Here is a 56,185-nt window from a genome sequence, read left to right on the forward strand (position 1 = left end):
CTTCAGCGCTGGCAGCGGTACTTCATGGAAAAGGGAGACTGCATGAGGGGAAGAAACTTGAAAACCGGGGGATTTCCGGTATACCGTTTATCGTGACCATCGAAGAGACAGAAAGAGGGCAGGTGATACCGACCATTCACAGCAGGGCCTACCTAATGGGGAAGGGAAGTATTCTGCTGGAAGAGGATGATCCGCTGCAACAGGGATTTTCAATGAAAACAGGTAATGAGGTAGAAATATAATCATACAAAAATGCGGCAGTTTCAAAAATCTTGAGACTGCCGCGTTTTTTAAAATATGATTTAGATTCTTAGATTTTTTGTTTAGTCAGTTCCATCAACTCCACTGCGCTTTTTCTGGTGGTTTCGGTAATGTTTTCACCGCCCAAAAGTCTTGCAATTTCATCGATGGTCTCTGTATCGGAGAGCTTTTCGACAGTAGTAAAGGTGTTGCTGTCGGTTTCTTCTTTATAGATACGATAGTGCGTATCTCCGCTTGCAGCAATCTGCGGCAGGTGGGTGATACAGATAATTTGATGATTTTTTGCAATCTGGTGAAGCTTGCGTCCAACGATACTTGCGGTAATTCCACTGATACCGGCGTCGATTTCATCGAAAATCATAGTTGGAATATTGTCATAGGTGCCGGTAATATTTTTGATTGCCAGCATGATTCTTGAAATTTCACCACCGGATGCGATTTTTACCAGAGGCTTCAGCGGTTCGCCTTTGTTTGTAGAAATCAGGAATTCCACATCATCGTTTCCATCAGGACCGAAGGTTTCAGAACACTGGAAGTTGATGGAAAGCTTGGCGCTGCCGAAATTCAAATCGTGAAGTTCACTTTCGATAGCGTTTTCCAGTTCTTTTGCACTGGCTTTACGAACCTCGGTAAGCTGCGCAGCTTTTTCGGACAGGGCCTTGTATGCCGCATCTGCTTCGGCTTGAAGCTGCGCTTTTACGTCATCAAAATTCTCAATCTGATTTAGTTCTTCAGAAATAGTGTCGTAATATGTTAAAATCTCCTCAATGGTGGAGCCGTATTTTTTCTTGAGACCGTCGATTTGGGAGATTCTTGTGATAGAATCATCCAGCTCCTCAGGGGAGAAAGTGACGTCATCACGAATTCTGCGAAGTTCGGAAGAAAGGTCTTCCAGGCGATAATAGATGTCTGCGAACTCTTCTGTCAAAGTTTGAATTTCCTTGGAATATTCGCTGATACTCTGCAGTGCATGAAGTCCGGTACCCATAGAAGAGAGCACATCGCGGTCGCCATCGCTGAGAAGTCCGTAAGCGGTTTCAATGGCATCAAAGATTTTTTCACTGTTTTGCAGGATAGAAATTCTCTCTGATAGGCTTTCGTCTTCGCCAGGTGTTAGATGGGCATTTTCGATTTCACTCTGTTCAAAACGATAAAAATCCAGTTTTTTCAGGTTGTCCTGTTCTGCAGAAAGCAGCTTGGTCAGTCGTGATTTTGTGTCTTGATAGGAAGCGTAGGCGACCTGATAGGCTTCTTTTATTGGAGTGATTTGTTCACCATGGAAGCTGTCTACCAGCTTGATGTGGTTATCGGGGTTGAGCAGGGACTGGTTATCGTACTGACCGTGGATATCAGCAAGACGGCGGCAGGTTTCGGAAAGTTCTCCCAAAGTGACCAGCTGTCCGTTGAGTTTGCATAGATTTTTGCCGGCAGCAGATACTTCTCTGGTGATGACGATATCTTCTCCATACAGTTCGCCAGCAAGCTGTACAACGGCTTTTTGCGCACCATGACGGACAAAAGCAGAATCAGCCCTGCTCCCGAGAGCAAGGCTAATTGCTTCTATTACAATGGATTTGCCGCTGCCGGTTTCTCCTGTAATGATATTCAGTCCTTCTTCAAAATCGATTTCTGTATTTTCTATAATTGCGAAATTTTGAATACTGATGTGATTGATCATTGTCCTTTAGACCTCATAATTAGCATATCGTTGAAAATAGAGAGAATCTCTTCCACGTGTTCTTCTTTGTCGATGACCATCAGCAGGGTATTGTCACCAGCTACAGAACCGACAACATGAGGAAGCCCGATGCAGTCAACCGCTTCACCAGCAGCAGGTCCGCAGCCGGATAACGTCTTAATGACAATTAAGTTCTGTGCTGAAGCAAAAGATGTGATAGTTTCTCTGAAAATTTTTACAAAGCGATCGGAAATAGGCGCATCCTGGCGTGCGCTGACGGCATATTTGTATTTGCCGCTGCCGGAAAGCACTTTAATCAGCTGAAGTTCCTTGATATCTCGAGATATCGTAGCCTGTGTTACTTCAAAACCTTCTTCCTTCAACATAGATGCCAGTTTATCCTGAGTTTCGATCTCGTTATTTGCAATGAGCTCCAAAATCTTGTTTTGTCTTGAATAACGCATAATAATCTCCTTTTTGTTCCGAATCCTATTCCTAATCGTATTATAACAGATTTTTTTCGGAAAAGAAAGCCGTATTATTTGAAGAAATTAAAGGGAACGCTGTAGACAAACGTATGTTCTTATGCTATAATGAATAAAATAGATTGATTCAACCGAGGAAATAAGGCTATGAGAATTTTAGGGATCGACCCTGGTTACGCGATTTTAGGCTGGGGTGTTTTAGATATGAAAGGCAATCATTTTTCTGTTGTGGATTACGGCGCGGTAACCACAGATGCTAAGATGGAAATGCCTCTGCGTCTGCAGCATTTATATACGCAACTATCTGCAATCATAGCAGAATACAAGCCAGAGGTAGCATCGATAGAAGAACTTTTTTTCAATAATAATGCTAAGACAGCTATTATGGTGGGACAAGCCAGAGGCGTTGCAGTCCTTGCCTGTGTTAATGGAGGTCTTGAGATTAATGAATACACGCCGCTGCAGATTAAGCAGGCTTTGGTAGGTTATGGAAGGGCAGACAAGAAACAAGTACAGGCTATGGTTAAGGCGATTTTGAACCTAAAGGAAGTACCGAAGCCCGACGATACGGCAGATGCGGTGGCTGCGGCAATTTGTCATGGTCATGCAGCCGGCAACAGAGTTAGAAATTTTAAATTGAGTGGGAGATAAGGAGAATCCATGATTAGATTTATAAAAGGTATATTTCATCCGGGACTGAACAGTTCAGTTATCATAGAGTCTGCCAGCGGTCTTGGTTTTGAGGTGAGCATTCCAGCAAACTCCGTATTATATAAGCATACAGAGGGAGAGCAGGTGAAGGTGTTTACTTCCATGATTGTGAAGGAAGATGATGTTAGTCTTTACGGCTTTTCCGATAAGGAGAGTCTGGAGCTTTTTGAACTTTTGATTACGGTAAACGGCGTGGGAGCAAAGGCAGGGATGGCGCTGATGAGTGCACTGCCGCCGTCGGAACTTAGGCGGGCTATTGCCTCTGGTGATGTCAAGGCGATTTCGTCTGCAAATGGTGTGGGCAAGAAGACTGCAGAACGCTTGATTCTGGAACTAAAGGATAAGGTTGGAACCTTTGAGGACGACGCAGCCATGGCTGCAGGAGATGTGTATGTGCCTGTTACTGACGAGAGAAGTGAGGCTATTGCTGCTCTGGTTGCACTGGGATACAGCAAGAATGAGGCGATGGAAGCGATCGGCAAGGTGAAAGAAAATGATCTGACCTGCGAGGATTATATCAAACATGCGCTGAAGTATTTGTTTTAAAGGATAAAATTAAGATAGATAAGGATAGATTGAGGCTAGATGATGGAAGAGAGAATTACCCAGTCGGGTGCCATGGGATTTATGGAAGAACGGCAGGAGACAACCCTGCGTCCGCAGCATTTGGATGATTTTATCGGACAGAAGACTGCAAAAGAAAACTTAAAGATTTTTATTGAAGCAGCGAAACTGAGAGGAGAACCTCTCGACCATGTGCTGTTTTATGGTCCGCCAGGTTTAGGAAAGACAACACTGGCGGGGATTATTGCCAATGAACTAGAAGTGGATATTAAGATTACCTCAGGACCTGCTATTGAACGGGCAGGAGATTTGGCAGCCATTTTAACGAATCTCAATGAGAACGATGTTTTATTTATTGACGAAATTCATAGATTGAACCGATCGGTAGAAGAAGTGCTTTATTCCGCTATGGAGGACTATGCGCTGGATATTATTATCGGAAAGGGGCCGTCAGCTCGTTCTATCAGACTGGATATTGCAAAGTTTACGCTGATTGGAGCAACAACCAGAGCGGGGAGCTTATCGGCGCCGCTGCGCGACAGATTTGGTGTCATCAGTAAGTTTGAACTTTACACCAACGACGAGCTGGCAGAGATTATTAAACGTTCTGCGGGACTTCTCGGTGTCGATACAGACGAGACTTCGTTGCTGGAGATGGCAAGATGTTCACGAGGCACGCCTCGTGTAGCTAATCGTTTACTGAAACGAATCAGGGACTTCTCACAGGTGCGGGGACAGGGCATGATTACAGAAGAGATTACCCAAATGGCGCTGCAGGCGCTGGGGGTTGATAAGTTAGGCTTAGAGCGTCTGGATAGGGAAATTCTGTCGGCTATCATCGAACGTTTTAATGGTGGTCCTGTAGGCATTGACACTATTGCGGCATCCATCGGTGAGGAACGAGTCACCATAGAAGATGCTTACGAGCCTTATCTGATTCAGTCGGGACTTTTGTACCGTACCCAGAAGGGTAGAATGGTATCTCAGCTGGGATATAAACACATGGGACTGGAGTATCCGGGCGAGACACCTGAGAATGCTGCTAAAAGTGCAGATGAAGATGAAGGCGAAGAATCTCAGGAAACTTTATTTTAATTGGAGCAGATAGAATATGAGAATAGATGATTTTGATTATACCCTGCCGCAGGAACTGATTGCGCAGAGACCTTCTGAGCAGCGGGATGTCTGCAGGCTTATGGTATTAAATAGAGAAAAAGGGTCGGTAGACCATAAACGTTTTTATGATATCCTAGATTATTTGCAGGCGGGGGATTGTTTGGTTATGAATAACTCCAAAGTTCTTCCTGCAAGACTCTTTGGAGAAAAAGAGGGAACTGGGGCAAAGATTGAATTTTTACTGATTAAGCGCCTTGACGGTGACCGCTGGGAGACTATGGTAAAGCCAGGGAAACGGCTGAAGCCTGGTGACAGCGTTTCTTTTGGAGAAAATTTCAGTGCCAAAATTCTGGATTATGGTGAAGACGGCACCCGTATTGTGGAGTTTTTTTATGAGGGCATTTTTATGGAGCGGCTTGAAGAACTGGGGAAAATGCCGCTGCCTCCATACATCGAACGGGAAAGTACAGTAGAAGACAGGGATATGTATCAGACAGTTTACTGTAAGGAAGAGGGGTCTGTAGCTGCGCCAACTGCTGGTCTGCATTTTACAGAAGAATTGCTTAAAAAAGCCGAAGCAAAGGGTGTTAGGCTGGCTTATGTGACCCTTCATGTAGGAATCGGCACTTTCAGACCGGTGAAGTGTGAGAATGTAGAAGATCATCATATGCACTTTGAGGAATATGAAGTAGATGAAAAAACTGCGCAGATGATTAATGATACCATCCTAGCAGGGGGACGAATTGTATCTGTAGGCACAACTTCTACTAGAACCTTGGAAAGCGCTGCTTATATGGATGAAATCAGCGGAACGTTTTTAGTGAAGGCTGGGGCAGGAAGCACAGGTATTTTCATCTATCCAGGCTACCAGTTCAAAGTGGTTGAAGCATTGATTACTAATTTTCATCTGCCGAAGTCCACGCTGCTTATGCTGATTTCAGCGCTGTATAATCGAGATCAGATTTTAAAAGCATACGAAATTGCTGTAACCGAGAAGTACCGTTTTTTTAGCTACGGTGATGCAATGCTGATAGAATAAATAATAAGACAAAGAAACCGCTTGCAGTGCGCATAAGTCGCATTTTAAGTGCAAGCGGTTTTATCTTTATAAAGTAAGGGACGGTGCGCTGTAAGTGCGTGCTGCCATTTCCTGATCTAAAAGATACAGGCTCTTAGGATCGTTGCCGAACAGTTCCATTTTCTTAATCATGTCGTTTGCGTTGGTTTCTTCTTCACCCTGTTCTTTAACAAACCAGTCAAGGAACTGCATGGTGCGGAAATCTTTATTTTCGTAAGCTGCATCGTAAATAGTGTGAATCAGCTCAGTCACGTATTTTTCGTGCTTAAGACCTGCTGACAGCGGATCCATGTTGGTTTTAAGTTCCGCATCTGGCTTTGCGATAGCGTCTAAAGTAACTTTCAAGTCGTTGTTCTGCATGTACTGCATAAACAGCATAGCGTGATCGCGTTCCTCCTGCGCCTGAATCATGTACCAGTTGGCGAAGCCGTTTAAGCCCTGATCGTTATAAAAGTTAGAGAATTCCAGATACAAATAGGCTGAATAAAGTTCCTTGTTAATCTGGTCGTTTAAAAGTTGTGCTACGTTTTCTTTAATCATGATAATTAGCTCCCTTCAATTGCATTTATTCTGCAATTATCATATCACTAAAAAATAAAAAATTCAAGCTATGGAAAAAGAAGAAAGTAGTGTATAATAGTAAAGAATTACTGCAACGTAAAGAAAGGAATTATATCAATATGAAACATGCAGTTACTTATGAATTATTAAAGTCTGACTCGAGAACTAAGGCTCGAAGAGGGATTGTACATACGCCTCATGGAGACATACAGACTCCTGTTTTTATGCCGGTTGGCACCCAGGCAACGGTTAAAGCAATGCGTCCGGAACAGGTGGCAGATATGGGGGCTAACATCATACTGTCTAATACTTACCACCTCTATCTAAGACCGGGACATGATATCGTCAAAGAAGCGGGAGGTCTGCACAAGTTTATGAACTGGGACAGAGCGATTCTCACTGACAGCGGCGGTTTTCAGGTATTTTCCCTAGGCAAGCTTCGGAAAATTACCGAGGAGGGTGTGAAATTTCAGAGTCATATTGATGGATCCCGCCATATGCTGACACCGGAAAAGGCAGTAGAAATTCAGAACGCGCTGGGTTCAGACATTATGATGGCATTTGATGAATGCGCGCCTTATCCCGCGGACAGGAACTATGTAAAAAACTCTCTGGAAAGAACCACCAGATGGCTGAAACGCTGCAAAGATGCCCATAAGGATATTGAAAGACAGTCTTTGTTTGGCATTATGCAGGGCGGCATGTACAAAGATCTCCGAAAACAGAGCGCAGAAGAAATTGTTGAGCTGGATTTGCCGGGTTATGCCATCGGCGGACTTTCCGTGGGGGAACCGAAGGAATTGATGTTGGATGTGCTGGATGACTGTGTGGATTATTTGCCGCAGGAGAAAGCTCGCTATCTGATGGGTGTAGGAACGCCGGACTACCTCTTCGAAGGAGTAGAGCGGGGGATTGACATGTTCGACTGTGTTCTTCCGACCAGAATTGCCCGTCATGGTCTTTGCATGACCAGCCACGGGAGAGTTAACATCAAAAATGCCAAATATGAGCGTGATTTTACACCGCTGGATGCAGAGTGTGATTGCTATACCTGCAGAAATTACTCTAAGGCGTATCTGCGTCATTTGTTTAAGGCGGATGAGATGCTTTCTGCTATGCTGCTGTCTAATCACAATATCCACTTTCTCTTGAAGATGATGGAAAATATTCGGACTGCTATCGAAGAGGATAGATTCTTAGAATACAAGAAGGAGTTTTACGATAAATATGGAAGATTTTAACAAGGATTGTCTGGCTGTTTGTGTCCACGACGAATTTTGCGGCGGTTGTGTCTATCAGGGTATGACGTATGAGGAGCAGCTGGCTTTGAAGGAAGGGGAAGTTCGTCAGTTTTTTTCGGACAGGGGCATTAAGCCGGAGGTGTTCGATCCCATCGAGGGCTGCCCGGCGGCACACAAATATAGATACAGAAACAAGATGGAGTACACCTTTGGGGATTTTGTCAAGGATGGTCCGATTTGCCTGGGGATGCACAAGAAAAAGAATTTCATGTCTATCATCACCGTGGATCAATGCCAGCTTGTGGACGAAGACTTTAACAAAGTGCTGCGCTTCCATCTGGAATTTGCGGAGAAACATGGTTATTCGCATTATAACAAAAAATCCCACAAGGGTCTTTTGCGGAATTTGGTTATCCGTAAGGGTATTCGCACTGGAGAGCTTTTGATCAATTTGGTGACGAGCAGGGAAGCGAGCTTTGATGAGGAAGATTATGTAAAGGGGCTGCAAGGACTGTCGCTACAAAATCAGATTGTCGGCATTCTGCGCACCCTAAACGACAACATTGCGGACAAAGTGACCTGCGAGGAGCTGAAAGTTCTGTGGGGCAGGGATTACTATATGGAAGAAATTCTGGGTCTAAAGTTTAAGGTCAGCGCTTTTTCGTTTTTCCAGACCAATGTGGAGGCGGTGGAACGGCTGTACAGTGAAGCCCTGGCTTTGATTGACGACTTTTCGGGAAAGAAAGCCTTTGACCTGTACTGCGGTACCGGCACCATCAGCCAGGTGCTTGCGCTGAAAGCCAAAGAAGTCACCGGCGTGGAACTGGTGGAGGAAGCCGTGGAGGCAGCCAAAGTAAACGCAGAGCTCAATGCACTTTCCAATTGCAAGTTTATTGCCGGCGACGTGTTCAAGGTGCTCAGCAGTATCAACGAAAAGCCGGAGGTCATCGTGGTTGACCCGCCGCGGGTGGGAATGTCCATGGACGCTGTGGAAAAGATTATCGGTTACGGCGTGCCGCAGATTGTCTATATCAGCTGCAACCCAAAGAGCCTGGCGCTGAATCTGCAGCAGTTTGTTTATAACGGGTATGTGGTGAAGTATGCGAAGCCCTTTGACAATTTCCCTTGGACGAAACATACGGAGTGTATTGTGATGCTGGAGCGGAAAAAATGAGGAAACATTTGTGAAAAAGAAAAAAGATGAAATAGCCATCCGTTCTAGCGCAGCGGAATACTTAACTTATGTTGCCTCTGTTGGTGGACAACAAGACAGTATTGAAATGCGCTATAAGGATGAGAATATATGGTTGACGCAGAAAATGATGGCTACATTGTATGATGTGGATGTTCGTACAATCAATGAGCACATTAAAAAGATATATTCCAATTCTGAACTTGAGGAAGATGCAACTATCCGGAATTTCCGGATAGTTCAAACCGAAGGTTCCCGTCAGGTTACTCGTGATACGAAGCATTACAATCTTCAAATGATTATTGCAGTAGGTTTTAAGGTCAATTCTGAGCGTGCAGTTCAGTTTCGTAAATGGGTAAATCAGATTGCAAAGGACTACACTATCAAAGGCTGGGTCAGGATGATGAACGTCTGAAAAATGGTGGCTCTGCGCTTACAGTAGAATACTTCGACCGTCTGCTGGAGCAGATTCGGGAAATCCGTTTGTCGGAGCGAAGATTTTATCAAAAGATAACGGACATCTATGCAACGGCACTTGACTATGGCCGAACTGCGAAAACAACCAAACAGTTCTTTGCAAAGGTGCAGAATAAAATGCATTATGCGGTGCATGGACATACAGCAGCAGAGTTGATTTACGAGCGTGCAGATGCAGATAAGCCACACAAGGGATTAACTACATGGGCAGTAGCACCGGATGAAGGTTTGTCAACCATATGTTACACCGTCATGCAAAAAATTAAATAAAGTGTCCTTAGGAGAAATTCACTTTAGTGGACGCATAGGAAAGTTGTTGTACTTTCGGTTATGGACTTTTAGCTGGGCGGCAAAGTCTGCAAAGGAGTAGAACGTATGGGTTGCATAGAAGTATTCGTTGTCTTTTCTATGTGAGGGTTCTACCTTTCCATTATGTCTTGGGGTAAAAGGTTTAATCAGCTTATGCTCGATACCCAGCCCTTTGAGTTTCTTCTCGAATTGGCTAAGATTATCTGCTCTTTTGCTGACAAATCGTTTGGTGGAGTTCTCGGATTCTGAAAATCTCATCTGCTATTTCATCCAGATTCTCTTTGCTATTGGTCTTTTGAATGAGTTCTTGCTGCAAGGTCGTCAGTTTCTCGTTAATACTGTCTATGGCAGTTGCCTGAGAAGCGCAGATAACTGTGGCAATGTTGAGTTGCCGTTACGTTTGATAGTTGTTTTTATCACCAAGCATTTGATTGACGGCTTTGACGACGGCGTCCTCAAGAATCAGCTTGTTGATGGTTCGGGCGTGGCATTTCAGTCCAGTGGATTCTTCTGAACATCTCACCGCAGTCTCCGCAAATGATAATTTGTGAGAAGCGTTGGTTACAGCTGTAGCTGTGTTTCTTCCCGTTGGTGCTGGTCTTAACAATTTGTCTGCGCACCAATTCTCCTTGAACTCACATAAAGATTTCTTTCGGAATAATAGCTTCATGATTGTCTTCTACATAGTATTGCTGAACAGAACCGTTATTCTTAGCTCCGATTTTGTTAAGAAAGTCTGTGGTACAGGTTTTTTGAAGTAAGACATTACCGATGTGTTTTTCATTTCGGGAATCTTATTGATGGTGCTTGTATGTCATTTTTTTCCACCGGCACCGGTGAGAATACCATCTGTTTCAAGTCATGCATCTATTTATCCATGCTGTAAACTTCAATATTTATGGCAGATTTTTTTATAACTTCAGCTTGTTTCTGGTCAATGATAAAGTTTCTTGAAATTCTATTCAACATTTATTATGAATCAAAAAATTACTATTCTTTAAACTCATATTTTATCTGACTGTGCAATAAATTCGATATCTCTTCCGCCATAGACAATACGGATAATTGTGACGCAAAGATGATCGGAATCAATGAGGTAAAAAACTATAAAGTTATCTATGGGTATTTTATGCATTTTCATGCTTTTCCAGGGTTCCCAGTCAACAATGGGAAATCTGGCGGGCATAAAATCAAGTGAACGGATTTGCTTTCGGATACGGTTCACTTGATTTTTTGCAGTATCTGGAACTAAAAGTTCAAATGCAATATAAGAATAAATATCTTTTAAGTCATCTGCTGCTTGTGGAGAGTAGAGGACTTTGTACTGCTCGCTCATATACCAAACTCTTTCATCAGTTCGGCATCCACTTCATCAGCGGTAAGGCTGCCGGACTTTAAGGATTCGATGCCTTTCATAAGTTCAAGGTCGAGTTCCGCACGACTCATACCGTCAATAGAAGTTGGTTTTCTGGATGGTAACTGTAAATTCAAAGGCATTCCTCTTGTGAGAACAATTTGGCTGTAAAGCATTTGAATCGCGCTGGAAGGAGAAATTCCTAACTGCCGAAGAATATTTTCAGCGTTTTCTTTTAAATCAGTATCAATGCGGGCATAGACAGCTGTTGTGCTTGCCATAGTGATCACACTCCTTTGTCTATATTATATCAATGATTGCAGAAAAATACAAGTAAATGCAAGCAATACAAGCAATATTGCAAAGCATAAAGAGGATGAAAAGGAAAATAGCGACGATGCGAGTGAGTTGGAAATGCGCATTTGTCAGCACTATTATAACAAGAGAGGGTATTAATAGAATCTTTAACATCTGCTGCAATTGCAGCAGATAGACGAAAGGTGAATCTTGTGAAATTTTGAAGAATGTTATTGAAAGTATTCAATTTTGGAAATATAATAATGTTGTTGGTACAATACAAATATAAAAGCATAGATGATTGTATTCTTTGGTGTATAAGATGGAAAAGGGGATATGATTAAAAAATTACTATATGAATTTATCAGTATGGTTGAAGATGACCAGATTGAGATATATAATGAATCTAGTCTTCAGCATGAATTGGGATTTCTTTAAGAAAACAGCTACAGGATTATAGGGTGCAATTTGAACGCAATACAAAGTTCTTTGGGATAGCAGGAACTATTAAACATGAAATAGACATTGCAGTTTATAATGAAACAGAAAAATATGCGATTGAACTTAAATATCCGATGAATGGGCAATACCCGGAACAGATGTATTCTTTTGTAAAGGATATTATCTTTATGGAGCAACTGAAGGATAACGGATTTGATGCTACCTACTCGCTTATGAGGGTAAACGATAAGAATTTCTATTCTGGGAGAAAAATAGATGGGATTTACGCATATTTTAGGGGTGCAGAAGTGCTGCAAGGCACAATCAAAAAGCCAAAAGGAAAGTAGGCAGATATATTTGCGATAAAATAACAAATAAACGCGAGTAAACTTTGGGAATTGTTCAGGGTAAACGCGCGGAAGATTGTGAGAACTGTAACATTGACAAAAAACTTATTTTTTTGTATTTTTGTCAACAAATATGCGTCAGGACAGTGATTTTTCATCATTTTACCCTTTGATATTAACAGGATTGACAGAGTTCTGATTTTCAAGAACACAAAGATGCATTCAGTGTTAAGAAGATGGCTGAAGTACTACAGGTTTCAAAAAGCGGATACTATGATTGGCTGGGACGAGAAGCCTCAACCTGTGAACAAGAAAATCAGATGATTTATCATGATGTATTGGAACTATTTCTTGCAAGTCGTATGTCAGCAGGAGCAAGACGTATTGCAAAGCAGTTAAGCCAGATGTATGGAAAAGCGATCAATCCTAAAAAAAGAAACATTGACAATGATTACCTGGGATAGTATGATAAAAAATTCTGGAGGTAAATGATTTTGAACGAGTTTGAAACAGCATATCAATCCTACTTTCCATTTTGGGAGGAGCTGACAGCAGCAGACCGCGCGTTTCTCTGCCAGCAGTCCTCCCTTGTACGGTTTGAGAAAGCCCAGATGGTTCATGACAACAGCGGATGCACAGGTCTGTTTATTGTAAAAAGCGGGCGGCTCCGCTTATATATGCTCTCAGAGGAAGGAAAAGAGATTACGCTGTACAGGCTGCTTCCCGGGGAAATCTGTATGCTTTCAGCTTCCTGCGTGCTGGAAAGCATTACTTTTGACGTGTTTGTGGAGGCGGAGGTTCCCAGTGACTGCTATATGATTGCAGCATCCGCATTTGGTGAAATCAGCGCCAGGGTGCCGGCAGCAAAGATTTATGCGCTGGAAACAGCAGTCGGCAGATTTTCAGACGTGATGTGGATTATGCAGCAGGTTGTCTTTATGAGTATGGATCAGCGTCTGGCGCTCTTTCTGCTGGAAGATGCAGGAATTAACGATCAAATGCTGATCACTATGACCCATGAACAGATTGCGCGGCATCTGGGCACGGCAAGAGAAGTGGTTTCAAGAATGCTGAAACGGTTTGCCGGGGATGGCGTTGTCGAAGTATCCAGGAAAGGGATACGGATTCTTGATATGAAAAAACTGCGGAACCTGGCGGGATGACAGGTTCCGTATTTTTTCGGTGACTTTGATCACGGAACGAAAGCAGAATTTTTGCTATCCTGGTGATAAGATAATAAGAGAGGGGAGTTTCCATGAAATCTAAGAAATATGCTGTGGTGGACAGCAGCAGGTGCGTCGCCTGCGGTACTTGTATGCTGGAGTGTCCTAAAGGCGCGATTTCCATTGTTAAAGGGTGTTACGCGTTCTGCGGCAGCGAAACCTGCGTTGGCTGCGGAAGATGTGCGAAGGTTTGTCCGACAGGCTGTATTACCGTGATCGAAAGAGGTGAGGTGCAATGAAAAAAACGTGGTACACATGGCTGTGGATTTGGTCCATCGTTTATTTTTCACTTGGATTTTTTAATATCTTGTTCGCGTGGCTGGGCATGATTGATTTTCTGCTGCCGCTAGGCTTTGCCATTTTTGGCGGTACCAAAGGGTTCTGCAACCGGTATTGCGGCAGGGGACAATTATATCAGAAATTAGGTGCAGGATGCCATTGTTCCCGCAACAGACCGACGCCCAATTGGATGTATTCTAAATGGTTTCGCTACGGATTTTTGACGTTTTTTATGACTATGTTTGGCAATATGCTGTTTCAGACCTATCTGGTGGCTGCCGGTGCAGGTTCGCTGAAAGAAACTATTAAACTTTTCTGGACGTTTCGGGTGCCGTGGGGCTGGACCTATACCCAGGGAACAGTTTCTGACTGGATTGCTCAGTACAGCTTTGGACTCTACAGCCTGATGCTGACCTCCCTTTTACTGGGACTGATCGTCATGGTACTTTATAAACCGAGAACTTGGTGTACCTTTTGCCCGATGGGTACGATGACACAGGGTATCTGTCAGCTGAAAAACAGAAACAAAGAAGAAAAGGCAACGTAATTCTAATTCTGGTACTGGCAGAATTTACAACAAGCGAATTGCCAGCTTTTAGCAAATCAATTAATCTTGAATCTTGTCGATGTTTGTAGTATAATAAAAATGCTTTCGTTTGTTTCTTTGTGTGGTCAGACATGGAGAAATGAAAGCAGAATACTTTGATATTAGTTAAAGGAGAAAGAAAAATGAAAAAAACATCTAAAATTTTTGCAGTGCTGTTATCCCTAGTGATGATTATGGGCGTTACAGCAGTGCTGACTGGCTGCGGCAGTGATGAACCAAACACTTTAGAAAAGTATATGGCAGATCATCCAGACGAACAGAAGGCAATGGACGATGCAGTTGCTTCTTATAAGCAGGATGGCATGGCTGTTGATTTACAGATCAAAGAAAATACCATTATCTATTCTTTCAAGTATGATGAAACCTTTGATGAAGATGCTGTAGAACAGATGAAGTCTTACTTTGACGGTGCGATGGAGTCCATGGGCTCCGTATTCGAAAACATCGCAAAGAGCTGTCAAGAACAGACCGAAATTGACGGTATCACCGTACAGGTGCTTTACCTCAACGGCGATGACAGTGAAATTTACAACGAAACCTTTGAAGCAAAGTAAAGAACGGAACGAAGAGACTGCCTGTTACGGCAGTCTTTTTCTTATTATGTAGGAAATATCGATTTTTGATATTTCCGGAATATCAAGAAAGTCTACCTTTGAGTAGAATCGGCGTAGCCGACTTTCTTACCCTTTTTCCCGAAAAGAGACATAAGCCTTTACCTCTCCGCTTACAATGAAGCAGGGGGTGTGCATCTTGAACATAAAAATTTATCGGGGAACCCATCAGATTGGCGGCTGTATCGTGGGGGTTTCAACACGGCAGACGAGAATTTTAATCGATATGGGAAAACAACTTCCAGATACGAAGGGGAATATGCCGGCGGAAAATTTGTCCATCGACGATTCTTATGATGCAGTTGTTTTTACACATTATCACAACGACCATGTAGGTCTTTTAGAATACATTGCGAAGAATATTCCGCTCTATATCGGGCAGGCAGCAAAAGAAATACTTTTTTTAGAGAAAGAACAGGCGGAGAACCCGCTGACAGACAGGATTAGTAAGATGCATATCTATCAGGAGGGAAAAACATTTACAATCGGAGATATACGAATCACGCCGATTTTGGCTGATCATTCTGCTTTTGACGCTTATATGCTGCTGATTGAGGCGGATGGAAAGAGCGTGCTGCACACGGGAGATTACAGGCTGCATGGTCTCAAAGGTGCGCAGATGGAACAAAGGCTTGCAGCACTTTCAGAAACGGTGGATCTGATGATTACGGAGGGCACGAATTTGTCATATCAGAATCCTGTTACAACAGAAGAACGCAGATTGGGAGAAGCTGCAGGCGTACTGATGGAGCGGTTTGCCTATACTTTTGTCTTGTGCAGTCCAACCGATTTTGACAGGCTGGCGGTGTTTCACAAGGCGTCTCTTTCCAAAGGCGCATTTTTTTGCGACCCTTATCAGATGAAGCTTCTCGAAACAGTACGGGAGTTTGATACAACGAACTCAAAGGAATACCAGTTTGAAAACAGCAAAGTGTATTTGGAGGCGTTGGCACAGCAGGTGCAGCAGGAAGGCGGTTTCTGCATGGCGGTGCGGGGCGAAAAATCCTTTGCGGAGGCGGTAAAACCGTATATAGAAAGGCACAATGAAAAATCGCTGATGATTTATTCAATGTCGGAGGGATACTTGAAAAAACATAAGCAGACCTTGGAAAAGATGTTCGGTGGTTTTCGTTATGCGGTAAAACTACATACATCTGGTCATGCTTCAGAAGAAGCAATCTGGACTTGTGTCCGGCATGTGGCGCCGAAAAAAGTAATTCCCATTCATACAGAGCAGCCGGAAAAAATCAAGCTGGGTAGTATGCAAAACAGAGTGATTTTTCTTGCAGACGGGGAGGAATATGCTATACTGTAGAAAACAGCTTTTGGAGGAGTTATGAATGAAAATCTTTTGACACAAACTGTTTCTGTTGCTATGACGATCACTCGTTCCTATCTTCGGGAGGGGGATACTGCTATTGATGCTACTTGCGGCAATGGGAACGATACACTGACGCTGGCACAAGCGACAGGTATGAGCGGGAGAATTCTGGCCATAGACTTGCAGGAAGAAGCCATTCATGCAAGTCGGGGGCTTTTATCCGCAAACCAGATTGAGAATACAGAATTTATTTGCGGCAGTTTTGTGAATTTGGAAACGTACTGGCGTGCATGGAAGGAAAGAAATGAACAGAATGTGGCGGCTACGTTGGCACCTAAAGCGATAGTTTTTAACTTGGGCTATTTGCCTGGCGGCGATAAGAAAATGACCACCAAAACGGAAGATACATTGATTGCGGTGCAGCAGGCGCTTTCCATCGTTGCGCCAGGCGGAATCGTGACGCTGGTCCTGTACCCGGGACATGAAGAAGGGGCTAGAGAAAAAGACACATTATTGAAATTTGCAGAGCAGTTATCTACGTCTCGTTTCCATACGGCACATGTAGATTTTCCCAACCAGAAGAAAAATCCGCCGGAGATTTTGTGGATTACAAAAAAATGATGGCGGAAAATAGATAAGAATAGGAAACTTTGAGTGGAACTGAAAAGGTGCCGAGCGTATTAGCGCTCGGCACCTTTGATTAATGTATCAAACAGTTTGACGCCCTCAATGAGGACGGTGTCATCAAAATCATAGTTGTCGCTGTGGAGCGGAATGCCGCTGCCAGTTCCAAGGAAGAAGAAAATGCCTGGCATTTGCTGTTCAAAGAAAGAAAAGTCTTCTGCAATCATGACAGGTCTACGAAGTTCCACGTAGTTTAAATTCAGCAAAAGAGGTTTAGCCCGCTGGTACAAATCTTCTGTGTTGATTACAGCAGGGTGGCTTTTGCTGACATCCAGCTTGAATTTGATACCATAATGATGCTCCAACTCTTCGCCGAGATTTTTCATGGCATTAACCAATGTGTTCCACGTTTCCTCGGTGAAGGTTCGCATAGTACCGTCTAGTCGGCTGTAAGGGGAAATTGCATTACGAACAGTGCCGCTTTCCATTTTTCCAAACTTCAGAACACAGCGTTCCTTTACGAAGAGAGACTTGAACATATAGATGTCGCTGATAAATTTGCAGGCGGCCTCCAGGGCATCTCGACCTTTTTCAGGTTCGCCGCAGTGGGCGCTGACGCCTTCAATTTCCACCTCTACGGAAGTGGACTTTGCCATCATAGGACCAGGGCGGGAAGCGATTTCGCCTTTGGAAAGCATAGGCCAAAGATGCAGACCGAAAATAGCTTTTATATTGTAATGGTCAAACAGATGAGTGCCGCAAATGCGAAGTGCGCCATCGATAGTTTCTTCAGCAGGCTGGAAGAGCAGCAGCGCATTGCAGGTCATTTTCCGACCTTCTTTGATGTAGCTGTCTAAAAGTTTTGCAAAACCCAGCATGATTGCCATGTGTCCATCATGACCGCACGCATGCATACAGCCCTCGTGAAGAGAAGTGTAAGGGGCACCGGTCTCTTCCTGAATCGGAAGCGCGTCCATGTCTGCGCGGAATGCGATGGTCTGTTCCTGTCCGAAATCAAAGTATGCAACAAGACCGGTCTTCACAATCTCATCTACTTGACAGGAAAGGGCAGACAAAATATTCTTTACATAAGCACTGGTTTTATAAACGTAGAACCCCAGCTCCGGAATCTGGTGAAGGTCTCTTCTGTATGTAATAATCTCTTGGGATAATTGGTCGAAATCTATCATTGGTATACCTCCGTCCTATTTATAATAATGTAGAAGTGGGATATAGTCAAATGTTCTTTTACTAAATGGGAGAATTATGGTAAAATAGATTTATGAAAAAAAAGAAGAAAGTTGGAAAAAAATTAAAGAAAAATATGCCGACCCTTTCAAAGACCGCAAAACTTATCATAGCGGCAGCAGCGGTTTTTATGTTTGTGTGTACATTTTCCATATTTTATGTGGTTCTTGGAAGTTACGACGGACTTGGACTGCCAAGATCTATGCCGGAGCATGATTATCAACTGAGCGGTATCTCAAAAGAAAAGGGAAGACTTTCCTATGAAGACGACAACTTCAAAACGGTGGCGGGTATAGATGTTTCCTATTATCAGAAAAAAATCGATTGGAAAAAGGTTAAGGCGGATGGTATTGATTTTGCCATGATTAGATTGGGATACAGAGGCTATGAAGGCGGAGATTTGACGCTGGACAGCCGCTTTAAAGAAAATCTTTCCGGTGCGAAAAAGGCGGATATCCACGTGGGCGTATATTTCTTTTCGCAGGCGGTGACCGTAGAGGAAGCGGTAGAGGAAGCCAAGTATGTGATTCGCCACATCAGAGGAAGAGGCGTGACCTATCCGGTGGTCTTTGATATGGAGCCAATTTCCGGCGCCCATAGAATCGACGATTTAAGCGTGCTGGATAAAACTGAAATTGCCGACGCATTTTGCCAGATTATTGAGAGAAACGGCTATACGCCGATGATTTATGGGAATCCAACATGGCTTTTGGAAAATCTGGATTTGCGCTATCTGACCCGTTATGACATTTGGCTGGCTCACTACACCGATGAGACGGATTATGCCGGCAAATTCAAATTTTGGCAGTATACAGACAGCGGCAAAGTGAAAGGCATTAAAGGAAAAGTAGATTTGAACCTGATGTTTAAGAAAAAATAAATAGAGAAAATAGAAGAAAGGAACTGACTTTATGGCAGATTATGAACATGTGGTGCAGACTTTTGCACCAGTATACGATAAAGACTCCACGGTGCTGATTTTAGGCACGCTGCCCTCTGTAAAATCCAGAGAATCCTGCTTCTACTACGGACACCCACAGAACCGTTTTTGGAAAGTTCTTGCAGAAATTTTTGAGGAACCGGTTCCTCAGACAATTGATGAAAAGAAGGGACTGCTTCTTAGAAACAGAGTGGCGATTTGGGATGTGGTAGAGAGCTGCGATATCATCGGATCTTCTGACAGTTCTATCAAAAATGTGACAGCTGCTGATGTGGCAAGTCTATTACAAGAAACAGGAATAACGAAAGTTTATGCAAACGGTGGACTGGCAAAGAAGCTTTATGACAGGTTTCTCGCAGAAAAAACAGGTGTTGCAGCTGTGCAGCTTCCATCAACCAGTCCAGCCAATGCAAGATTTTCACTGATAGATTTAGTAAATGAATGGAAGCAGATTCAGTTTTAAAACCGATTCTGTTTTAAAAGTATTGAAAAATATAGTTTGTGGGTATACAATAAAGAGTAAAAATATACGAATAGGAAGGTAAAGATGTGAAATTAGCAGAATTATTTAATCAGGAAAAGACAATCTTCTCTTTTGAGGTTTTCCCTCCAAAGAGAAATAATCCAATAGAAACCATTTATCAGACCTTAGATGAACTGCAAGAAATTAAACCGGACTTCATCAGTGTTACATACGGTGCAAGCGGAAGCCTTGCGGATAATTCTACCTGCGAAATTGCCTCAGCAATTAAGCAGAAGTACGGTATTGAGTCGGCAGCACATCTGACCTGCGTAAACTCTACCAAAGAAGAGGTATCTGAAGTTCTCCGCAGATTGGCAGACAACGGCGTAGAAAACATTTTGGCGCTTCGCGGTGATTTAGTGCCGGATGTGCCGCCTAAAAAGGAATTTAAGCATGCCAGCGAATTAATTACCTTTATTAAGGAAACCAAGGATTATGATTTTGGCATTTCCGGCGCATGCTATCCGGAGGGACATTTGGACAGCAGAAATCAGGTAGAGGATATTCTTAATTTAAAGAAGAAAGTTGATGCTGGTGCGCAGCATTTGATTTCTCAACTGTTCTTTGACAATGAGGTGTTTTACGATTTTGTGGACAAGGCAAGAATCGCTGGGATTAATGTACCGATTGAAGCGGGAATTATGCCGGTCACCAATAAAAAGCAGATTGAAAGAATGGTATCTTTATGCGGTGCCAGCTTGCCGAGAAAATTCACTAAGATGATGTCCAGATATGAAAATAAGCCTGAGGCTATGAGAGATGCGGGCATTGCTTATGCTGTAAATCAGATTGTAGATTTGGTGTCTCAGGGTGTGGACGGTGTACATCTTTACACCATGAACAATCCGTACGTTGCAAAGCGAATTAGCGAAAGCGTAAAATCTTTGTTTTAACGAGAGAAGAGAGGCAAATCATTGAATAAATTACTACAGTTATTTGAAGGAAAAGAATTTATATTTTTAGATGGGGGAACCGGAACACTTCTGCAGCAGCAGGGGATTGAAATTGGCAAGGTGCCGGAGGTTTTGAATTTCACGCATCCTGAGCTGATTCAAAAGATTCAGCGTTCGTATATTGAGGCGGGATCTGACGTGATCTGTACCTGTACCTTTGGCATCAGCGAGCATAAAATTGCTGGCTGTGGCTATTCTGTGGAGGAACTGATGGCGGAGGCTGTCAAGAATGCGAAAGCAGCGGCAGCAGGAACTGGCGCAAAGGTTGCGCTGGATATCGGACCAATCGGCAGAATGCTGGAGCCTAACGGAAACCTGTCCTTTGAGGAAGCATACGATATGTTCAAGCGGCAGATTCTGGCAGGCGTCGGCACGGATTTAATTATCATAGAAACAATGACCGACCTTTACGAGGCAAAGGCCGCACTTCTTGCAGCGAAAGAAAACACGGACCTTCCTGTCATCTGTACTATGACTTTTGAAGCCAATCAGAGAACTTTTACGGGAACGGAAGTGCGGGCGATGGCAATGACTTTGGAGGGGCTTGGCGCGGATGCAATCGGTATGAACTGCTCCCTTGGACCGGATGAGTTTAGGCCGCTGATTGAGGAGCTTTCTAAGTGGACGACTCTTCCGATTGTTTCAAAGGCAAATGCGGGACTTCCTGATCCAGCAACTGGTGCCTATCACGTGTCAGCAGAGGAATTTGCTTTATCTACTGCGGCGCTGATTCCGTACGGCGTAAAGCTGGTCGGCGGATGCTGCGGCACGACGCCGGACTTTATCAAAGCTTTGAACACTGCTTTGGCGGATAGGAAATACTGCCTGCAGGATCCGGATATACCACCGGCAGTCTGCACCCCGGAAAAGACTGTCATCATCAATCAGCCGAGAGTCATCGGAGAGAGAATCAATCCGACCGGCAAAAAGAAGCTGAAAGAAGCACTGAAAGCAGGGGATATGGACTATGTGCTGTCGCAGGCAGCTGACCAGATTCGTGATGGCGCAGAAATTCTTGATGTCAATGCTGGCGTACCTGGAATAGACGAGAAAAAGGTTATTGTAAACATTGTGAAAGCTCTGCAGGGTATCACTGATGCGCCGCTGCAGATTGACTCAGGAAATCCTGCAGTCATTGAAGCGGCTTTAAGAGTCTATAGTGGCAAGGCGATTGTAAATTCTGTCAACGGCGAAGAAAAGTCCATGGCACAGATTCTTCCTCTTGTAAAGAAATATGGCGCTGCTGTAGTGGGATTGACTTTAGACGAGGATGGAATTCCAAAGACTTGTGAAAAGCGTATTGAAATTGCGCAGAGAATTTTGGACAGGGCTTTGGCGCTGGGTATTCCGAAAAGAGATATTTATATAGACTGTCTGACCCTGACCGTTTCTGCAGAGCAGGAAAACGCTGCAAATACGCTTACTGCAATCAGATATATCAAAGAAACCATGGGATTGAAAACTGTTCTGGGCGTTTCTAATATTTCCTTTGGACTGCCGAATCGTGCCCTGATTAACCATAACTTCCTGCAGATGGCGCTGACCGCTGGTCTTGACCTTCCAATTATGAATCCGGGTGCTCCGGATATGATGAGGGCTGTGGCGGTCCATAAGCTGATTATGAACGTGGACAAAGGCGCAAAGGACTATATCGCTAAGTATAGTGAAGAAATTGGAACGGCGGCACCAACTGCTGCACCTGCAGCAAAACAGTCCAAAGCCGCTGAAGAAGTCAGCGGAATCGAATATGCGATTAATAATGGTCTTGCAGCGAATTGTAAGCAGCTCATTTTGGAAGAACTGAGGACAAGAGAACCTATAGATATTATCAATAATACTCTGATTCCAATTTTGGACAGGGCAGGAAAGGAATTTGAAACAGGCAGAATCTTTATTCCGCAGCTCATGCTGTGCGCTTCGACTGCGCAGAGCGCTTTTGAGGTAATCAAAGAGCGAATTGTAAGCAGCGGAACACAGCAGATGTCCAAGGGAGCTATTGTTATTGCGACGGTGCAGGGCGATATTCATGATATCGGAAAAAATATTGTCAAGGTTATTTTGGAAAATTATGGTTATGATATTATCGATCTTGGTAAGGATGTAGATCCCAAGCTGATTGCAAAGACCGTAGCAGACAAAGGAATTAAGCTAGTTGGGCTGTCAGCACTGATGACCACGACACTTCCTTCCATGAAAGAAAGTATTCGCCTGATAAAGGAGACTACACCGGACTGTAAGATTATGGTTGGAGGCGCTGTTTTAACAAAAGATTACGCTTTGGAAATTGGCGCAGACTACTATGTAAAAGACGCAACTGATTCTGCCAATGTGGCGAAAGGCGTTTTTTAAATATAAAGGACATACATGTCGGATTAGGAGGAACAAATGAAAAGATTATTGCAGGGCTGGAATAAAATCAGCCTGGTACAGCAGATTATCATTGGGCTAGTAATCGGAATCATCCTGTCTCTCTCGCTTCCAAATCAGGTTTCCGGGATTGCCGTCTTAGGAGATTTGTTCGTTGGAGCACTAAAAGCTGTAGCGCCGATATTGGTATTCTTTCTGGTAATGGCAGCAATTTCTCAGCATAAGACAGGACAGAAGACGAATATGAAATCCATTATTGGACTGTATCTTGTGGGCACTTTTTTAGCTGGTACTGTGGCTGCTGTTGCAAGCTTTATTTTTAAAGTACAACTGGTACTGACTGACACTACCAGCGATGTAGCGCCTCCAGGCGGTATTTCAGAAGTGCTGAAGAATTTAGTTTTTAACATTGTCGCAAATCCGGTGGATGCATTGCTCAATGCCAACTATATTGGTATTTTAACTTGGTCTTTGCTCCTTGGCATTGCGCTGCGCGGGGCGAGCGGTTCAACTAAGGAAATGATTTCTAATGTGGCAGATGCTATCTCTCAGCTTGTCAGATGGATCATCAAGTTTGCGCCTCTAGGCGTGATGGGCTTAGTATTTAACGCGATTGCTACCAGTGGAATTAAGACGCTGCTCAGCTACGGTCAGTTGATTCTGTTGCTGGTTGGAACCATGTTTTTTGTGGCTCTGGTTGTCAACCCAATCATTGTGTACGTAATGACGGGAAAAAATCCATATCCGCTGGTACTGAAGTGCCTGAAAGACAGCGGTATTACCGCTTTTTTCACAAGAAGTTCTGCTGCCAATATTCCGGTAAACATGAAGCTTTGCGAGGAGCTTAAGCTGGATAAAGACACTTATTCTATTTCTATTCCGCTGGGTGCAACTATTAATATGGGTGGTGCGGCGATTACTATCTCTATTCTGACCTTAGCTGCAACCCATACCTTGGGTGTAGAAGTGGATTTTGTTACAGCTTTGATTCTGTGCATTTTGTCTGCTGTCAGTGCGTGTGGTGCCTCCGGCGTTGCAGGCGGCTCGCTGCTTTTGATTCCACTGGCATGTTCGCTTTTTGGTATTCCAAATGAGTTGGCTATGCAGGTGGTAGGTGTTGGTTTCATCGTAGGTGTCATTCAGGATTCTTGCGAAACAGCTCTGAATTCGTCTACAGATGTGTTGTTTACTGCAGCCGCGGATATTGCAGGCAAAAGAAAAAAATAAGATAATCCCTCACATATATATAAAAGGCATGCTCGGCAGTGTATTCACTTTCGGCATGCCTTTTATATATGTTGTTTCTAATGTTACGATTCGCTTTCTTCTGTGTGTGGCTGATTCAGAAGGAAGGTGAGAATGGTACCTGTATATCGTTCCAGTTTGTCTTCGTTGAAAGATATATTAATGATATTGCAATTTTTGTTCTTTTCGTATACGTAAGAGGTGTTCGTAGAAGGAACACAGTCCTTAAATTCCATCTGTGCGTTAGCGTAATCCCGGAATGCCTTAATAATTGCTCGGGCAAAATCAGAATCAGCGTCTGACTGCCAGCCGTCTTGTGAAGAGACTTTCTTGTAGTTGGCATTGGCAAGCCCGCAGATAATCTGATACTGATTATCTATCTCAGATAGAACGGATTCAGACAGGCTGTTAGCTGTTGCTGAAATGGTGTACACGCCGTCTTTTTCTTTCATGGAGCCGATACTGGAGATAGAGATGAGATTATCATCTTCGTCTTTATAGTATACGCCGTCAATGAGGGTATACAAAAGACTAATGGTATCGTTAAGACTTTCTTCCGTCATGACGCGCTTTGGAAGGTCGACTTCTTCGTAAGTGTAAGTCGCTTCTGGGTAATCTTCCAGATAATCATCGTTAAAGTTTTCAATGGCAGTTTCCATTCTAGCTTCAAACTTGTCGGTATCATCCTCGTCAATGACGATAGTGGCAGAGACAGATTTTGGATAAGTGTTTGCGTTGCTACCTCCGCTGACCTTGGAAAGTTCATAAATCAGGGCGTTGGTTTTAAAATATGCCAGAAGATTTCCAAGTTCCTTGATTGCATTTGGATAGGAGGAAATGCGGGAGCTTGGTATACCGCCCGGAAGACCGCCGATTTTAATGCGATAGGCTTTGTCATTGGAAGGCTCTGTATAGGAAACCTTAGTAGTAAAGCAGTAGGTGGATCTGCCACCGGTGTTAGTGGACCACATGTTTCTGTCACTGTAGTTGAGACAGAATACGCTAGTATTATCGGTAAAGTAATTTTTGCTTAAGGCCTTGATTCCGTCGTAGCTGTGACCGGAATCGTTAGTAAAAATAATACGAAGTTTTCCTGTATTTTCGTTATTTTTTGCAAGATATAATGCACATGCCATAGGGATGATGCAGTCCTCAAACTGCTTTGCATCATAGGAGCAGAGGATAACAGTAGGGTTTGCTTCTTTATATTCTTTACTTGATTTCACACTCATGATAACGTTCTGACTACTGTCTGTAGTGCAATTAATACCTTTTTGCTTTGCCCAGCTTAAAAGATAGTCGCGAATCGCTTCATCTGAAGTCAGCGTTGCTGCAGAGTCTTCTAAATCGGTCCGGTAAGCGACAATCTTTTCTTGAATTTTGACTGATAAATCTTCTTCTTCCTCAGCACAGCCACTGAGTGAAAAAAGAGATGTTCCAATCAAAGAGAGCAGCAGTATGAATGGTACCAGCTTCTTCATTAGTAAATCTCCTTTGTGTCATTGTATTTATTTATTTTTGTTTTTTTTTGAAATAATCATTTATTTTACATAAAAAATCATATATAATGATACCATAAATAAGGACAAATTAGTAGTTTTTTTGAAAAACTTCACACAATCTTAAGAATTAACGGGAGATAAAAGATGGAATCAAAGAGTTTAATCATTAGGGAAACGGTATTTGATGACTGCCAGTATTTTGCGGAGTGGGAGACGCTTCCGGAAGTGACGGAGTTTTTTACCATAGATGAAGGCAGGTCTTATGAAGAGATCGTTACGGAGTATGTCAAATATAATCTGGATCCCACGAAGATGCAGTTTACTATTACAGAAAAACCAGAGGATAAACCTATCGGAAAAATTTATCTTTCCAGAATTGACACGCATGATGACTCGCTGGATGTCACCAGAATTTATATTGCAGATCCGTCTAAACGCGGAAAGGGATATGGGGAAGAAGCACTTCGCCTGATTTTGGAGTATGCTTTTATCAACCTGCATATGGAAAGGGTCACTATTGACCACTTTGAAGCAAATAAGATTGCCGCTTCTTTGTACGAGAAAGTAGGATTTAAAAACGAGGGTCTCATGAGGAATGCCGGTAAGAAAAATGGAAAATATATCAATCTTCAGTTAAAGTCCATGCTGAGAGCAGAGTACTACGAGAAACTTCATAAATAAGTAGCAGGTTGAACTGATTGAAATGAGCACATCGAGAATGATGTGCTTTTTAACTGCTTTGTATTTTTTTTTATTATTGCTGTTTAGAGGTTGACCTTCCGTGGTAACAATAGTATAATCACTTTGGGAAAAATTGAAAAAAGTACTAGATATTGTGGATATTAAGGAGAAATTGCGAAATGGAAAGCATCATGAAAATTGTCAAGAGAGACGGCAGAACTGTCAATTTTGATGTAGAGAAAATAACAGAAGCTATTTTTAAAGCGGCTCAGGTACTGGGTGGTAAGGACAGAGATATGGCAGCATATCTTGCCAGACAGGTGGAACTTTATCTTCTGGAAATCTGTCACAATGCAACACCTACTGTAGAGCAGATTCAGGACGCTGTCGAAAAGGTTTTGATTGAAGCAGGGCATGCCAGAACAGCAAAGGAATATATTCTTTATAGAGCAGAACGTACCAGGGTTCGTGATATGAACACCAAACTGATGCGCGTTTATGAAGATTTGACTTTTAAAGAAGCAAAGGATAATGACGTAAAGCGTGAGAATGCTAATATCGACGGAAATACCGCGATGGGAACTATGCTCAAATACGGTTCCGAAGGTTCCAAGGAATTCTACAAGATGTACGTCATTGATCCGAAATACGTAAAGGCACACGAAAATGGTGATATTCATATTCACGATATGGATTTTTATACGCTTACTATGACATGCTGTCAGATTGACCTTGTAGAGCTGTTAAAGGACGGTTTTTCCACAGGTCACGGTCATCTGAGAGAGCCAAACAGCATTGAAAGCTATGCGGCTTTGGCATGTATCGCGATTCAGTCGGATCAGAATGACCAGCACGGCGGTCAGTCTGTGCCAAACTTTGACTATGGCATGGCACCAGGCGTTCGTAAATCTTTCATAAAGCTTTACTACAGAAATTTAGGAAAGCTCCTTGAGGGAATTTGTGATATAGAGGACGGGGCAGCCAAGACAAAGGCTATTACTGCAACTATCAAAGAAAAGTACGGCGTTGCCCCTTGCATGGCATGGGACAACAATTATCTGGAACTTGAGGCAGAATCTTTGAAAGAATATGCTTCTTCTGAGGAGATTGTAAAGCTGCAGAAGATGGCGAAGAAATTTACAGACAAAGAAATCAGAAGAAAAACCTATCAGGCGATGGAAGCATTGATTCATAACCTGAACACTATGCATTCCAGAGCAGGGGCACAGGTGCCGTTCAGTTCTTTGAACTACGGGACCGATACTTCTCCGGAGGGACGTCTTGTCATGGAGTGCATCATGAAGGCGACAGAAGCTGGTCTTGGCAACGGTGAAACTCCGATTTTCCCGATTCAGATTTTCAAGGTAAAAGAGGGCGTTAGCTATAATCCAGAAGATCCGAACTACGACCTGTTTAAATTGGCGTGCAGGGTATCTGCAAAGAGACTGTTTCCAAATTTTTCTTTCTTGGATGCTCCGTTTAACCTACAGTACTACAAAGAAGGACGGCCAGAGACTGAATGTGCATATATGGGTTGCAGAACTCGGGTTATCGGAAATGTGCATGACCCGTCCAGGGAAATCGTATACGGAAGAGGAAATCTTTCTTTCACCTCTATCAACTTGCCGAGACTTGCTATTAAGGCAAAGGGCGATATAGATATTTTCTTTGACGGTCTTGATCATATGATTGACACTGCCATCGGCCAGCTTAATGAAAGATACAAGATTCAGTGCCTGAAGAAAGTCAAGAACTTCCCATTCCTCATGGGACAGGGCGTTTGGATTGACTCCAAAGGCTTAAAGCCGGACGATACAGTGGAAGAAGTACTGAAACACGGCACTTTAACCATAGGCTTTATTGGTCTTGCAGAAGCGTTAAAAGCATTGCTCGGCGTACATCACGGAGAATCTGAGGAAGCTGAGAGGCTGGGGCTTGAAATTGTGGCATATATGAGAAAGCGTATGGATGAAGAAGCAAGAAAGACTGGTCTCAACTGGTCTCTGATTGCAACTCCTGCGGAGGGACTTTCCGGCAGATTTGTTAGAATTGATAAAGAAAAATACGGTGTGATTCCGGGTGTAACTGATAGAGATTATTATACCAATAGTTTCCATGTACCGGTTTACTATGATATTAATGCTTTCGATAAAATCAAAAAGGAAGCACCGTTCCATGCCCTGACCAACGGCGGTCATATTTCTTACATTGAACTGGATGGAGATCCGCTGAAAAATGTGGATGCCTTTGAAAAGGTTGTAAGATGTATGAAAGAAAGTGGTGTAGGCTATGGTTCTATCAACCATCCAGTAGATAGGGATCCTGTATGCGGCTATACGGGCATTATTGATAATGAATGCCCGGCATGCGGACGCAGAGAAGGGGATGGCAATCCTGATTTTGAAAGAATCAGAAGAATCACTGGATATCTGGTAGGAACCATGGATCACTGGAATGATGCAAAAACCTCCGAGGAAAAGGATCGTGTAAAACATGGAATCGGAGAAGGTTTTGAAAGAATCTAATAAGCTATGGAACATAACAATGAACAAACTCTGCGCATTGCAGGGGTCGTAAAAGAATCAATTGTTGACGGACCGGGTATCCGGTTCGTCGTTTTCAGTCAGGGCTGTCCACATCACTGTCCAGGCTGTCACAATGCAGTTACCCATGACTTTGAGGGCGGCTACGACTGCAGCATAGAGCGAATCTTAGCAGAAATCGATGCCAATCCTCTTTTGGACGGCGTGACTTTCAGTGGAGGAGAGCCTGTTTGTCAGCCGGAAGGATTTCTCATACTTGCCAGGGAAATTAAAAAGAGAAACCTTTCCATTATCATGTATTCCGGCTATACTTTTGAGGAGCTCCTTGAAATGGCAAAGGCACACTTGCCGCTTTCAGAACTCCTTGCTGCAGTGGACATCCTTATTGATGGAAAGTATGAGGAAAGCCTGCGAGACTTGACACTACTGTTTCGAGGCAGCAGAAATCAGCGGGTTATTGATCTTACAGCTTCATTATTTGCAGGCAGGGCAGTAATCTTGGAAAATTTCTAAGGTATTTGTGAAAAAATACTTGTAATTACTATAGAAACTGTGATATAATATCGCTTGTTCGATGTGAACAGATTTAAAATGAAGAAATGCAAGACATGCTTAACATATTATAAGGAGGTGCGGTAGATGTCAAGAAAATGCGAAATTTGCGGAAAAGGTCAGGTTTCTGGAAACGCTGTTTCCCATTCCAACAGACACACTAGAAGAAAGTGGAATGCAAACATTCAGACTGTAAGAATCAATGACAATGGTACAGTAAGAAGAGCCAATGTATGTACAAGATGCATCAGATCAAACAAGATTAACCGTGCCATCTAATGAGGCGATGAGAAACCCACTGAATTCAGTGGGTTTTTTGTTTATGACCTAACCCAATTTGCGAAGCAAATTGTTGGTAGGTCAACTGAAGAATTGCATACCAGCTAAAGCTGGGCAATTCCTGTATAGCACCTTCCAACAATTCGTGTATCGAATTGGGATAGGTGCGTAAACGCGAGGCTTCTCTGTAAAGACGAGCCAAAGGCGAAGGCTGAGCAGCAAGAAGCTACGGCGATACCTAACCCAATTTGCAACGCAAATTGATGGTAGGTCAACTGAAGAATTGCATACCAGCTAAAGCTGGGCAATTCCTGTATAGCACCTTCCAACAATTCGTGTATCGAATTGGGATAGGTGCGTAAACGCGAGGCTTCTCTGTAAAGACGAGCCGAAGGCGAAGGCTGAGCAGCAAGAAGCTACGGCGATACCTAACCCAATTTGCGACTTGTATCATTTTCTTAGAAGACTGATACCACAGATGACAAGAACCGCACCGAGGAGCAGAATCCAGGCTTTTGGCGGAAGAAAAAAGGCGAAGACTGTGATTACGCCAAATACAATCAGAATAAATCCAATATCCCTAGCTTCTTTATAATGGCAGAAAGCCTTTCTTTTTTTATTGCAGTTATGATAATTTCCCATAAAATTCACCTGACTTTATTTTATGCGAAAGAGAGGAAACTGGTGACAGATTTTTTATGCATTTACACAGAGACGGCAGGAAACTGCAGCAAGAGTTGAATGGCGATTGACTTTGTGTTATGCTTTAGCAAGGAGAAATCGATATATCGGAATTTGAGGTGTGTGAATAATGAAGTTAAAGAATATATTGATTGTTGTCAAGGATATTGAAAAATCGAAACAGTTTTATCATGACCTATTCGGTCTTGACATGGTGCTCGATAATGATGGCAATATGATTTTAACTGAAGGTCTTGTGCTCCAAGATGAAAAAATTTGGGAAACATTTTTGGGAAAAGATATTATTTCGAAAAGCAATTCTTGTGAGTTGTATTTTGAGGAACAAAATATAGAAGCATTTATTGAAAAATTGGAAAAACTATACCCAGAGGTTCAATATGTTAATCGACTTATGACGCATAGCTGGGGACAAAAGGTGATTCGTTTTTATGATTTGGACGGTAATTTGATTGAGGTAGGGACACCAATGTAATGCGATAAATTCCAGTTTTCCGGGAAGGTACAATCCGAAAGCCATGCTGGCGACAGAAAATACTTGCGATAGTTTCTTTTGGAGGGTAAACTATACATAACATGCAAATATGCAGGAAAGGAAAGTAACATGGGCATTATTAGAAATATTTTAGCTGCAAGAAAGATGATCAAAGAAGCGGAAGCTGAAGCAAAGAAATACAAAGAGATGACAGAAGAAGAGTTTTATGCTTTAGATGATGATGAGTTCTATGAAGGTGTGCAAGCTATAATTGCTGCTGAAACCATTTATTTAGAGCCTGAAGACTGTTTAAAGTCCATTGGAGGAGCGCTGCGCACCTTTTATATTCTGGATTATTTCGATATGGAAATGCAGAACGGGGGATTGTGCCAGTTTTTTGTGAATTCCAGTCGGGCAGTTGCACCTTATGTTGGAGAAGCTTTAAAGGAAATCGGTGCAGACGAATATTATAACTTGTACCATTCTTTTTGCGAAGAAAATCAAATAGATCTTACAGAATTAGATTCCTATTCTATTGAGAGATTGGAAGATTATGCAGAGCAGTTGCAACGTCAGCCTTTTGACGAATTTGATGACGCATACTATGCATTATATGAAAAAGAGCCATTATGTAACAAAATGGCAGAGTATATGAAAAAACAGGAAATAGGTAGAGAAATTTAAAGAGGTGCTCCATTGACTATATTAAAAGAAACAGAATTAGGTGATATTTCCCTTTCTAATATCATGTTTGCTCAGGTGATATCGGAATGTTTTAAAAGTGAAATTTGTTCGGGTCGTGTTTTTCCTGCAACCAAAAAAGGACGACAGATTGGTAATGACCAGAAATACAGTATTAGCGAATTTGCGGGTCATATCGAGACTGAGAAAAGTTTTGACGGAGAAAGTGTGGATTTGGCGTTTTCGGTGATTGTTAAATTTGGAACCAGTATTCGCAGTCTGACCGATGCGCTGGGTGATGATATTGCAAATCAGCTTGAGAAGAAACTGGGGCAGAAGCCGAGACAGATTGTCATTCGTATTACTGGCGTAAAATCCAGACAAATTGCAAGAAGAAATTTAGAGGTAATTAAACGATATGCAGCTCACTGATAAAATAGATACTTTAAAAGGCATCGGTCCCAAAAAAGCGCAGAGCTTTGTCAAGGCAGGCATTCAAAACTTAGAAGATTTGCTATGCTTTTTTCCAAGAAAATACGAGGATAGAAGAGAAGTGATTCCGATGGAATCTTTGCAGACAGGCAAAGATGCGCTGGTCTGCGGCAAAATTCTTTCAAGACGCTATTCAGGAAATCCATACAAAAAAAATACGCCGTTGACCTTGCTGGTTGCCGATGAAACTGGCACTGTTGAAGTAGTCTTTTTTAATGGCAGATATATTGCGAATCTTTTCAATATCAATCAGGAATATACCTTTTACGGCAGGGTGACTGCTAATTATGACAGAATGCAGATGGTACACCCGGAATTCCACAAGAAAGGAGACCCTTCAGATGTTCGAGGGATTATTCCGGTCTATCCAATAATTTCCGGCATTTCTCAGAACGAAATCCGAAAACTGCAGAAGCAGATTTCGGTGCTTTACGAGAATATGACAGAATGGCTGCCAGAAGAAATTATTCAGGAAAACAGACTGGCAAGCGAAGCCTTTGCTCTGGAAAATATTCACTTTCCAAAGGATGCAAAACGTATGCTGCAAGGGAAGTTCAGACTGATTTTTGATGAACTTTTGACGCTGGAAACAGGTCTTTTCTATATTAAAAATGAAACTCGAAAGGACACCGGCGGTATCGTTATCGACGGCGGGAAGGCTGAGCCGTTTATCGAAAACCTGCCTTTTACGCTTACGGAGGGGCAGAAATCCGTTTGGGAAGATATGAAGAAAGATTTAGTTTCCGAGAAAGTAATGAACCGGCTGATACAGGGCGATGTAGGAAGCGGAAAAACCGTGGTGGCGGAGATGGCAATGTTTGCAGCAGCAAAATGCGGATTCCAAAGCGTTATGATGGCGCCGACGGAACTCCTTGCTAAGCAGCATTTACAGTCTCTGACGAAGGATTTTGCGCCTTACGGTATAGAAACAGGTCTTTTATGCAGTTCTATGAAAGCGGCAGAAAAGCGGTTGACGCTGGAAAAACTTTGCAGAGGAGAGATTCAGGTACTGGTTGGTACCCATGCGGTGATTCAGCCTGACGTAAAATTTAAAAATTTGGGCATGGTAATAACAGATGAGCAGCATAGATTTGGTGTTAATCAGAGAAGTTTACTGTCAAAAAAAGGGGAAAATCCTAATATTCTTGTCATGACAGCGACGCCGATTCCCAGAACGCTTGCGGTGATTCTTTATGGAGATTTGGACATTTCTCAGATTAGAACTATGCCGAAAGGACGAAAAGCCATCAAGACCACTCTGTTTCATGGCGATGAACGAGGCAGAGTCTACGGCTTTGTGAAAAAGCAGCTGGCAGCCGGCAAACAGGCTTATGTGGTGGCGCCTCTAATTGAAGAATCAGAGAAGGTGGACGCAAAATCTGCCGAGGAACTTCACACGGAACTTTCTGCCAAATTGAAGGGCTTTCAGGTGGCGCTTGTGCATGGCGCTATGAAACAGGAAGAAAAAGATTTCATTATGCAGGAATTTGCAAAGGGATATATTGATGTGCTGGTTTCTACAGTTGTTATCGAAGTCGGTATCAATGTGCCCAATGCTACGGTTATGGTCATCGAAAATGCAGAGCGTTTTGGACTTGCTCAGCTGCACCAGCTAAGGGGCAGAGTCGGCAGAGGTGACGATCAGTCTTATTGCTTCCTTATAAGCGGCTCTGACAGCGAAGTAGCAAAAGAGAGAAATCAGATTATGTGCAGCACGACTGACGGTTTTGAAATTGCAGAAGCGGATTTGCGGCTTAGAGGTCCGGGCGAGCTCTTTGGAACCAGACAACACGGACTTCCGGAAATGCACTTAAGCGACCTTGTGCGTCATGCAGATGTTTTGGAAAAAGCGAAAGACGCTGCGAAGAAAATCATTGACAGCGATCCGAATCTTGAGGCGGGCGAACTGCAAAAGCTGAAACAGCGCATACAGAAAATGTTCGGCGAGGACATAAAACTGGAACTGTAATTTATCCAAAAATTACAAGACATATAAATCTCCTGACGGGTTAAATTAATAACGTAAACAGGAGGTGAAAGATATGAATTTACAGCAGAAAACAAACAGTGCCAACGTAAAACCGGCATTAAACAACCTGAAAACTGAGGTTGCAAACGAACTGGGTCTGTCCAACTACGAACAGGCTGACAAGGGTAACATGACTGCAAGACAGAATGGTTATGTAGGTGGCTATATGACTAAGAAGCTTGTAGAAATGGCTGAACAGCAGTTAGCTGGAAAATAACGATTACGTTGTAACTCACACTGGAGAAGGGGCTATCTCAATTATTTTGAGATGGTCCTTTTTCGTTGCTTTTTCTTCTAATTGATAGAAACGTTTGCCCTGAGCGCGAAGTTGTGATATAATTTCATAGTTAACATGAAAAGTACCATTATGACTGATTGTAAAATCAGAAAGGATTACATATGAGAATTATCACCGGTGAATACAGGGGACGCAGACTTGAGTCGCCAATCGGCTACGATGTAAGGCCTACAACCGATAAAGTAAAAGAAGCGATTTTTAATCTTTTGATGAATGATATTTGGGACGCTGTGGTCGTGGATCTTTTTGCAGGAACAGGCAATCTGGGGCTTGAGGCGCTGTCTAGAGGTGCAAAGCGCTGCTATTTTTGCGACAATTCCAGAGAAAGCCTAAATTTGATAAAAGTAAATATTGCAAAGTGCACTGCCCAAGATAAATCCGTGGTTCTTGCTGGAGACTACAGCAAAGCCCTCGGCAGAATAAAAGAAAAGGTGCAGGTATTTTTAATCGATCCGCCTTACAAAGATGGTCTTTATGAAAAATGCCTGAATCAGATAGATGAACTTGATTTATTGGACGAAGAAGGTATAATAATAACAGAACACGGTGTTCATGACCCTGTGCCGCAGCAGGCAGGCAATCTAATAAAAGTAAAAGAAAAGAAATATGGCAAGATTATGGTAAGTATTTACAGACATGCCGCTTTTGTAGAAGCTGTGCAAGCCAATGACGGGGAGGAACAGGCATAATGACAAAGAAAGCTTTGTATACGGGTTCCTTTGACCCGATGACAAACGGACATCTGGATATCATTACAAGAGCATCCAAGATGTTTGATGAGCTGGTAGTGGGAGTGATTGTAAATCCTAATAAGAATCCGCTTTTTACAAGAGAAGAGCGAGTTGCTATGATTAAGGAGGTGACCGCACAACTTGATAATGTCCGGGTGGATTCATTTGAAGGGCTTCTAGCGGATTATGTCAATAAAAATCAGTTTGATGCAGTGGTTAGAGGTCTTAGAGCAACATCAGACTTCGAGTATGAGATTCAGATGGCACAAATGAATGCCTGCCTTTTCGACAAAGGTATTGAATCGATATTTCTGATGACAAGTCCGAGGTATTCTTTTATCAGTTCCAGCATGATAAAGGAAGTAGTTTCGCTGAATGGATGTGTAGACGGATTGGTTCCGGAAATTATTTTGAAAAGGATAAAAGAAAAATACAGCAAGTAATTAGGAGGATTATATGACAGTATTAGAATTATTAGAAGAGATTGAAGATATCGTCGATACTGCCCCTGGTTTGCCGCTGACAGGCAAAATTATGGTAGACGCCAACGAGTTGTTGGAAATTGTGCGGGAAATCAGACTCAGTCTTCCTGATGATGTGCAGCAGGCTAAATGGGTAAAAGACGAAAAGGAAAGAATTCTCAGCGAAGCAAAATCCGAGTACGAAAAGGTAATCGTGGAAGCCAAGAAACAGGCAGATTATCTTGTAGAGCATGACGATATTACGCTTCGCGCTCAGAAGCTGGCAGAAGAAATCAGGATGCAGTCTGAGGAATACGCCAGGGTGCTGAAAATGCGTACTTATGACTACGTAGACAAAATGCTTTACGATATGCAGGGCAGAATGGAAGATTTGAATCTGAAATATTTCGGCGAGATGTATGCAAATCTTGAGAAGACCTTTGAGGAAATCGGCGGCGTGCTGCAGAGCAACCGTGATGAAATAAAATCGATGGCCTATCGTACCCAGAAAGGAGAAGATGAGGTCATCCTGAGAAGCGAGCCGCAGGATGCGTAAGCAATTAAAAGTGAGCTAAAAGACGAACCCAATCAAGTTAAGATGAAGGGGTTCGTCTTTTATTGTCTGAGAGAACAAGGTTTCCGGACACCCACCTGAAGTTTTGCTTCGCGGAAGGGAGGGGATCTTGTTTAGCTTTCGTTTTCATTAGTCTCTGAAGGCTTTATGAGAATTTCCTTTGCTCTTTGCAGGATGGAAATATCCTCTAGAATCAGCTTGGTTTGTTCACTGACAGGTTTATCCACGTATGGATTAAACATGCTTCTTACTCTGCAGATTGCGATGAACATGTAACCACCGCGAAAGGCAATCGCGATTTGTTCCCCGATGGCGTCAGAAAAAGTGACAATTTTTTCCATAAGCTGCGGGGTCAGAATATAGTAAGCGTTGTGCTCATCGGCAGCAAAAATTTGAAATTTCTTATTGAAAAGGGCATTGTCAGTTTCGATTTTGTGTTCCGCAGTCCAGCCTTTGATGTTGGAAAGAAATTCTTTCTGGAAAATTTGCAGATGACCGTCGCTTTCTTTTAAGCCATACTGTTTGAAGCCCAACACCTGACCGCTGAAGATTTCTTCAATACGGTTCTTTTTATTTCTGTGTACGATTCGTTTCGTGGTGACATCGCTGAACTTGAAGGGAATGCCTTCGTAATTACCCATGAGTAAATCTTCGCTCTCATAGTATTTTTTGTCGCCGCAGGCAACTACAGCCGCATTTCTGATTTCGTCCCAATCAAAGCCAGCTTTTTGCACATATCGAAGGTCGGAAAAGCCTGCTTGCGTCTTGATGAGAGGCAGCACATAACGGGTCTTAAAGGTCTCGTCAAAACGGTTATAGGCGCTTCTTGCAAGAACTATCCAAAAGAGTCCCAGTGCGCCGCAGGAAAGGACAGCAGAGCCGAATACGGATTCTAAAATGCGAAGGATTGTGCTGTCCTCTTCGCCTTCTAAAAACATGTAAAAGCAGGGAAGGGAGCCGAGAAGCACAAGAAGCGCCAGTATGTAGGTCGCATAAGTTCTGACTTTTGCTTTGCGCCGAAGTTTCTCAAGTGCTTCTTCTGAAATATGATTTTCGTGATTTTCCATCGTTTCACTCCTCAGTTAAAATTTACTGTAAATTGTTTCTTGGATTCCTCTACTTCGTAGAAGGACGCTGGCTTCATGCCGTGGATTTTTCCAATCCATAGGGTAGGTATGACGGACAGTGCCTGATTGTATAGCGAAGCATTGGCATTATAAAGTCTTCTTGCAGCCTGCAGGTGCTCTTCCGCATCGAAAATGGATTTCTGAAAATGTTCCATGGAAATGCTGGAGTAAAGTACTGGATACTGCTCTGCAAGGGCATTGACGGAAGAACCGATACCGGAAAGATCCCTGTGAATACCAGACATCAGACCGATTTTCTTATTTAATAGATTTTGCCGCTTCATGTCCTTGCGAAGCGCCGCCATGCGGTTTGCATGACTGTCAATTTCTGTATTGATAGCGTCTAAGGCTTCTTCTGACAGATGTTCTTGTCTGTCCAGTTTTCTTTCTTCTAAGGCGGTACCTTGCCGCAAAGACGTGATATCTTTATAAAGTTCGCGCTCGTGGTTTAAATATTTTTTGACTGCTTCGATTTCTTCGTTCAAAAGATCGAAGCGTTTTTCCAGCGCCACGTCGATACCGGAGCTGCCTTCTTCAACCTTAACACGGAGCTTGCGCACCTTGTTAAAGCAGAGGATATAGCAGATGAAAAGCAGGACTATGACGCCTATGATGATATAAAGTTCCATTTTTACCCTCCTGAAAAAAGTTGATAAGATATTATATCATAAAAGGAAGCCGGCGAGAATACTCTCTACTATGGGTTTTAAATTTTTTGAGAAAAATAGAATTGTAATAGGAAGCGCAGTGCTGTGCTGTGTAATTATGGTTATGAATCCGGAGGTTACTGCGGCGGCGTCAAAGGAGGCAATTAATCTGTGGCTTAACTCCGTGGTTCCAATGCTGCTGCCGTTTTTTATTGCGGCAAATTTTTTGAAGCATACCGGCGTTGTAAATCGAATTTCACCCAGTGTTTATCCTTTTGTTATGGGCGTTTTATCTGGATATCCTATGGGCGCAAGGGTAGCAGGGGATTATTACAGAGAAGGTATGATTGACGACAGGCAGCTTTACAGAATTTTAAGCTACAGCATGATTACAGGTCCAGCCTTTCTTATCGGTGCTGTGGGAGTGGAGTTTCTCCATTCTCACGGGCTGGGCGTGCTCCTTGCGGTATGTCACTATGTCAGTGCTCTGATAAACAGTCTGTTTTATGGAGGGCTTACTGGAAAGGCGAGTACGCCAAGGCGGAAAGCATTTATTAGACAGGACACTTACTATAATATTCTGACCGACGCTATCATTGACAGCTTTCGGGCAATTGCTATTATCCTGGCTTATATTATCCTTTTTATGATTGGTACTGATTTGCTCCAGTTTTCCGGGGTACTGAGCTTTCTGCCGACTGCCGAGGCTGCAGCTTTAGTCAAGGGGTTTCTTGAAATGACGGTGGGCTGTAACAGTCTTGCCATGTGTCAGTGTGCACCGCTTGTCAAAACTACGCTGGCGGCTTTTGTGGTGACTTTTGGAGGACTTTCCGTCATGGGGCAGTCTATGAGCATGCTCCGCGGCTGCAATGTAACATTTCGCCAGTTGTTTGTGATGAAACTAAGTCATGGCGTGATTTGTGCAATCCTGACTTTTGCTTTGGGAAGTTTTGTGGTATACTAAAAGTATATTGAAAAGACTAAGAGGTAAACGTAATGAAAAGTTTAGGAATCATTGCAGAATTCAACCCATTTCACCAGGGACATCAGTATCTGATAGAAAAAGCCATGAAGGATACCGGTTCAGATATATGTGTAGCAGTCATGAGCGGAAATTTTGTGCAACGGGGCACACCGGCGGTTGCTGACAAGTGGAGCCGTGCAGAGAATGCTGTCAAAAATGGTGTTAATTTGGTTGTTGAACTTCCCACTGTCTTTGCAGGTAACAGCGCAGAATATTTTGCAGAAGGTGGCGTAGGGATTCTGGAGGGCTTTGGCTGTATTGACACTATTGCATTCGGCAGTGAAAGCGGAGATCTTTCAGCTCTGCTTGAGGCGGCAGAGCTTTTAAATACGCATCATGAGGAGATTCACGAGAAGATTCAGATATTGACAAAACAGGGACATTCCTATCCTAAAGCGAGACAGCTTGCGGTGCAGGAGCTTTGTCCGGAGTTTGACGAGAATCTGATTAAGGAGCCCAATAATATTCTGGCAATCGAATATCTGAAACAGATTAAGACGATGGAGCCATATACGCTGAAACGCAGAGGTTATGGATATCATCAGTCTGCCACTTTAATCAGAGAAGAAATGAGAGAGGAAAATCCTGAGAAATTTCAGCGAATTGACCGTTCCTACTGGGAACTTGTTGGCGCCAAGATTCTGCAAAGTGACAGCAAGCGCCTTGAGGAAATTTTTTCAGCAGGTGAAGGACTGGGCAACAAGCTGAAAAATGAGATTCGGTATGTATCTTCTACGGAGCAGCTCATCGAGCGAATTAAGTCCAAGGTCTATACCTACAGCCGCGTGTCGAGGTTATTGACGCAGATTCTGCTGGACATTGACGAGCAGGCGGTGCTGGGCAGTGCCAAGTACATCAGAATTTTAGCGTTGGATGATATAGGTGCGAAGTTTCTCAAAGAGGTCAAAAAAAAGGAATGTGCAATTCTGCCGATTCTGACCAATATCAATAAAGAATTGAAAGACTGTCCGCAGATAGCAGATACGCTAGATAAGGACATTCTGGCTACGGACATGTATAACATTATCACAAAAAGCGATTTGTATGATTACTCGGATTATATTATGAAACCATATATCGAAATCTAAATTTTCCTTGATTTTGGAATGTTTTAGGTGTATAATTTTTGGAGCGATTATACAACAAGAGAAACACGGAGGATTGGAATGAAAGTATTAGTAATTAACTGTGGTAGTTCTTCATTAAAATACCAGGTATTAGACATGACAAACGAGTCTCTGCTGGCAAAGGGGCTGGTTGAGAGAATTGGCATGGATGGTTCTGTTATTACACATGAGAAAATCGGAATGGACAAGGTTAAGACCGAAGTCCCTATGAACGATCACAAAGACGCAATTAAGCAGGTTCTGGACGCAATTCAGAGCCCAGAATACGGTGTTATTGCATCTATGGATGAGATTGGTGCAGTAGGACACAGAGTTGTACATGCAGGCGAAAAGTTTGCTGATTCTGTTATCATCGATGATGCTGTTATCGCAGCACTAGAAGAGTGTGTAGAATTAGCGCCGCTGCACAACACACCGAACTTATACGGCATTGCTGCATGCAAAGAGTTAATGCCAAATACACCGATGGTAGGTGTATTTGACACAGCATTCCATCAGACTATGCCGCCAGAAGCATATTTATATGCAATTCCTTATGAATACTATGAAAAGCATGGTATCAGAAGATATGGTTTCCACGGAACCTCTCACAAATACGTAGCACAGAGAGCAGCTTCTATGTTGAACGTAAATATCAACGACCTGAAGCTGATCACATGCCACCTGGGCAACGGCGCATCTGTATCTGCAATCAAACACGGCAGATGTATCGATACTTCTATGGGATTTACTCCACTGGAAGGTCTGGTAATGGGTACTCGCTGCGGAGACATTGACCCAGCTATCGTAACTTATATCAGACAGAAAGAAAACCTGCCGCAGGGTGTTACCAACGAAATCCTGAACAAGAAATCCGGTGTACTGGGTATTTCCGGTGTTTCCAGCGATTTCAGAGATTTGGAGGACGCAGTTGCAGAAGGAAACGAAAGAGCAGCATTAGCACTGAAAGTATTCGCTAGAAAAGTGAGATTCTACATCGGTGCTTACATTGCTGAAATGAACGGTGTAGATGCAATTGTATTTACTGCAGGCGTTGGTGAAAACGACGTGAATATGAGAGAATTAATCTGTACAGATTTAGGAAATCTGGGAATTAAACTTGACATCATCAAGAACAAGGTAAGAGGAAAAGAAACCATCGTTTCTACAGAAGACTCTAAAGTAAAACTCTTGTTGATTCCGACTAACGAAGAATTGATGATTGCAAGAGACACCTACAATCTTACAAAGAAATATGCAAAATAATGTTGACATCTAAAGCGTTTAAGTATATACTTTAGGAGTTGACGAAAATTATTTGTTTAGCATAGAACCAGAAGAACGAGGAGGTGTAGACAATGGCAGTTCCAAAGAGGAAAACATCTAAAGCTAGAAGAGACAAGAGAAGATCCCCGAACATGAAGAAAGCATTACCAGGACTTTCTATTTGTCCGCAGTGTCACGAGCCGAAACTTCCGCACAGAGTATGCCCGAATTGCAATTACTATGATGGCAAAGAAGTCGTAGCTGAAGCTTAAGATTCATAACGTGTTTAAAAGAGCAGTTTTTTGACTGCTCTTTTTTATTAAAAAGTTTCGAAGCTCTGAGAGATTTTATGCAAAGTGTGTAGGCGCTTTTTTAATGTACAGAGGATACTATTTTACCTTTAACCCATATTTTGCCATCTCGTCATAGAGTTGATAGAGGGTTTGGTTGGAAGGCTCGCACATTGGCAGCCGATACTCTTTTTCAATTTTGCCCATCATATGCAGTGCTGCTTTAACAGGAATTGGATTTACCTCTGCAAACAGAGCACGAATCAGAGGCACCATTTTCAGCTGCAACTTCGCAGCAGATTTATATCTTCCTTTCAGGAAATCTTCTGTCATTTGATGGTAGTCTTTTGGAATGATGTTTGCGACTGTGGAAATGCAGCCGATACCACCTATAGACATGATTGGAATGGTCTGGTCGTCGTTACCGGAATACAGGTCGAAGTTTTTTCCGCACAAAGCTGCAATTCGGCAGATTTGGGATATATCACCGCTGGCTTCTTTGATACCGACAATATTAGGGTGCTTGCTCAGTTCTTTTACGGTTTCCGGTTCGATATTGAGACCGGTACGGCTTTTTACAGAGTAGAGGATGATTGGAAGATCAGTGTAGTCGGCAATCATATTATAGTGGGAAATCAGACCTTTTTGGGTTGCTTTATTATAGTAAGGTGTTACGACTAAAAGTCCGTCTGCACCAGCGTACTGTATTTCTTTAGCTAAGTACATGGAATGGGATGTATCATTTGTACCTGCGCCGGCAATAACAGGAATGCGGCCACAGACTTTCTGTACTGTAAATTCAATGACGGAAAGTTTTTCAACAGCACTTAAGGTGGAGGCTTCACCAGTAGTGCCGCAGGAGATGATGGCGTCAGTACCTTCTTCTATATGCCATTCGATGAGGCGTTCTAAGGCATCGTAATCAATTCTGCCATCTTTAAAAGGCGTAACCAGGGCTACACCGGAACCTTTAAATATTGACATAGGAGTACTCCTTTCTTTTTTTCTTTATCATATTCTTTCAATCTGGAAAATGTTAATTAAAAAAATATTGTAAAAAAACTTGCAATTAAAAAATAGATATGCTAATGTAATAGCGAATTCAATAAGATGATGCTTCCTATACCCCCGGGTATAGGGTTATGAGCGTTGGACTTCATTCTGCTAGGGCCGCTTTATTGCGGAGGATGAAGTTCAGCGCTCTTTTTCTTAAGGCGTTATCGCAAATATGTTCCGGAATACCAAATAAATAAAGAGGTGAAAGACATGTATCATATCAAAGTGCTTAGTAAAGAGGATATCAGGCAGGTCATAGAAATACAGCCTGTGATTGACTGTATGGACGACTTAATTGCATTTTCAGAGAAATCTATTGCGAGGGCTGTTGCTTTTATGGCAATGGAAGAAAAAATTGTTGCTGAAGCTGGAAGCTGTACTACTGTTGCTGCAGTTCAGAACTATAGGGAGAGAATCGGCGGTAAAAATGTAGCATTGATTATTTCCGGAGGAAATATCGATGGTCGTCTGCTTCTCGAACTAATGGAGCGGAAAAATGATTCTTCTGGTATTTGTTGCGTGAATCATTCTGCATAAAATGTATAATAGAATCAAAAACTGCCGATATCAAGAACCTGAATTGTATCGGCAGTTTTTGATTATACTTTTTCTGACTTTTCGTGTTGAAAACACAAGGAATAAATGGTAAAATAATATGATACAATTTGCTAAAGAAGAAAATTTTAAGATAGAAAGAGGTAGTACTTATGAGACAGCTAGAGAAGAAACTGAAAGTCGGCATTTTAGGCGGTACTGGAATGGTTGGGCAGAGATTTATTTCTCTTCTTGAGAATCATCCTTGGTTTGAGGTAACCACCATTGCTGCCAGCGCAAGAAGTGCAGGCAAAACATACGAAGAAGCAGTAGGAGCAAGATGGAAGATGACAACACCTATGCCGGATGCAGTAAAGAACATTAAGGTAATGGATGTCAGTGATGTGGAGGCTGTAGCTTCTGGCGTGGACTTTGTGTTCAGTGCAGTTGATATGTCTAAAGATGAGATTAAGGCAATTGAAGAAGCCTATGCAAAGACTGAAACACCGGTTGTTTCTAATAACAGCGCGCATAGATGGACACCGGATGTGCCGATGGTTGTACCGGAAATCAATATTGATCATTTTGATGTAATTAAATATCAGAAGGAAAGACTGGGCACTAAGAACGGTTTTATTGCAGTAAAGCCGAATTGTTCCATTCAGGGTTATGTGCCTGCACTTGCTGCATGGGCTGAATTTGAGCCTTATGAGGTAGTTGTTACCACTTATCAGGCAATTTCCGGCGCTGGAAAGACCTTTGCAGACTGGCCGGAGATGGTAGAAAATATCATTCCGTATATCGGAGGAGAAGAAGAAAAGAGTGAACAGGAACCTCTGCGTATTTTGGGGTATGTGGACGATACAGCCGGTGTGATTGCTAAGGCACAGGAGCCTGTTATCACTTGCCAGTGCGTCAGAGTGCCGGTGCTGGATGGTCATACGGCAGCTGTGTTTGTCAAATTCCGCAAGAAACCGACCAAAGAACAGCTCATCGAAAAGCTGCAGAATTTCAAGGGATTTCCGCAGGAATCAGACCTTCCAAATGCGCCGAAGCAGTTTATTCACTATATGGAAGAAGAAAACAGACCGCAGGTTAAGCTAGATGTGGACTGCGAGAAGGGATTTGGAGTATCAATCGGCAGACTGAGAGAAGATACAGTCTATGACTTTAAGTTTATCGGTCTTGCACACAATACTGTGCGCGGCGCAGCAGGCGGCGCAGTTCTTTGCGCAGAAGCGTTAACTGAAAAAGGCTTTATCAAAAGCAAATAGGGGGTAAATGAGATTGGGATATTTTGAAGCAGTCGTATTAGGCTTATTGCAGGGGCTTGCAGAGTTTCTGCCAATCAGCAGTTCCGGACATCTTGCCTTGGCGCAGAGTCTGTTCGGCGTAGAAGCAGATAAAGTATTGATCTTTGCAGTTTTACTGCATCTGGGCACTCTGATTGCGGTATTTGTTGTATATTGGAAAGATCTTTGGGAGCTGATCGTAGAACTTTGCGTAACCATTAAGGACTTGTGCACCGGCAAGGGACTTCGTCTCGAAGAAAGACCGGTTCGCAAACTCGGCGTAATGATTATTGTAGCAACCATTCCTACGGCGGTCATCGGACTTTTGTTCAACGACTTTTTCGAAGGGCTTTACTCCTCCATGGTAGCCGTAGGCATAGGTTTTTTAATTACCGGTGTGCTCATGTTTCTTGCAGAAAAAATGGGCTCTGCCAACCGTGATATCAGAAAGATGAACTGCAGAAATGCACTGTTTATCGGTGTACTGCAGGGCATTGCCATTTATCCGGGTATATCCCGTTCCGGATCTACGCTGGTAGGCGGTTTGACTACAGGACTAAAGAGAGAGTTTGCAGTAAAGTTTGCATTTCTTATCTCTATTCCGTCCATTTTGGGCTCTGTAGTGTTAGAAGCACCTAAGGCACTGGAAGGTGATCTGGACACAGCCCTTTTGGGACCGATTCTGGCGGGCATGCTGGTAGCAGCGGTTTCGGGCTATTTTGCTATTAAAACGATGATTCGTATCGTATCTAACAAAAAATTGAGCTATTTCTCTTATTATGTGTGGATTTTAGGTCTATGCACAATCGGCTACGGACTTTTCTTCGCATAAATTCGAATTTGCGGCTCACATTGACAAATTAGACAAAACGCATGGGGGAAGAAACGTGGCGCAGGCTAAAAAAAAGAAAACAACAAAGAAAAAATCTGAAAGTCCGGCAAAGAGCAAAGCCAAGGCTGAAATAAGACAAATGCAGGAGAAGAGAAAGGCTGACCAGCGTGTTATCGACGTGATTTGGGGCGTAATCTTTATTGCGATTGGTGTTTTTCTCTTTGCGGCGGAACAGTTTCATGCGGCAGGAAATCTGGGCAATTCCATAGGAGACGCATTAAAGGGAATTTTTGGTCTTGTGGGATTTATCGTGCCGTGGTATCTGGTGGCGCTGGGAATTATGCTCATTGTCAATAAGCTGACCCATATATCAGGGAAGTCATTTGCCCTGATATTTGTCATGCTTCTCATGCTGTGCATTCTTAACAGTGGTAGATTTATTGATAGTGAGATTTTGGCTTATGATTTAGGGAAGTTTTATGAGGACGGCGTCAGTCTCAAAGGCGGCGGCTTTTTTGGCATGGTTTTGGGAACCTTTCTGACAAAACTTGTCGGTAAGGTTGGACTCTTCATATTTTCTATCGTTGTCATTATTATTGGAATTCTCCTTGTTGCCAATACCCCGGTGTCCAGAGGAATTGAAAAGATTTCTGATAAAGCAGAAGAACGAAAGCTTTTGAAGGAAAAGGAGAAGGAGCAAGCCGCAGAGCAGACAGATCTCTTTGCGGAGAATGGACGTGATATCAATATTATTACGCCTTTTGACGACGCTGGATTACTGGGTAAAAATCCGGAAAAGAAAGAGAAAAAAAGTAAGAAAAACAATGTACTAAAATATATGACAGACAATAATTTGTTTGGCAGGGACGAAAAAGAGGAATTGCCTAAGAAGGAAGAACCGGCAGTATTGAAGGAAACCCAGATTAGTTACGGTCTGGAAAGCAGCAATACGCCTTCTGGATATGGACTGACTGGGGAAGTATCCTATAGCGGATACGGTCTTGACGGCAACGTTTTTCCGAAGGAAGAACCTGAAACGGGAACTTCCGAAAATAGCTTTGTCAGAGTCAAAGACGGAAAGAAATCCTATGGTCTTAGCGATATCAACGATGCTCCGAAGAAAAGTGCCCTAGATGATGTCAGTGGCATTACTGTCATGGAGGAGCCTGCAAAGCTGACTAAGAAGGAAGCAAGTTCCATTACACTGGATCCGTCGGAGATGTCTGCGGTACAAAAGCCTAAGGGCAAGTACAAAAAACCGTCTTCCGATTTGCTGAATAAGCCGAAGATTCAAAACAAAGGCAATATCAATATTGATTTGAAGATGAAAGCGGCAAAGCTGGAGGAAACACTGAAGAACTTTCATGTTGATGCAAGGGTTATTCAGGTGACTCAGGGACCTGCAGTAACCCGATATGAAATTCAGCCAAACGTAGGTGTAAAGGTTAACAGTATCGTAAGACTTGCTGACGACATTGCGCTGAACCTGGAGGCTAAGAGCATTCGTATTGAAGCGCCGATTCCGGGAAAAGCCGCAGTGGGAATAGAAGTGGAAAACGACAAAATCAATATGGTCACTTTGCGTGAGATTATTGACTCCAAGGAGTTTAAAGAAGCAAAATCTAAAATCACCTTTGCAGTGGGAAAGGACATTGCAGGAAAAGCCATTGTGGCAGACCTGAAGGGTATGCCGCATCTTTTGATTGCAGGTTCGACAGGTTCTGGTAAGAGTGTATGTATCAACAGCATTATCACTAGTATTTTATACAAGGCTGACCCTGACGAGGTGAAGCTGGTCTTAATTGACCCGAAGGTGGTAGAACTAGGCAACTACAATGGCATTCCGCACCTTTTGATTCCGGTGGTGACAGAGCCCGCAAAGGCTGCTGCAGCGCTGAACTGGGCTGTTGCTGAGATGACAGATAGGTATAAGAAGTTTGCGGAAAGTCAGGTTCGCGATTTAGAAAGCTATAACGAAACCATGCGGATGAACGGTGAGGAAGAGCAGGTAATGCCGCAGATTGTCATCATTATCGACGAGCTTGCCGATTTGATGATGGCTGCACCGTCTCAGGTGGAAGAGTCCATCTGCCGTCTGGCTCAGATGGCAAGAGCTGCGGGCATGCACCTGATTGTAGCTACCCAAAGACCGTCTGTGGACATTATTACCGGTGTTATCAAGGCGAACATTCCCTCCAGAATTGCTTTTGCAGTATCCTCCCAGTTTGACTCAAGAACCATACTGGATATGGCTGGCGCCGAAAAGCTGGTTGGAAAGGGTGATATGCTCTTTAATCCGCTGGGCATGGGGAAACCGGTTAGAGTCCAGGGCACTTTTGTGTCTGACAGCGAGGTGCATGACGTCATTCAGCACGTAAAAGGACAAGTTGAAGACGTTGAATATGCTGGTGAGGTAATGAACACCATCGAAAAGGGAAATTTGCCGCAGGCAGGTGGAAAGGACGAGACGAGCGACGAGCTTTTACAGGAAGCAATCGAATGTGTCGTATCGGCAGGACAAGCTTCTGTATCCATGTTGCAGAGACGGTTCAGAATCGGCTATAATCGCGCTGCCAGAATTGTAGATATGATGGAAGCAAGAGGGATTGTAGGACCGCAGGACGGAAGCCGACCGAGGCAGGTGCTGCTGTCTGAAGACGAACTAAACGAAATGAAAAACGAAGTGGAGACTGAATGAGAATTTATATAGAAACCCTGGGCTGCCCTAAGAATTTCAATGATTCGCAGGTGGCAGCAGGCATATTGGAAAACGAGAATCATATTATTGTAAACGAACCGGAAGACGCAGATATCATCATGGTGAATACTTGTGGATTTATTAATGATGCTAAGACTGAGTCTATCGAAAAGATTTTGGAGATGGCGGAGTACAAGGCTGACGGCAAAAAACTGGTGGTTTCCGGCTGTCTGTCACAGCGCTATGCAGACGATCTTTACAAGGAAATGCCGGAGGTAGATTTGTTCGTCGGTGTCAACGAATACGAAAAATTGCCAGAACTTTTCTCGTCTCTTTCTACACGGGCTGTTGTTTGCAGCAACTGCGTTTCCGACGTACTGGAATCTCAGGCGCGAAAGCTTTCGGAGAATCCTTATACTGCGACCATAAAAATCGCAGAAGGGTGCAATAATATTTGCGCTTATTGTATTATCCCGAAAATTCGCGGCAAATATAGAAGTAAGAGAGAAGAGGACATTCTAAACGAAGCAGAGCAGCTGGCTGCGGCTGGCTGCAAAGAACTGATTCTCATTGCGCAGGATGTGACCTATTATGGCAAGGACCTCTACGGGGAGCTTCGTCTTGCTAAACTGTTGAAAAAGCTTTGCAAAATTGATGGAATTAAGTGGATTCGCCTCATGTACTGCTATGAGGACAGAATTACAGACGAGTTGATTAAGGTAATGGCGGAGGAAGAAAAAATCTGCAATTATTTGGATATTCCTATTCAGCATGGAAGCGACAGTGTTTTACGCGCCATGAACAGACGATCGACAGCGGCCTCTATCACAGACACTCTAAAAAGACTTCGCACAGCAATTCCGGATATTCACATCAGAACGACGCTGATTGTAGGATTTCCGGGCGAAACCGAAGAAGATTATGAGACTCTGGTAGAGTTTATTGAAAAAGAAAAGTTTGAGAGACTAGGTGTTTTTTCCTATTCGCAGGAAGAAAATACGCCGGCAGGCGAGATGGAAAATCAGGTTGATGAAGAAATCAAGGCAGAGCGCCTCGATGGAATCATGCGCAGGCAGATTGAGATTTCCCTGGAAAGCAATCAGGCAAAAGTCGGAAAGACGCTGGAAGTTTTGGTAGAAGAAATGGAGGAAGAAGGCAGCTTCATTGGCAGAACCCGCTATGATGCGCCGGAAATCGACAACGCAGTGATTTTTACATCTTCGCGGAACCTTCTTCCGGGCGATATGGTAAAAGTTTTGATTCAAGATGCATTCGACTATGATTTAGTTGGAACGGAGGTTTAAGAATGAATTTACCGAACAAGTTGACTGTAGGCAGAATTGTTGCTGTGCCGTTTTTCATTGCAGCATACATGATGGGATATAATCTCGTTGCCTTTGTACTGTTCATTGTAGCGTCTTTTACAGACATGTTAGATGGTAAAATTGCGAGAAAGTATCAACTGGTTACTAATTTTGGGAAGATTATGGATCCGCTGGCAGATAAGATTCTTGTTTATTCTGCCTTTTGCCTGATGGTAGAGGACGGGACAGTGCCGGGATGGATGCTGATTGTCATTTTGGCGAGAGAATTTGCTATCGCAGGTATGAGAACAGTAGCCGCGTCTGAAGGAACGGTCATTGCTGCTGGCATGAGTGGTAAAATCAAAACTGTTCTGCAGATGATTGCAGTGCCGCTTTTGCTTCTGACTTCTGCTCTTGGGAGTATGCCGCAGATTCAGGAGTACTGCGGGCTTGCAGGAGAAATATTCCTGTGGGGTTCCCTGATTATGACGGTATATTCCGGGATAGAATATATTTGGAAGAATAAAAGCGTGTTCTCTATGTAAACCAGTGAGAGTTACGCATAATCAAGATTTTGCATGGAAGTGGAGGAGCATGCGATGAGGACTGCAATTTTAAGTGTCGGAACGGAGATTCTCTTTGGTCAGATTACCAACACTAATACTGTATATCTTTCCCAGCAGTTAAATCTGCTGGGTTTTGACGTTATGTATCATTACACGGTGGGTGATAATTCAGGACGCCTTTCTGAGATGATTGAAATGGCTTTTCGCGATTGTGACCTGGTAATCACCACGGGAGGTCTTGGGCCGACAGAAGATGATTTGACAAAAGAGACAGCCTGCAGGGTTTTGCACGATGAACTGGTGCTTCATGAGCCAAGTATGGAGAGGCTGGTTGCCAGAGCAAAGGCATACGGAAAGCCGATGACTCCTAATAATTATAAGCAGGCGATGATGCCTAGCAGGGCAGAGGTGTTCAGCAACGAAGTGGGCAGTGCGCCAGGACTAGCCCTTTGCGAGGATGAAAAAATGATTATCTGTATGCCGGGACCGCCGCGGGAGATGACATGGATGTGGGAAAACAGAGTGCGTCCATACCTGGAAAAGCTGCAGACCGGCGTGATTTACTACAGAACCCTGCGCATGTTCGGCATTGGCGAATCACTGTTGGAAACCAAGCTTTTGGACTTGATTGATGCTCAGACGGATCCGACCCTTGCCACCTACGCAAAGGAAGGCGAGTGCAGCGTGAGAATCGCTTCCAAGCGTGCGACCTGCGAGGAAGCCGTAAAAGCCGTGGAAAATATGATTGCACAGGTTTCTGAAAAGGTGGGCGAGTATATTTACAGCGTTGACGATGAGGAATTGGCAGATGTGGTTGCAAAGAAACTTCTTGAACGAAATATTTCCGTTTCAGCCTGTGAATCCTGTACCGGAGGGCTTTTTTCCGGGGCGCTGACTGATACGCCCGGGATTTCAAAGGTCTTTGACCGGGGACTTGTGACTTATACCTACGGCGCAAAGATGGACGAGCTGGGCGTGAAAGAAGAAACGTTAGCAGCGTATACGGCGGAAAGCAGTCAGGTAGCGAAAGAAATGGCTGAGGGTCTTGCAAAAAAAACTGGCAGCAGACTCTGTATCTCTGTAACCGGCATTGCAGGACCAGGTGGCGGAACCCCTGAAAAACCAGTGGGGCTGATTTATATCGGTTGCGTTTTTGATGGTCATACAGAGGTAAAAGAAGTCAGAATGCGCAATGTGAGCCGCAAATGGAACCGGCATTACGCTGTGCTCAGCATGTTTGACATGATAAATAAGACTATCGACCGAAATTGGGATTAAATTCAATTGTTGACATATAATGTAAAATATGTTATAGTGAGTATGAACGGACAGAGACTTAAGGAACAAATAAAATTTGTAAAAAATTTTTATGCAAAAAAGCCTTGACCGAAAGCAAATAATAGGGTATTATAATTTAAGAACAAACGTTCTTTATTGGAGGTAAAGTATGGCTACAGCAAAAGAACAAAAAAATGCAAAGAACCCGAAGAGTGAGAAAGAACAGAGAGAAGCGGCATTGCAGGACGCAATGGATCAGATTCAGAAACAATTCGGTCAGGGCGCTATTATGAAGCTTGGCGATAATACCAAGATGAACATAGAGACCATTTCGACAGGATCCATCAGTTTGGATTTGGCAACCGGCGTAGGCGGTGTGCCGAAGGGAAGAATCGTAGAAATCTACGGACCAGAATCTTCCGGTAAGACAACATTGACGCTACATATCGTTGCAGAAGCACAGAAGAAGGGCGGCAAGGCGGCATTTATTGACGCAGAACATGCGCTGGATCCTGTCTATGCAAAGAATTTGGGCGTTAAGATTGATGAGCTTTTAGTATCTCAGCCGGATACAGGAGAACAGGCACTAGAGATTTGTGATATGCTAGCACGCAGTGGTGCGCTGGATGTTATCGTAATCGACTCCGTTGCAGCGCTAGTTCCTAAAGCCGAAATTGAAGGCGACATGGGAGATAATCACGTGGGTCTTCATGCCAGACTGATGTCTCAGGCACTTAGAAAGATTGCAGGTAATGTAAACCGTTCTCACACTTGTGTGGTTTTCATCAACCAGCTCCGTGAGAAAATCGGGGTCATGTATGGAAGTCCGGAAGTTACCACAGGCGGACGCGCTCTTAAATTCTATTCTTCCATGCGTTTTGACGTCAGAAGAGTAGAAACTATAAAAAGCGGCGACCAGATGCTTGGAAACAGAACTAAGGTCAAGATTGTTAAGAACAAGGTTGCTCCGCCGTTTAAACAGGCAGAATTCGATATCATGTATGGAGAAGGCATTTCTAAGGCCGGAGATGTTCTGGACAGTGCAGTAGAATTGAAAATCATTGACAAGGCAGGCTCCTGGTACAGCTATGCCGGTGATAGAATCGGACAGGGGCGTGAGAATGTGAAGAAGTGGCTGCAGGAGAATCCAGACATGCTGGACAAAGTTCAGAATCAGCTTTTAGAAACACTGCAAGAACAGCAAGGGGAAGCAGCACCTGTATCTATGGATGGCATGATGGTTGATGAAGACGGTGTGGTAATCGAATAGTTTATTTACAGCAAGCGAAAGCTGTGCGGCATTTTTCCTTAAGAGAAAGACGCACAGCTTTTTGTGAATACTGTTTTTTATAATTCATTTTCATCATCATGTACTGGAGCATTAAAGTCGATATCTTGAATATCTATTTCATTATCAAAATAGTTGGTATCAGTGTCAACTGAAAAGTCATTATCAAAGAACCATTTATATGCGCGGTTAGCTATAATTTTAGTTTCTGTAAAATCAAGACCTCCGCCGACAATAGCGCCAACGCCTGGAAGCATTTTTGTTAAATTAAAAATTCCTTTTGTTCCTGATTTTGTTATAAATCTAAATCCTACTTTTTGGTTTATTCTAGTTAAAACTCTACCGGATATTTTTTTGATGAGTCCATTTGTTAATTTCATACCAAATTTTATGCCGGACTGCTTTAAAATATTATTAAGTGCAACGCCTGCAAGGCACGCATATACAAAAGTTTGTGTCTGGTCACTGTTCAATTCATAATCAGCCATATGGCTGTCATGGTAAAGTTTGAAAACCACCATTAGTACTTTTAAGCGATTTTTGCGAAAAAGGTACGAAAACCTGCAAATTATTTATATCCATTATATGAAAAATAAGGAATTTACTTCTGTATAATGAAAGGTTTGTACGAAAATGGAACCATAGAAAAGAAAAAAGAACGAAGACTTTCAATTCTATTTCGTTGTATTTGCTTAAAACCTTTTGGTTAGTATAAAGTGACTCCTAATTTTTGATACCTTTTTTGCAGAAAAGCGGCATAGGTACGAAAATCCAATATTCGTAACCTTTCTAAGCAGGCTTTTCTCATATTGACTTTCTCATAAAAAATCGGTATACTAAAGTGACTTTAGGAAATTTGAGTAAGGAGAAACTATGGAAGCAATTACTTGTATAAAGGAAAGAAGAAGTATCAGAAAGTTTAAGCCAGAAGTTGTGGATCACGAGGTTGTAAGAGAAATCGTAGAAGCTGCTTCTTTTGCGCCGTCTTGGAAAAATACACAGATTACAAGATATATTGTAGTTGAGGACGAGGCTGTAAAGGAAAAAATCGCTGATGAATGCGTATTAGGCTTTACTTACAATGCAAAGATTATCAAGAATACGCCGCAGCTTGTTGTTGCGACTTATATCAATGGGAGATCCGGCTTTGAGAAAGATGGTTCTTATACCACCGGAAAGGAAGACAGATGGCAGAATTTTGACACAGGTATCGCAGTGCAGACTTTCTGTCTGGCCGCCCATGATAAAGGAATCGGTACTGTAATTTTAGGTATCTTTGATGATGAAAAGGTTGCGGAAGCAATTAATCTGCCGGAGGGACAGACTGTTGCAGCATTAATTCCGATGGGATATCCGCTGGATGCGGAAGCACCGGCTGCTCCAAAGAGAAAAGAGGCAGACGAACTTGTCAGCTATCTGTAATAGAAAAGTTATAATATAGAAACAGACAACCACTGCACGGAAAGCCCTGTGCGGTGGTTTTGTTTTGCGGAAAAAATTTCTGGGTGCTATTGACATGGATGATTTTATGTGATATAAATATGATATCAAATTGATATCATAAAACCCAAAAGGGAGAAGAGGAGTAACGTTATGGAAAAAAAGACGAATTTTACACAGAAAGAGATTAAGCCAATCAACGGCATGGGTATGCTGATACTCATTACTTTGGGCATTTTGGCAGCCATTGCAATGATTGTAGTTGGCTGTATCAATCTTGGAGCAGTTGGAATTGCAATGATTATCGCAGGAGGACTGGGAACAATTATTTTTCCGCTTTTATATGCGGGTCTTAGAGTAGTTGGACCTAACGAGGCGCTGGTGTTGACTTTGTTTGGTAATTATCACGGTACGATTTTGAAGCAGGGTTTCTATTTTGTGAATCCGTTTTCTACTTATACCAATCCGACCTATACGAAAGAGATTGCTGCAGCAAAAGCAGAAGCCGAAACGCAGGCAAAGAACGGAAAGTTTTCGCTAGGTTCTATTAAAGTGAGTGCAAAGAAAACCGTTTCTTTGAAAGATAACACCTTAAATAACGGGGTACAGAAGGTTAATGATGTGATGGGTAATCCGATTATCATTGGGGCAGTGGTAATTTGGAAAGTTGTAAATCCGACCAATGCAGTATTCAATGTAGAAGATTATGCCGAATTTTTGTCGATTCAGACCGATTCTACCATCAGAAATATTGCAAGAATGTATCCTTACGACAGCTTAAATACGGAAGATCATGAGCATGCTAACGAGAAAACGCTCAGAGGAAGTTCTCAGGAAATCGCAGATAACATGAAAGCGGAGCTGAACAATAAGGTGGCTTTTGCAGGACTTGAAATCGAGGAAGTTCGCATTACACATCTTTCCTATGCAGAAGAAATTGCGGCGGCAATGCTGAGAAGACAGCAGGCTGAGGCTGTGATTTCTGCAAGAGCGAAGATTGTTGACGGTGCAGTCAGCATGGTAAAGATGGCTATTGACAAATTAGGTGAGGAAGAAGTAGTATTTTTAGATGAGGAGAGAAAGGCAGCCATGGTATCCAATCTGATGGTAGTACTGTGCTCTGATAAGGATACGCAGCCTATTGTCAACAGCGGCAGTATCTACTAAGTTCAAATAGCAGGGGAAATGAATTTGAAACAGCAAGAGGATTAGAGAGATGAAAGGTCGGATGCAATGACGAGCGAAAAAGACATTTTAAAAAAGGAAAAAGAATTAGAAGCACGTCTGTCTAAGCTTCAGCAGATGGAACAGGAAATTAAGGCAAAAGAAAAGGCTGTGAAGCAGGCTGAAAAAGCCAAGAAACAGGTTATTTTGCGAATTGCGCCGTCTCTTTGGGAAGAAATCGCAAGGTGGGCGGAAGAGGATTTTCGCTCTATCAATGGGCAGATTGAGTTTATTTTGTCAAAAAGTGTGCAGGATAGGAAACACAAATAAGAGGATAAAAGCGGGCAAGAGTTTAAAAGTTTTCCGGCAAATAACATTTGACAATCCCTTTGGGATATGCTATGATAATTGAGTTAGACCGCTCGGAAAGGGTTTATTTTTCATGCAAAGCGCATCTAGCGCTACCCGATAAGGCGAGACTGGATAGAGGAGGTAAGAACACAATGTACGCAGTAATTGAAACAGGCGGAAAGCAGTACAGAGTTCAGGAAGGCGATGTAGTAACCATCGAGAAGCTGAATGTAGAAGCTGGCGAGAAAATCGCATTTGACAAAGTACTGGTTTTAGCTGAAGAAGGAGACCTGAAGGTAGGTGCACCGTATGTAGAAGGTGCAGTTGTTTCTGGAGAAGTAGTAGAAAATGGCAAAGCTAAGAAAGTCATCATCTACAAATACAAGTCCAAGAAAGACTACAGAAAGAAACAGGGTCACAGACAGCCATACACTATGGTTAAGATTGAATCCTTAGGAGGCAAGAGCGCTCCGAAGGCAGCTCCTGCAGCACCAAAGGCAGAAGCAAAAGAAGAAGCTAAGGAAAAGAAGATTTCCGCTTCTATGAAGAAAGATGAATTAATTGCTTACGCAAAAGAACATGGTATTGAAGTCGATGAAAAGGCAACAAAAGCCGTTATCATCGAAACCATTGAAGCAGCGAAGTAATTTCCATTTTAGCCACAAATAGCAAGGAGGTGTCTGGACTATGGCAAGTAAAAAAGGAGTAGGTAGCTCTAAGAACGGTCGTGATTCCGAGTCGAAACGTTTAGGCGTTAAGAGAGGTGACGGTCAGTTCGTTAGCGCTGGCAGCATTTTGGTTAGACAGAGAGGTACTAAATTCCATCCTGGTAATAATGTAGGCATCGGCGGAGATGATACATTGTTTGCTAA

The 56,185-nt window shown here is 42.9% G+C and carries 63 protein-coding genes and 1 pseudogene (1 of these 64 cut by a window edge); 50 read left to right on the top strand and 14 right to left on the bottom strand.

The features are described from left to right. On the top strand, positions 1-242 hold a 242-nt coding region (locus tag D1155_RS05120), incomplete at its 5' end, for a proline racemase family protein (protein WP_160201316.1). 68 nt (positions 243-310) lie between these two features. Here D1155_RS05120 and recN read toward each other — a convergent pair. Together recN and D1155_RS05130 are read right to left on the bottom strand one after the other, a co-directional pair. Then, positions 311-1,939, bottom strand: a complete 1,629-nt coding sequence (recN, locus tag D1155_RS05125) for a DNA repair protein RecN (protein WP_160201317.1) — start codon at positions 1,937-1,939, stop codon at positions 311-313. Beyond that, positions 1,936-2,403: an arginine repressor gene (locus D1155_RS05130; protein WP_160201318.1), complete on the bottom strand. Its 468-nt coding sequence runs from the start codon at positions 2,401-2,403 to the stop codon at positions 1,936-1,938. Before D1155_RS05130 ends, recN begins: the two co-directional genes overlap by 4 nt. A 168-nt stretch (positions 2,404-2,571) precedes the next feature. Here D1155_RS05130 and ruvC point away from each other — a divergent pair, with 168 nt between their 5' ends. The 4 genes from ruvC to queA are packed head-to-tail and all read left to right on the top strand — an operon-like array spanning position 2,572 to position 5,854. Further along, complete coding sequence (ruvC, locus tag D1155_RS05135) at positions 2,572-3,075, top strand: crossover junction endodeoxyribonuclease RuvC (protein ID WP_160201319.1); 504 nt, start codon at positions 2,572-2,574, stop codon at positions 3,073-3,075. A 9-nt stretch (positions 3,076-3,084) separates the two neighbouring features. Then, positions 3,085-3,681 carry a Holliday junction branch migration protein RuvA gene (gene ruvA, locus D1155_RS05140; RefSeq protein ID WP_160201320.1) on the top strand — a complete coding sequence of 199 codons (597 nt, stop codon included), beginning with the start codon at positions 3,085-3,087 and terminating at the stop codon, positions 3,679-3,681. Positions 3,682-3,723: 42 nt separating this feature from the next. Continuing rightward, complete coding sequence (gene ruvB, locus D1155_RS05145) at positions 3,724-4,794, top strand: Holliday junction branch migration DNA helicase RuvB (RefSeq protein ID WP_160201453.1); 1,071 nt, start codon at positions 3,724-3,726, stop codon at positions 4,792-4,794. Between the two features lie 16 nt (positions 4,795-4,810). Continuing rightward, entirely contained in the window at positions 4,811-5,854 is a 1,044-nt protein-coding gene (gene queA, locus D1155_RS05150; RefSeq protein ID WP_160201321.1) for a tRNA preQ1(34) S-adenosylmethionine ribosyltransferase-isomerase QueA, read from the top strand. Positions 5,855-5,920: 66 nt separating this feature from the next. Here the strand turns inward: queA and D1155_RS05155 are convergent, their stop codons facing one another. Next, positions 5,921-6,433, bottom strand: coding sequence for a ferritin (locus tag D1155_RS05155; protein WP_160201322.1), 513 nt, complete (start codon positions 6,431-6,433; stop codon positions 5,921-5,923). A 140-nt stretch (positions 6,434-6,573) separates the two neighbouring features. On the opposite strand from D1155_RS05155, the gene tgt reads away from it, so the two are divergent. From tgt to rhuM, 3 genes and pseudogenes are all read left to right on the top strand, one after another. Then, complete coding sequence (gene tgt, locus D1155_RS05160) at positions 6,574-7,695, top strand: tRNA guanosine(34) transglycosylase Tgt (protein ID WP_160201323.1); 1,122 nt, start codon at positions 6,574-6,576, stop codon at positions 7,693-7,695. After that, positions 7,682-8,869, top strand: a complete 1,188-nt coding sequence (gene rlmD / locus D1155_RS05165; RefSeq protein ID WP_160201324.1) for a 23S rRNA (uracil(1939)-C(5))-methyltransferase RlmD — start codon at positions 7,682-7,684, stop codon at positions 8,867-8,869. The genes tgt and rlmD overlap by 14 nt, the downstream gene beginning before the upstream one ends. Positions 8,870-8,879: 10 nt before the next feature. Beyond that, positions 8,880-9,586 (top strand): annotated as a pseudogene (gene rhuM / locus D1155_RS05170) (RhuM family protein); the annotation flags it as partial. A gap of 66 nt (positions 9,587-9,652) precedes the next feature. Here the strand turns inward: rhuM and D1155_RS05175 are convergent. The 4 genes from D1155_RS05175 to D1155_RS05190 all read right to left on the bottom strand — a co-directional run bounded on the left by D1155_RS05175 (position 9,653) and on the right by D1155_RS05190 (position 11,308). Then, positions 9,653-9,931: an integrase core domain-containing protein gene (locus tag D1155_RS05175; RefSeq protein WP_243151022.1), complete on the bottom strand. Its 279-nt coding sequence runs from the start codon at positions 9,929-9,931 to the stop codon at positions 9,653-9,655. 136 nt (positions 9,932-10,067) lie between these two features. Then, the gene (locus D1155_RS15770; protein ID WP_243151178.1) at positions 10,068-10,343 is read right to left on the bottom strand and encodes a hypothetical protein; all 276 of its coding nucleotides are present in this window, start codon (positions 10,341-10,343) and stop codon (positions 10,068-10,070) included. Between the two features lie 333 nt (positions 10,344-10,676). Then, the gene (locus tag D1155_RS05185) at positions 10,677-11,009 is read right to left on the bottom strand and encodes a type II toxin-antitoxin system RelE/ParE family toxin (RefSeq protein ID WP_160201325.1); all 333 of its coding nucleotides are present in this window, start codon (positions 11,007-11,009) and stop codon (positions 10,677-10,679) included. Next, positions 11,006-11,308 (bottom strand): type II toxin-antitoxin system RelB/DinJ family antitoxin, encoded by a 303-nt coding sequence (locus D1155_RS05190; protein WP_160201326.1) that lies wholly within the window; start codon positions 11,306-11,308, stop codon positions 11,006-11,008. The genes D1155_RS05185 and D1155_RS05190 overlap by 4 nt, the downstream gene beginning before the upstream one ends. A 477-nt stretch (positions 11,309-11,785) precedes the next feature. Between D1155_RS05190 and D1155_RS05195 the strand changes: the two genes are divergently transcribed. The 8 genes from D1155_RS05195 (at position 11,786) to D1155_RS05230 (ending at position 16,774) form a co-directional block, all read left to right on the top strand. Next, positions 11,786-12,112: a hypothetical protein gene (locus tag D1155_RS05195; RefSeq protein ID WP_160201327.1), complete on the top strand. Its 327-nt coding sequence runs from the start codon at positions 11,786-11,788 to the stop codon at positions 12,110-12,112. A gap of 236 nt (positions 12,113-12,348) precedes the next feature. Beyond that, the gene (locus tag D1155_RS05200) at positions 12,349-12,576 is read left to right on the top strand and encodes a transposase (RefSeq protein ID WP_160201328.1); all 228 of its coding nucleotides are present in this window, start codon (positions 12,349-12,351) and stop codon (positions 12,574-12,576) included. 30 nt (positions 12,577-12,606) lie between these two features. Further along, positions 12,607-13,275 (top strand): Crp/Fnr family transcriptional regulator, encoded by a 669-nt coding sequence (locus D1155_RS05205; protein WP_243151024.1) that lies wholly within the window; start codon positions 12,607-12,609, stop codon positions 13,273-13,275. Positions 13,276-13,367: 92 nt separating this feature from the next. Then, on the top strand, positions 13,368-13,574 hold the full coding sequence (locus D1155_RS05210) for a 4Fe-4S binding protein (protein ID WP_160201330.1): 207 nt from the start codon (positions 13,368-13,370) through the stop codon (positions 13,572-13,574). Then, positions 13,571-14,161, top strand: coding sequence for a 4Fe-4S binding protein (locus D1155_RS05215; protein ID WP_160201331.1), 591 nt, complete (start codon positions 13,571-13,573; stop codon positions 14,159-14,161). The genes D1155_RS05210 and D1155_RS05215 overlap by 4 nt, the downstream gene beginning before the upstream one ends. 182 nt (positions 14,162-14,343) lie before the next feature. Next, on the top strand, positions 14,344-14,775 hold the full coding sequence (locus D1155_RS05220; RefSeq protein WP_160201332.1) for a DUF4854 domain-containing protein: 432 nt from the start codon (positions 14,344-14,346) through the stop codon (positions 14,773-14,775). Between the two features lie 196 nt (positions 14,776-14,971). Beyond that, entirely contained in the window at positions 14,972-16,147 is a 1,176-nt protein-coding gene (locus D1155_RS05225; RefSeq protein ID WP_160201333.1) for an MBL fold metallo-hydrolase, read from the top strand. Positions 16,148-16,168: 21 nt separating this feature from the next. Continuing rightward, positions 16,169-16,774 carry a class I SAM-dependent methyltransferase gene (locus D1155_RS05230; protein WP_160201334.1) on the top strand — a complete coding sequence of 202 codons (606 nt, stop codon included), beginning with the start codon at positions 16,169-16,171 and terminating at the stop codon, positions 16,772-16,774. Between the two features lie 59 nt (positions 16,775-16,833). Here D1155_RS05230 and D1155_RS05235 read toward each other — a convergent pair whose 3' ends face one another. After that, positions 16,834-17,967, bottom strand: coding sequence for a M20 family metallopeptidase (locus D1155_RS05235; RefSeq protein ID WP_160201335.1), 1,134 nt, complete (start codon positions 17,965-17,967; stop codon positions 16,834-16,836). Positions 17,968-18,059: 92 nt separating this feature from the next. Here D1155_RS05235 and D1155_RS05240 point away from each other — a divergent pair, with 92 nt between their 5' ends. The 5 genes from D1155_RS05240 to sstT all read left to right on the top strand — a co-directional run bounded on the left by D1155_RS05240 (position 18,060) and on the right by sstT (position 24,035). Beyond that, a complete protein-coding gene (locus D1155_RS05240) occupies positions 18,060-18,905 on the top strand; it encodes a glycoside hydrolase family 25 protein (protein ID WP_160201336.1) in 846 nt (281 codons plus the stop codon). 31 nt (positions 18,906-18,936) lie between these two features. Beyond that, positions 18,937-19,428 (top strand): DNA-deoxyinosine glycosylase, encoded by a 492-nt coding sequence (locus D1155_RS05245; protein ID WP_160201337.1) that lies wholly within the window; start codon positions 18,937-18,939, stop codon positions 19,426-19,428. An 86-nt stretch (positions 19,429-19,514) separates the two neighbouring features. Then, positions 19,515-20,381: a methylenetetrahydrofolate reductase [NAD(P)H] gene (gene metF, locus D1155_RS05250; protein WP_160201338.1), complete on the top strand. Its 867-nt coding sequence runs from the start codon at positions 19,515-19,517 to the stop codon at positions 20,379-20,381. 21 nt (positions 20,382-20,402) lie between these two features. Then, positions 20,403-22,790: a homocysteine S-methyltransferase family protein gene (locus tag D1155_RS05255; RefSeq protein ID WP_160201339.1), complete on the top strand. Its 2,388-nt coding sequence runs from the start codon at positions 20,403-20,405 to the stop codon at positions 22,788-22,790. Between the two features lie 36 nt (positions 22,791-22,826). Continuing rightward, positions 22,827-24,035, top strand: a complete 1,209-nt coding sequence (gene sstT / locus D1155_RS05260; RefSeq protein WP_160201340.1) for a serine/threonine transporter SstT — start codon at positions 22,827-22,829, stop codon at positions 24,033-24,035. 83 nt (positions 24,036-24,118) lie between these two features. Here the strand turns inward: sstT and D1155_RS05265 are convergent, their stop codons facing one another. Next, the gene (locus D1155_RS05265; RefSeq protein WP_160201341.1) at positions 24,119-25,534 is read right to left on the bottom strand and encodes an aminoacyl-histidine dipeptidase; all 1,416 of its coding nucleotides are present in this window, start codon (positions 25,532-25,534) and stop codon (positions 24,119-24,121) included. A 165-nt stretch (positions 25,535-25,699) separates the two neighbouring features. Here D1155_RS05265 and D1155_RS05270 point away from each other — a divergent pair, with 165 nt between their 5' ends. From D1155_RS05270 to rpmB, 4 genes are all read left to right on the top strand, one after another. After that, positions 25,700-26,236 (top strand): GNAT family protein, encoded by a 537-nt coding sequence (locus D1155_RS05270; protein ID WP_160201342.1) that lies wholly within the window; start codon positions 25,700-25,702, stop codon positions 26,234-26,236. Between the two features lie 179 nt (positions 26,237-26,415). Continuing rightward, positions 26,416-28,761, top strand: coding sequence for an anaerobic ribonucleoside triphosphate reductase (locus D1155_RS05275; RefSeq protein WP_160201343.1), 2,346 nt, complete (start codon positions 26,416-26,418; stop codon positions 28,759-28,761). Between the two features lie 6 nt (positions 28,762-28,767). Further along, positions 28,768-29,292: an anaerobic ribonucleoside-triphosphate reductase activating protein gene (nrdG, locus tag D1155_RS05280; protein ID WP_160201344.1), complete on the top strand. Its 525-nt coding sequence runs from the start codon at positions 28,768-28,770 to the stop codon at positions 29,290-29,292. A 126-nt stretch (positions 29,293-29,418) separates the two neighbouring features. Continuing rightward, complete coding sequence (gene rpmB, locus D1155_RS05285) at positions 29,419-29,610, top strand: 50S ribosomal protein L28 (RefSeq protein WP_160201345.1); 192 nt, start codon at positions 29,419-29,421, stop codon at positions 29,608-29,610. Positions 29,611-30,060: 450 nt separating this feature from the next. Here rpmB and D1155_RS05290 read toward each other — a convergent pair whose 3' ends face one another. Further along, a complete protein-coding gene (locus D1155_RS05290) occupies positions 30,061-30,252 on the bottom strand; it encodes a hypothetical protein (protein WP_160201346.1) in 192 nt (63 codons plus the stop codon). Positions 30,253-30,421: 169 nt separating this feature from the next. Between D1155_RS05290 and D1155_RS05295 the strand changes: the two genes are divergently transcribed. The 8 genes from D1155_RS05295 (at position 30,422) to D1155_RS05330 (ending at position 36,032) form a co-directional block, all read left to right on the top strand. Further along, a complete protein-coding gene (locus D1155_RS05295) occupies positions 30,422-30,784 on the top strand; it encodes a VOC family protein (protein WP_160201347.1) in 363 nt (120 codons plus the stop codon). A gap of 129 nt (positions 30,785-30,913) precedes the next feature. After that, positions 30,914-31,468, top strand: a complete 555-nt coding sequence (locus D1155_RS05300; protein ID WP_160201348.1) for a DUF4375 domain-containing protein — start codon at positions 30,914-30,916, stop codon at positions 31,466-31,468. 12 nt (positions 31,469-31,480) lie between these two features. After that, complete coding sequence (locus D1155_RS05305; protein WP_160201349.1) at positions 31,481-31,897, top strand: hypothetical protein; 417 nt, start codon at positions 31,481-31,483, stop codon at positions 31,895-31,897. Further along, complete coding sequence (gene recG / locus D1155_RS05310) at positions 31,884-33,926, top strand: ATP-dependent DNA helicase RecG (protein ID WP_160201350.1); 2,043 nt, start codon at positions 31,884-31,886, stop codon at positions 33,924-33,926. The genes D1155_RS05305 and recG overlap by 14 nt, the downstream gene beginning before the upstream one ends. A gap of 73 nt (positions 33,927-33,999) precedes the next feature. Continuing rightward, the gene (locus tag D1155_RS05315; RefSeq protein ID WP_160201351.1) at positions 34,000-34,203 is read left to right on the top strand and encodes an alpha/beta-type small acid-soluble spore protein; all 204 of its coding nucleotides are present in this window, start codon (positions 34,000-34,002) and stop codon (positions 34,201-34,203) included. Between the two features lie 182 nt (positions 34,204-34,385). After that, the gene (gene rsmD / locus D1155_RS05320; RefSeq protein ID WP_160201352.1) at positions 34,386-34,973 is read left to right on the top strand and encodes a 16S rRNA (guanine(966)-N(2))-methyltransferase RsmD; all 588 of its coding nucleotides are present in this window, start codon (positions 34,386-34,388) and stop codon (positions 34,971-34,973) included. Next, positions 34,973-35,458 (top strand): pantetheine-phosphate adenylyltransferase, encoded by a 486-nt coding sequence (gene coaD / locus D1155_RS05325; RefSeq protein ID WP_160201353.1) that lies wholly within the window; start codon positions 34,973-34,975, stop codon positions 35,456-35,458. The genes rsmD and coaD overlap by 1 nt, the downstream gene beginning before the upstream one ends. A 13-nt stretch (positions 35,459-35,471) precedes the next feature. Then, positions 35,472-36,032, top strand: coding sequence for a hypothetical protein (locus D1155_RS05330; protein WP_160201354.1), 561 nt, complete (start codon positions 35,472-35,474; stop codon positions 36,030-36,032). A 131-nt stretch (positions 36,033-36,163) separates the two neighbouring features. Here D1155_RS05330 and D1155_RS05335 read toward each other — a convergent pair whose 3' ends face one another. Next, positions 36,164-37,117 carry a DUF3137 domain-containing protein gene (locus tag D1155_RS05335; RefSeq protein ID WP_160201355.1) on the bottom strand — a complete coding sequence of 318 codons (954 nt, stop codon included), beginning with the start codon at positions 37,115-37,117 and terminating at the stop codon, positions 36,164-36,166. Positions 37,118-37,128: 11 nt separating this feature from the next. Further along, the gene (locus D1155_RS05340; protein ID WP_160201356.1) at positions 37,129-37,806 is read right to left on the bottom strand and encodes a LemA family protein; all 678 of its coding nucleotides are present in this window, start codon (positions 37,804-37,806) and stop codon (positions 37,129-37,131) included. Positions 37,807-37,876: 70 nt separating this feature from the next. Here D1155_RS05340 and D1155_RS05345 point away from each other — a divergent pair, with 70 nt between their 5' ends. From D1155_RS05345 to rpmF, 4 genes are all read left to right on the top strand, one after another. Then, positions 37,877-38,788, top strand: a complete 912-nt coding sequence (locus D1155_RS05345; protein WP_160201357.1) for a hypothetical protein — start codon at positions 37,877-37,879, stop codon at positions 38,786-38,788. A 32-nt stretch (positions 38,789-38,820) separates the two neighbouring features. Next, positions 38,821-39,936 carry a nucleotidyltransferase family protein gene (locus tag D1155_RS05350; RefSeq protein ID WP_160201358.1) on the top strand — a complete coding sequence of 372 codons (1,116 nt, stop codon included), beginning with the start codon at positions 38,821-38,823 and terminating at the stop codon, positions 39,934-39,936. Positions 39,937-40,014: 78 nt separating this feature from the next. Continuing rightward, on the top strand, positions 40,015-41,220 hold the full coding sequence (locus D1155_RS05355; protein ID WP_160201359.1) for an acetate kinase: 1,206 nt from the start codon (positions 40,015-40,017) through the stop codon (positions 41,218-41,220). A gap of 92 nt (positions 41,221-41,312) precedes the next feature. After that, complete coding sequence (gene rpmF, locus D1155_RS05360; RefSeq protein ID WP_160201360.1) at positions 41,313-41,492, top strand: 50S ribosomal protein L32; 180 nt, start codon at positions 41,313-41,315, stop codon at positions 41,490-41,492. Between the two features lie 117 nt (positions 41,493-41,609). On the opposite strand, the gene dapA is transcribed toward rpmF, so the two are convergent. Further along, on the bottom strand, positions 41,610-42,494 hold the full coding sequence (gene dapA / locus D1155_RS05365) for a 4-hydroxy-tetrahydrodipicolinate synthase (RefSeq protein ID WP_160201361.1): 885 nt from the start codon (positions 42,492-42,494) through the stop codon (positions 41,610-41,612). 282 nt (positions 42,495-42,776) lie between these two features. On the opposite strand from dapA, the gene D1155_RS05370 reads away from it, so the two are divergent. The 8 genes from D1155_RS05370 (at position 42,777) to recA (ending at position 52,340) form a co-directional block, all read left to right on the top strand. Beyond that, entirely contained in the window at positions 42,777-43,103 is a 327-nt protein-coding gene (locus D1155_RS05370) for a hypothetical protein (RefSeq protein WP_160201362.1), read from the top strand. Between the two features lie 170 nt (positions 43,104-43,273). Then, a complete protein-coding gene (asd, locus tag D1155_RS05375) occupies positions 43,274-44,374 on the top strand; it encodes an aspartate-semialdehyde dehydrogenase (protein WP_160201363.1) in 1,101 nt (366 codons plus the stop codon). 13 nt (positions 44,375-44,387) lie between these two features. Then, on the top strand, positions 44,388-45,224 hold the full coding sequence (uppP, locus tag D1155_RS05380) for an undecaprenyl-diphosphatase UppP (protein WP_160201364.1): 837 nt from the start codon (positions 44,388-44,390) through the stop codon (positions 45,222-45,224). A gap of 55 nt (positions 45,225-45,279) precedes the next feature. Next, a complete protein-coding gene (locus D1155_RS05385) occupies positions 45,280-47,922 on the top strand; it encodes a DNA translocase FtsK (RefSeq protein WP_160201365.1) in 2,643 nt (880 codons plus the stop codon). After that, positions 47,919-49,226 (top strand): 30S ribosomal protein S12 methylthiotransferase RimO, encoded by a 1,308-nt coding sequence (gene rimO / locus D1155_RS05390; protein WP_160201366.1) that lies wholly within the window; start codon positions 47,919-47,921, stop codon positions 49,224-49,226. The genes D1155_RS05385 and rimO overlap by 4 nt, the downstream gene beginning before the upstream one ends. A gap of 2 nt (positions 49,227-49,228) precedes the next feature. Further along, positions 49,229-49,771 (top strand): CDP-diacylglycerol--glycerol-3-phosphate 3-phosphatidyltransferase, encoded by a 543-nt coding sequence (gene pgsA, locus D1155_RS05395; protein ID WP_160201367.1) that lies wholly within the window; start codon positions 49,229-49,231, stop codon positions 49,769-49,771. A gap of 54 nt (positions 49,772-49,825) precedes the next feature. After that, positions 49,826-51,070, top strand: a complete 1,245-nt coding sequence (locus tag D1155_RS05400) for a competence/damage-inducible protein A (RefSeq protein ID WP_160201368.1) — start codon at positions 49,826-49,828, stop codon at positions 51,068-51,070. A 169-nt stretch (positions 51,071-51,239) separates the two neighbouring features. Then, positions 51,240-52,340, top strand: coding sequence for a recombinase RecA (gene recA, locus D1155_RS05405; protein WP_160201369.1), 1,101 nt, complete (start codon positions 51,240-51,242; stop codon positions 52,338-52,340). Positions 52,341-52,417: 77 nt separating this feature from the next. On the opposite strand, the gene D1155_RS05410 is transcribed toward recA, so the two are convergent. Further along, positions 52,418-52,846, bottom strand: coding sequence for a hypothetical protein (locus tag D1155_RS05410; RefSeq protein ID WP_201759534.1), 429 nt, complete (start codon positions 52,844-52,846; stop codon positions 52,418-52,420). A gap of 385 nt (positions 52,847-53,231) precedes the next feature. Between D1155_RS05410 and D1155_RS05415 the strand changes: the two genes are divergently transcribed. The 5 genes from D1155_RS05415 to rpmA all read left to right on the top strand — a co-directional run. Continuing rightward, on the top strand, positions 53,232-53,780 hold the full coding sequence (locus D1155_RS05415; RefSeq protein WP_160201370.1) for a nitroreductase family protein: 549 nt from the start codon (positions 53,232-53,234) through the stop codon (positions 53,778-53,780). Between the two features lie 171 nt (positions 53,781-53,951). Beyond that, complete coding sequence (locus tag D1155_RS05420) at positions 53,952-54,965, top strand: SPFH domain-containing protein (RefSeq protein WP_160201371.1); 1,014 nt, start codon at positions 53,952-53,954, stop codon at positions 54,963-54,965. A gap of 66 nt (positions 54,966-55,031) precedes the next feature. Next, the gene (locus D1155_RS05425) at positions 55,032-55,292 is read left to right on the top strand and encodes a hypothetical protein (RefSeq protein ID WP_307726236.1); all 261 of its coding nucleotides are present in this window, start codon (positions 55,032-55,034) and stop codon (positions 55,290-55,292) included. Between the two features lie 173 nt (positions 55,293-55,465). Beyond that, positions 55,466-55,960, top strand: a complete 495-nt coding sequence (gene rplU, locus D1155_RS16085; protein ID WP_160201372.1) for a 50S ribosomal protein L21 — start codon at positions 55,466-55,468, stop codon at positions 55,958-55,960. A 40-nt stretch (positions 55,961-56,000) separates the two neighbouring features. After that, positions 56,001-56,185: the 5' portion of a 50S ribosomal protein L27 gene (gene rpmA / locus D1155_RS05435; RefSeq protein ID WP_148491958.1), read on the top strand. It continues 76 nt past the right edge of the window; the window shows 185 of its 261 coding nt (coding positions 1-185); its start codon is at positions 56,001-56,003; the stop codon falls past the right edge of the window.

Source organism: Anaerotruncus sp. 80 (assembly GCF_009936115.1).
GTDB lineage: Bacteria > Bacillota > Clostridia > Peptostreptococcales > Anaerovoracaceae > Senimuribacter > Senimuribacter intestinalis.

Excerpts from the sequence above, each read along its gene's own strand:
- recN (WP_160201317.1), bottom strand. The coding sequence starts at position 1,939 with ATGATCAATCACATCAGTATTCAAAATTTCGCAATTATAGAAAATACA.
- D1155_RS05130 (WP_160201318.1), bottom strand. The coding sequence starts at position 2,403 with ATGCGTTATTCAAGACAAAACAAGATTTTGGAGCTCATTGCAAATAAC.
- ruvC (WP_160201319.1), top strand. The coding sequence starts at position 2,572 with ATGAGAATTTTAGGGATCGACCCTGGTTACGCGATTTTAGGCTGGGGT.
- ruvA (WP_160201320.1), top strand. The coding sequence starts at position 3,085 with ATGATTAGATTTATAAAAGGTATATTTCATCCGGGACTGAACAGTTCA.
- ruvB (WP_160201453.1), top strand. The coding sequence starts at position 3,724 with ATGGAAGAGAGAATTACCCAGTCGGGTGCCATGGGATTTATGGAAGAA.
- queA (WP_160201321.1), top strand. The coding sequence starts at position 4,811 with ATGAGAATAGATGATTTTGATTATACCCTGCCGCAGGAACTGATTGCG.
- D1155_RS05155 (WP_160201322.1), bottom strand. The coding sequence starts at position 6,433 with ATGATTAAAGAAAACGTAGCACAACTTTTAAACGACCAGATTAACAAG.
- tgt (WP_160201323.1), top strand. The coding sequence starts at position 6,574 with ATGAAACATGCAGTTACTTATGAATTATTAAAGTCTGACTCGAGAACT.
- rlmD (WP_160201324.1), top strand. The coding sequence starts at position 7,682 with ATGGAAGATTTTAACAAGGATTGTCTGGCTGTTTGTGTCCACGACGAA.
- D1155_RS05175 (WP_243151022.1), bottom strand. The coding sequence starts at position 9,931 with ATGAGATTTTCAGAATCCGAGAACTCCACCAAACGATTTGTCAGCAAA.
- D1155_RS15770 (WP_243151178.1), bottom strand. The coding sequence starts at position 10,343 with ATGAAGCTATTATTCCGAAAGAAATCTTTATGTGAGTTCAAGGAGAAT.
- D1155_RS05185 (WP_160201325.1), bottom strand. The coding sequence starts at position 11,009 with ATGAGCGAGCAGTACAAAGTCCTCTACTCTCCACAAGCAGCAGATGAC.
- D1155_RS05190 (WP_160201326.1), bottom strand. The coding sequence starts at position 11,308 with ATGGCAAGCACAACAGCTGTCTATGCCCGCATTGATACTGATTTAAAA.
- D1155_RS05200 (WP_160201328.1), top strand. The coding sequence starts at position 12,349 with ATGGCTGAAGTACTACAGGTTTCAAAAAGCGGATACTATGATTGGCTG.
- D1155_RS05210 (WP_160201330.1), top strand. The coding sequence starts at position 13,368 with ATGAAATCTAAGAAATATGCTGTGGTGGACAGCAGCAGGTGCGTCGCC.
- D1155_RS05215 (WP_160201331.1), top strand. The coding sequence starts at position 13,571 with ATGAAAAAAACGTGGTACACATGGCTGTGGATTTGGTCCATCGTTTAT.
- D1155_RS05220 (WP_160201332.1), top strand. The coding sequence starts at position 14,344 with ATGAAAAAAACATCTAAAATTTTTGCAGTGCTGTTATCCCTAGTGATG.
- D1155_RS05230 (WP_160201334.1), top strand. The coding sequence starts at position 16,169 with ATGAATGAAAATCTTTTGACACAAACTGTTTCTGTTGCTATGACGATC.
- D1155_RS05235 (WP_160201335.1), bottom strand. The coding sequence starts at position 17,967 with ATGATAGATTTCGACCAATTATCCCAAGAGATTATTACATACAGAAGA.
- D1155_RS05240 (WP_160201336.1), top strand. The coding sequence starts at position 18,060 with ATGAAAAAAAAGAAGAAAGTTGGAAAAAAATTAAAGAAAAATATGCCG.
- D1155_RS05245 (WP_160201337.1), top strand. The coding sequence starts at position 18,937 with ATGGCAGATTATGAACATGTGGTGCAGACTTTTGCACCAGTATACGAT.
- sstT (WP_160201340.1), top strand. The coding sequence starts at position 22,827 with ATGAAAAGATTATTGCAGGGCTGGAATAAAATCAGCCTGGTACAGCAG.
- D1155_RS05265 (WP_160201341.1), bottom strand. The coding sequence starts at position 25,534 with ATGAAGAAGCTGGTACCATTCATACTGCTGCTCTCTTTGATTGGAACA.
- D1155_RS05270 (WP_160201342.1), top strand. The coding sequence starts at position 25,700 with ATGGAATCAAAGAGTTTAATCATTAGGGAAACGGTATTTGATGACTGC.
- D1155_RS05275 (WP_160201343.1), top strand. The coding sequence starts at position 26,416 with ATGGAAAGCATCATGAAAATTGTCAAGAGAGACGGCAGAACTGTCAAT.
- nrdG (WP_160201344.1), top strand. The coding sequence starts at position 28,768 with ATGGAACATAACAATGAACAAACTCTGCGCATTGCAGGGGTCGTAAAA.
- rpmB (WP_160201345.1), top strand. The coding sequence starts at position 29,419 with ATGTCAAGAAAATGCGAAATTTGCGGAAAAGGTCAGGTTTCTGGAAAC.
- D1155_RS05290 (WP_160201346.1), bottom strand. The coding sequence starts at position 30,252 with ATGGGAAATTATCATAACTGCAATAAAAAAAGAAAGGCTTTCTGCCAT.
- D1155_RS05295 (WP_160201347.1), top strand. The coding sequence starts at position 30,422 with ATGAAGTTAAAGAATATATTGATTGTTGTCAAGGATATTGAAAAATCG.
- D1155_RS05300 (WP_160201348.1), top strand. The coding sequence starts at position 30,914 with ATGGGCATTATTAGAAATATTTTAGCTGCAAGAAAGATGATCAAAGAA.
- recG (WP_160201350.1), top strand. The coding sequence starts at position 31,884 with ATGCAGCTCACTGATAAAATAGATACTTTAAAAGGCATCGGTCCCAAA.
- D1155_RS05315 (WP_160201351.1), top strand. The coding sequence starts at position 34,000 with ATGAATTTACAGCAGAAAACAAACAGTGCCAACGTAAAACCGGCATTA.
- rsmD (WP_160201352.1), top strand. The coding sequence starts at position 34,386 with ATGAGAATTATCACCGGTGAATACAGGGGACGCAGACTTGAGTCGCCA.
- coaD (WP_160201353.1), top strand. The coding sequence starts at position 34,973 with ATGACAAAGAAAGCTTTGTATACGGGTTCCTTTGACCCGATGACAAAC.
- D1155_RS05330 (WP_160201354.1), top strand. The coding sequence starts at position 35,472 with ATGACAGTATTAGAATTATTAGAAGAGATTGAAGATATCGTCGATACT.
- D1155_RS05335 (WP_160201355.1), bottom strand. The coding sequence starts at position 37,117 with ATGGAAAATCACGAAAATCATATTTCAGAAGAAGCACTTGAGAAACTT.
- D1155_RS05340 (WP_160201356.1), bottom strand. The coding sequence starts at position 37,806 with ATGGAACTTTATATCATCATAGGCGTCATAGTCCTGCTTTTCATCTGC.
- D1155_RS05345 (WP_160201357.1), top strand. The coding sequence starts at position 37,877 with ATGGGTTTTAAATTTTTTGAGAAAAATAGAATTGTAATAGGAAGCGCA.
- D1155_RS05350 (WP_160201358.1), top strand. The coding sequence starts at position 38,821 with ATGAAAAGTTTAGGAATCATTGCAGAATTCAACCCATTTCACCAGGGA.
- D1155_RS05355 (WP_160201359.1), top strand. The coding sequence starts at position 40,015 with ATGAAAGTATTAGTAATTAACTGTGGTAGTTCTTCATTAAAATACCAG.
- rpmF (WP_160201360.1), top strand. The coding sequence starts at position 41,313 with ATGGCAGTTCCAAAGAGGAAAACATCTAAAGCTAGAAGAGACAAGAGA.
- dapA (WP_160201361.1), bottom strand. The coding sequence starts at position 42,494 with ATGTCAATATTTAAAGGTTCCGGTGTAGCCCTGGTTACGCCTTTTAAA.
- D1155_RS05370 (WP_160201362.1), top strand. The coding sequence starts at position 42,777 with ATGTATCATATCAAAGTGCTTAGTAAAGAGGATATCAGGCAGGTCATA.
- asd (WP_160201363.1), top strand. The coding sequence starts at position 43,274 with ATGAGACAGCTAGAGAAGAAACTGAAAGTCGGCATTTTAGGCGGTACT.
- rimO (WP_160201366.1), top strand. The coding sequence starts at position 47,919 with ATGAGAATTTATATAGAAACCCTGGGCTGCCCTAAGAATTTCAATGAT.
- pgsA (WP_160201367.1), top strand. The coding sequence starts at position 49,229 with ATGAATTTACCGAACAAGTTGACTGTAGGCAGAATTGTTGCTGTGCCG.
- D1155_RS05400 (WP_160201368.1), top strand. The coding sequence starts at position 49,826 with ATGAGGACTGCAATTTTAAGTGTCGGAACGGAGATTCTCTTTGGTCAG.
- recA (WP_160201369.1), top strand. The coding sequence starts at position 51,240 with ATGGCTACAGCAAAAGAACAAAAAAATGCAAAGAACCCGAAGAGTGAG.
- D1155_RS05410 (WP_201759534.1), bottom strand. The coding sequence starts at position 52,846 with ATGGCTGATTATGAATTGAACAGTGACCAGACACAAACTTTTGTATAT.
- D1155_RS05415 (WP_160201370.1), top strand. The coding sequence starts at position 53,232 with ATGGAAGCAATTACTTGTATAAAGGAAAGAAGAAGTATCAGAAAGTTT.
- D1155_RS05420 (WP_160201371.1), top strand. The coding sequence starts at position 53,952 with ATGGAAAAAAAGACGAATTTTACACAGAAAGAGATTAAGCCAATCAAC.
- D1155_RS05425 (WP_307726236.1), top strand. The coding sequence starts at position 55,032 with ATGACGAGCGAAAAAGACATTTTAAAAAAGGAAAAAGAATTAGAAGCA.
- rplU (WP_160201372.1), top strand. The coding sequence starts at position 55,466 with ATGTACGCAGTAATTGAAACAGGCGGAAAGCAGTACAGAGTTCAGGAA.